This is a genomic window from Oceanobacillus sp. M60 (assembly GCF_053839645.1).
Window position 1 is genome coordinate 230687 of sequence record NZ_JBSSNH010000001.1, and the last position, 56855, is coordinate 287541.

General features: G+C 40.3%; 59 protein-coding genes, 2 pseudogenes and 2 riboswitches (2 of these 63 running past the window's edge). Of the genes and pseudogenes, 32 read left to right on the top strand and 29 right to left on the bottom strand.

All coding sequences use genetic code 11. The annotated features are described in order from the left end of the window. Together ACW0TQ_RS01190 and tnpB are read right to left on the bottom strand one after the other, a co-directional pair. Positions 1-197, bottom strand: a pseudogene (locus tag ACW0TQ_RS01190) (zinc ribbon domain-containing protein) (it extends 33 nt beyond the left edge of the window). Next, a pseudogene (tnpB, locus tag ACW0TQ_RS01195) lies at positions 171-1136 on the bottom strand (IS200/IS605 family element RNA-guided endonuclease TnpB); the annotation flags it as partial. The pseudogenes tnpB and ACW0TQ_RS01190, both read right to left, overlap by 27 nt. Before the next feature lie 341 nt (positions 1137-1477). On the opposite strand from tnpB, the gene ACW0TQ_RS01200 reads away from it, so the two are divergent. Next, positions 1478-2395, top strand: coding sequence for an AEC family transporter (locus ACW0TQ_RS01200; protein WP_193063980.1), 918 nt, complete (start codon positions 1478-1480; stop codon positions 2393-2395). Between the two features lie 128 nt (positions 2396-2523). Here the strand turns inward: ACW0TQ_RS01200 and ACW0TQ_RS01205 are convergent, their stop codons facing one another. From ACW0TQ_RS01205 to ACW0TQ_RS01215, 3 genes are all read right to left on the bottom strand, one after another. Continuing rightward, positions 2524-2946 carry an NUDIX hydrolase gene (locus tag ACW0TQ_RS01205; RefSeq protein WP_212928610.1) on the bottom strand — a complete coding sequence of 141 codons (423 nt, stop codon included), beginning with the start codon at positions 2944-2946 and terminating at the stop codon, positions 2524-2526. Positions 2947-2961: 15 nt separating this feature from the next. Continuing rightward, positions 2962-3873, bottom strand: coding sequence for a phosphotransferase family protein (locus ACW0TQ_RS01210; protein WP_212928609.1), 912 nt, complete (start codon positions 3871-3873; stop codon positions 2962-2964). A 65-nt stretch (positions 3874-3938) separates the two neighbouring features. After that, complete coding sequence (locus ACW0TQ_RS01215) at positions 3939-5360, bottom strand: MDR family MFS transporter (protein WP_455725271.1); 1422 nt, start codon at positions 5358-5360, stop codon at positions 3939-3941. Between the two features lie 186 nt (positions 5361-5546). Between ACW0TQ_RS01215 and ACW0TQ_RS01220 the strand changes: the two genes are divergently transcribed. The 3 genes from ACW0TQ_RS01220 (at position 5547) to ACW0TQ_RS01230 (ending at position 6807) form a co-directional block, all read left to right on the top strand. After that, the gene (locus ACW0TQ_RS01220; RefSeq protein ID WP_042532103.1) at positions 5547-5843 is read left to right on the top strand and encodes a TIGR04104 family putative zinc finger protein; all 297 of its coding nucleotides are present in this window, start codon (positions 5547-5549) and stop codon (positions 5841-5843) included. Positions 5844-6057: 214 nt separating this feature from the next. Next, positions 6058-6255 carry a DUF2188 domain-containing protein gene (locus ACW0TQ_RS01225; RefSeq protein ID WP_368901504.1) on the top strand — a complete coding sequence of 66 codons (198 nt, stop codon included), beginning with the start codon at positions 6058-6060 and terminating at the stop codon, positions 6253-6255. Between the two features lie 66 nt (positions 6256-6321). After that, complete coding sequence (locus ACW0TQ_RS01230) at positions 6322-6807, top strand: YtxH domain-containing protein (protein ID WP_193063983.1); 486 nt, start codon at positions 6322-6324, stop codon at positions 6805-6807. A 154-nt stretch (positions 6808-6961) separates the two neighbouring features. Here the strand turns inward: ACW0TQ_RS01230 and ACW0TQ_RS01235 are convergent, their stop codons facing one another. Beyond that, positions 6962-8098 (bottom strand): 5-methyltetrahydropteroyltriglutamate--homocysteine S-methyltransferase, encoded by a 1137-nt coding sequence (locus ACW0TQ_RS01235; RefSeq protein WP_042532097.1) that lies wholly within the window; start codon positions 8096-8098, stop codon positions 6962-6964. A gap of 276 nt (positions 8099-8374) precedes the next feature. On the opposite strand from ACW0TQ_RS01235, the gene ACW0TQ_RS01240 reads away from it, so the two are divergent. Beyond that, positions 8375-8458, top strand: coding sequence for a putative holin-like toxin (locus ACW0TQ_RS01240; RefSeq protein WP_226894940.1), 84 nt, complete (start codon positions 8375-8377; stop codon positions 8456-8458). Between the two features lie 242 nt (positions 8459-8700). Here ACW0TQ_RS01240 and ACW0TQ_RS01245 read toward each other — a convergent pair whose 3' ends face one another. The 4 genes from ACW0TQ_RS01245 to ACW0TQ_RS01260 form a co-directional block, all read right to left on the bottom strand. After that, entirely contained in the window at positions 8701-9840 is a 1140-nt protein-coding gene (locus ACW0TQ_RS01245) for a 5-methyltetrahydropteroyltriglutamate--homocysteine S-methyltransferase (protein ID WP_413465451.1), read from the bottom strand. A 109-nt stretch (positions 9841-9949) separates the two neighbouring features. After that, positions 9950-10870: a LysR family transcriptional regulator gene (locus tag ACW0TQ_RS01250; RefSeq protein ID WP_368901505.1), complete on the bottom strand. Its 921-nt coding sequence runs from the start codon at positions 10868-10870 to the stop codon at positions 9950-9952. A gap of 99 nt (positions 10871-10969) precedes the next feature. After that, positions 10970-11401: a DUF2569 family protein gene (locus ACW0TQ_RS01255; RefSeq protein WP_256705725.1), complete on the bottom strand. Its 432-nt coding sequence runs from the start codon at positions 11399-11401 to the stop codon at positions 10970-10972. A 171-nt stretch (positions 11402-11572) separates the two neighbouring features. Beyond that, positions 11573-12097 carry a GNAT family N-acetyltransferase gene (locus ACW0TQ_RS01260; RefSeq protein ID WP_256705724.1) on the bottom strand — a complete coding sequence of 175 codons (525 nt, stop codon included), beginning with the start codon at positions 12095-12097 and terminating at the stop codon, positions 11573-11575. 454 nt (positions 12098-12551) lie between these two features. On the opposite strand from ACW0TQ_RS01260, the gene ACW0TQ_RS01265 reads away from it, so the two are divergent. Then, positions 12552-14414, top strand: coding sequence for a beta-glucoside-specific PTS transporter subunit IIABC (locus ACW0TQ_RS01265; protein WP_368901507.1), 1863 nt, complete (start codon positions 12552-12554; stop codon positions 14412-14414). 162 nt (positions 14415-14576) lie between these two features. Here the strand turns inward: ACW0TQ_RS01265 and ACW0TQ_RS01270 are convergent, their stop codons facing one another. The 3 genes from ACW0TQ_RS01270 to ACW0TQ_RS01280 form a co-directional block, all read right to left on the bottom strand. Further along, entirely contained in the window at positions 14577-15284 is a 708-nt protein-coding gene (locus ACW0TQ_RS01270) for an ABC transporter permease (protein ID WP_368901511.1), read from the bottom strand. Then, a complete protein-coding gene (locus ACW0TQ_RS01275) occupies positions 15281-16129 on the bottom strand; it encodes an ABC transporter ATP-binding protein (RefSeq protein WP_042532083.1) in 849 nt (282 codons plus the stop codon). Before ACW0TQ_RS01275 ends, ACW0TQ_RS01270 begins: the two co-directional genes overlap by 4 nt. Positions 16130-16240: 111 nt before the next feature. Further along, positions 16241-17293: a LytTR family transcriptional regulator DNA-binding domain-containing protein gene (locus ACW0TQ_RS01280; protein ID WP_042532081.1), complete on the bottom strand. Its 1053-nt coding sequence runs from the start codon at positions 17291-17293 to the stop codon at positions 16241-16243. Positions 17294-17406: 113 nt separating this feature from the next. Further along, a riboswitch (TPP riboswitch) is annotated at positions 17407-17520 on the top strand. A gap of 134 nt (positions 17521-17654) precedes the next feature. Between ACW0TQ_RS01280 and thiW the strand changes: the two genes are divergently transcribed. The 5 genes from thiW to ACW0TQ_RS01305 all read left to right on the top strand — a co-directional run bounded on the left by thiW (position 17655) and on the right by ACW0TQ_RS01305 (position 21276). Then, positions 17655-18119, top strand: coding sequence for an energy coupling factor transporter S component ThiW (gene thiW, locus ACW0TQ_RS01285; RefSeq protein ID WP_276325313.1), 465 nt, complete (start codon positions 17655-17657; stop codon positions 18117-18119). Between the two features lie 33 nt (positions 18120-18152). After that, the gene (gene thiD, locus ACW0TQ_RS01290) at positions 18153-18974 is read left to right on the top strand and encodes a bifunctional hydroxymethylpyrimidine kinase/phosphomethylpyrimidine kinase (protein ID WP_368901512.1); all 822 of its coding nucleotides are present in this window, start codon (positions 18153-18155) and stop codon (positions 18972-18974) included. After that, positions 18964-19749, top strand: coding sequence for a hydroxyethylthiazole kinase (gene thiM, locus ACW0TQ_RS01295; RefSeq protein ID WP_042532076.1), 786 nt, complete (start codon positions 18964-18966; stop codon positions 19747-19749). Before thiD ends, thiM begins: the two co-directional genes overlap by 11 nt. Next, entirely contained in the window at positions 19739-20359 is a 621-nt protein-coding gene (thiE, locus tag ACW0TQ_RS01300; protein WP_212928608.1) for a thiamine phosphate synthase, read from the top strand. Before thiM ends, thiE begins: the two co-directional genes overlap by 11 nt. Positions 20360-20478: 119 nt before the next feature. Beyond that, positions 20479-21276: a hypothetical protein gene (locus tag ACW0TQ_RS01305; protein WP_084612918.1), complete on the top strand. Its 798-nt coding sequence runs from the start codon at positions 20479-20481 to the stop codon at positions 21274-21276. A 78-nt stretch (positions 21277-21354) separates the two neighbouring features. Here the strand turns inward: ACW0TQ_RS01305 and ACW0TQ_RS01310 are convergent, their stop codons facing one another. Together ACW0TQ_RS01310 and ACW0TQ_RS01315 are read right to left on the bottom strand one after the other, a co-directional pair. After that, complete coding sequence (locus ACW0TQ_RS01310) at positions 21355-22911, bottom strand: BCCT family transporter (protein WP_042532072.1); 1557 nt, start codon at positions 22909-22911, stop codon at positions 21355-21357. Between the two features lie 322 nt (positions 22912-23233). After that, positions 23234-24055 carry a squalene/phytoene synthase family protein gene (locus ACW0TQ_RS01315; protein ID WP_042532071.1) on the bottom strand — a complete coding sequence of 274 codons (822 nt, stop codon included), beginning with the start codon at positions 24053-24055 and terminating at the stop codon, positions 23234-23236. A gap of 270 nt (positions 24056-24325) precedes the next feature. Between ACW0TQ_RS01315 and ACW0TQ_RS01320 the strand changes: the two genes are divergently transcribed. Then, positions 24326-25495 carry an MFS transporter gene (locus ACW0TQ_RS01320; RefSeq protein ID WP_212928607.1) on the top strand — a complete coding sequence of 390 codons (1170 nt, stop codon included), beginning with the start codon at positions 24326-24328 and terminating at the stop codon, positions 25493-25495. Positions 25496-25617: 122 nt separating this feature from the next. Here the strand turns inward: ACW0TQ_RS01320 and ACW0TQ_RS01325 are convergent, their stop codons facing one another. After that, positions 25618-25818, bottom strand: a complete 201-nt coding sequence (locus tag ACW0TQ_RS01325) for a hypothetical protein (protein WP_042532067.1) — start codon at positions 25816-25818, stop codon at positions 25618-25620. Positions 25819-26057: 239 nt separating this feature from the next. On the opposite strand from ACW0TQ_RS01325, the gene ACW0TQ_RS01330 reads away from it, so the two are divergent. The 3 genes from ACW0TQ_RS01330 to thrB are packed head-to-tail and all read left to right on the top strand — an operon-like array spanning position 26058 to position 29288. After that, positions 26058-27353, top strand: coding sequence for a homoserine dehydrogenase (locus ACW0TQ_RS01330; protein ID WP_455725272.1), 1296 nt, complete (start codon positions 26058-26060; stop codon positions 27351-27353). 1 nt (position 27354) lies between these two features. Continuing rightward, the gene (gene thrC / locus ACW0TQ_RS01335; protein ID WP_042532064.1) at positions 27355-28416 is read left to right on the top strand and encodes a threonine synthase; all 1062 of its coding nucleotides are present in this window, start codon (positions 27355-27357) and stop codon (positions 28414-28416) included. Beyond that, a complete protein-coding gene (thrB, locus tag ACW0TQ_RS01340; RefSeq protein ID WP_193063995.1) occupies positions 28413-29288 on the top strand; it encodes a homoserine kinase in 876 nt (291 codons plus the stop codon). Before thrC ends, thrB begins: the two co-directional genes overlap by 4 nt. 46 nt (positions 29289-29334) lie before the next feature. Here thrB and ACW0TQ_RS01345 read toward each other — a convergent pair whose 3' ends face one another. The 3 genes from ACW0TQ_RS01345 to argF all read right to left on the bottom strand — a co-directional run bounded on the left by ACW0TQ_RS01345 (position 29335) and on the right by argF (position 32699). Continuing rightward, complete coding sequence (locus tag ACW0TQ_RS01345) at positions 29335-29718, bottom strand: hypothetical protein (RefSeq protein WP_052484982.1); 384 nt, start codon at positions 29716-29718, stop codon at positions 29335-29337. Between the two features lie 42 nt (positions 29719-29760). Then, entirely contained in the window at positions 29761-31281 is a 1521-nt protein-coding gene (locus tag ACW0TQ_RS01350) for a BCCT family transporter (RefSeq protein ID WP_193063996.1), read from the bottom strand. Between the two features lie 458 nt (positions 31282-31739). Beyond that, complete coding sequence (gene argF, locus ACW0TQ_RS01355; RefSeq protein WP_042532058.1) at positions 31740-32699, bottom strand: ornithine carbamoyltransferase; 960 nt, start codon at positions 32697-32699, stop codon at positions 31740-31742. 352 nt (positions 32700-33051) lie between these two features. On the opposite strand from argF, the gene ACW0TQ_RS01360 reads away from it, so the two are divergent. The 3 genes from ACW0TQ_RS01360 (at position 33052) to ACW0TQ_RS01370 (ending at position 36897) form a co-directional block, all read left to right on the top strand. Continuing rightward, complete coding sequence (locus tag ACW0TQ_RS01360) at positions 33052-34110, top strand: hypothetical protein (protein WP_256705718.1); 1059 nt, start codon at positions 33052-33054, stop codon at positions 34108-34110. Positions 34111-34319: 209 nt separating this feature from the next. Next, a complete protein-coding gene (locus tag ACW0TQ_RS01365) occupies positions 34320-35255 on the top strand; it encodes a hypothetical protein (RefSeq protein ID WP_052484980.1) in 936 nt (311 codons plus the stop codon). Between the two features lie 733 nt (positions 35256-35988). Next, a complete protein-coding gene (locus tag ACW0TQ_RS01370; protein ID WP_455725273.1) occupies positions 35989-36897 on the top strand; it encodes a glycine betaine ABC transporter substrate-binding protein in 909 nt (302 codons plus the stop codon). Between the two features lie 97 nt (positions 36898-36994). Here the strand turns inward: ACW0TQ_RS01370 and ACW0TQ_RS01375 are convergent, their stop codons facing one another. Genes ACW0TQ_RS01375 through ACW0TQ_RS01390 form a run of 4 tightly spaced genes read right to left on the bottom strand, consistent with a single transcriptional unit; the run spans position 36995 to position 39591 of the window. Continuing rightward, on the bottom strand, positions 36995-38179 hold the full coding sequence (locus ACW0TQ_RS01375) for a class I SAM-dependent rRNA methyltransferase (RefSeq protein WP_042532054.1): 1185 nt from the start codon (positions 38177-38179) through the stop codon (positions 36995-36997). 10 nt (positions 38180-38189) lie between these two features. Then, positions 38190-38768 carry a GNAT family N-acetyltransferase gene (locus tag ACW0TQ_RS01380; RefSeq protein ID WP_042532052.1) on the bottom strand — a complete coding sequence of 193 codons (579 nt, stop codon included), beginning with the start codon at positions 38766-38768 and terminating at the stop codon, positions 38190-38192. A 28-nt stretch (positions 38769-38796) separates the two neighbouring features. Then, positions 38797-39069: a DUF3219 family protein gene (locus tag ACW0TQ_RS01385; protein WP_042532050.1), complete on the bottom strand. Its 273-nt coding sequence runs from the start codon at positions 39067-39069 to the stop codon at positions 38797-38799. Positions 39070-39081: 12 nt separating this feature from the next. Next, positions 39082-39591: a GNAT family N-acetyltransferase gene (locus tag ACW0TQ_RS01390; RefSeq protein WP_042532047.1), complete on the bottom strand. Its 510-nt coding sequence runs from the start codon at positions 39589-39591 to the stop codon at positions 39082-39084. 136 nt (positions 39592-39727) lie between these two features. On the opposite strand from ACW0TQ_RS01390, the gene ACW0TQ_RS01395 reads away from it, so the two are divergent. Continuing rightward, the gene (locus ACW0TQ_RS01395; protein ID WP_042532045.1) at positions 39728-40174 is read left to right on the top strand and encodes a YaiI/YqxD family protein; all 447 of its coding nucleotides are present in this window, start codon (positions 39728-39730) and stop codon (positions 40172-40174) included. A 70-nt stretch (positions 40175-40244) separates the two neighbouring features. On the opposite strand, the gene ACW0TQ_RS01400 is transcribed toward ACW0TQ_RS01395, so the two are convergent. From ACW0TQ_RS01400 to ACW0TQ_RS01410, 3 genes are read right to left on the bottom strand one after another with little or no spacing between them, the layout of a single operon-like run. Then, a complete protein-coding gene (locus ACW0TQ_RS01400) occupies positions 40245-41255 on the bottom strand; it encodes an NAD(P)/FAD-dependent oxidoreductase (protein ID WP_042532043.1) in 1011 nt (336 codons plus the stop codon). Positions 41256-41280: 25 nt separating this feature from the next. Continuing rightward, the gene (locus tag ACW0TQ_RS01405; protein WP_042532041.1) at positions 41281-42303 is read right to left on the bottom strand and encodes a FecCD family ABC transporter permease; all 1023 of its coding nucleotides are present in this window, start codon (positions 42301-42303) and stop codon (positions 41281-41283) included. Beyond that, positions 42300-43316 carry a FecCD family ABC transporter permease gene (locus tag ACW0TQ_RS01410; RefSeq protein ID WP_042532039.1) on the bottom strand — a complete coding sequence of 339 codons (1017 nt, stop codon included), beginning with the start codon at positions 43314-43316 and terminating at the stop codon, positions 42300-42302. The genes ACW0TQ_RS01405 and ACW0TQ_RS01410 overlap by 4 nt, the downstream gene beginning before the upstream one ends. Positions 43317-43517: 201 nt before the next feature. On the opposite strand from ACW0TQ_RS01410, the gene ACW0TQ_RS01415 reads away from it, so the two are divergent. The 7 genes from ACW0TQ_RS01415 to ACW0TQ_RS01445 all read left to right on the top strand — a co-directional run bounded on the left by ACW0TQ_RS01415 (position 43518) and on the right by ACW0TQ_RS01445 (position 49950). Continuing rightward, positions 43518-44480 carry an iron-hydroxamate ABC transporter substrate-binding protein gene (locus tag ACW0TQ_RS01415; protein WP_042532037.1) on the top strand — a complete coding sequence of 321 codons (963 nt, stop codon included), beginning with the start codon at positions 43518-43520 and terminating at the stop codon, positions 44478-44480. Positions 44481-44682: 202 nt separating this feature from the next. Next, entirely contained in the window at positions 44683-45573 is an 891-nt protein-coding gene (locus ACW0TQ_RS01420; protein ID WP_084612916.1) for an ABC transporter ATP-binding protein, read from the top strand. Between the two features lie 116 nt (positions 45574-45689). Then, positions 45690-45974 (top strand): YesK family protein, encoded by a 285-nt coding sequence (locus ACW0TQ_RS01425; protein ID WP_042532030.1) that lies wholly within the window; start codon positions 45690-45692, stop codon positions 45972-45974. Between the two features lie 118 nt (positions 45975-46092). Beyond that, on the top strand, positions 46093-46350 hold the full coding sequence (locus ACW0TQ_RS01430) for a hypothetical protein (protein ID WP_368901516.1): 258 nt from the start codon (positions 46093-46095) through the stop codon (positions 46348-46350). A gap of 427 nt (positions 46351-46777) precedes the next feature. Continuing rightward, complete coding sequence (locus tag ACW0TQ_RS01435; protein WP_368901517.1) at positions 46778-48367, top strand: Vga family ABC-F type ribosomal protection protein; 1590 nt, start codon at positions 46778-46780, stop codon at positions 48365-48367. A gap of 75 nt (positions 48368-48442) precedes the next feature. After that, on the top strand, positions 48443-49186 hold the full coding sequence (locus tag ACW0TQ_RS01440; protein WP_455725274.1) for an ABC transporter ATP-binding protein: 744 nt from the start codon (positions 48443-48445) through the stop codon (positions 49184-49186). Beyond that, positions 49183-49950, top strand: a complete 768-nt coding sequence (locus ACW0TQ_RS01445; RefSeq protein WP_212928598.1) for an ABC transporter permease — start codon at positions 49183-49185, stop codon at positions 49948-49950. The genes ACW0TQ_RS01440 and ACW0TQ_RS01445 overlap by 4 nt, the downstream gene beginning before the upstream one ends. 29 nt (positions 49951-49979) lie before the next feature. On the opposite strand, the gene ACW0TQ_RS01450 is transcribed toward ACW0TQ_RS01445, so the two are convergent. Further along, positions 49980-50144, bottom strand: coding sequence for a hypothetical protein (locus tag ACW0TQ_RS01450; protein WP_193064009.1), 165 nt, complete (start codon positions 50142-50144; stop codon positions 49980-49982). Positions 50145-50391: 247 nt separating this feature from the next. On the opposite strand from ACW0TQ_RS01450, the gene ACW0TQ_RS01455 reads away from it, so the two are divergent. After that, entirely contained in the window at positions 50392-50835 is a 444-nt protein-coding gene (locus tag ACW0TQ_RS01455; RefSeq protein WP_319022550.1) for a MarR family winged helix-turn-helix transcriptional regulator, read from the top strand. A gap of 24 nt (positions 50836-50859) precedes the next feature. Continuing rightward, positions 50860-51459 (top strand): alpha/beta hydrolase, encoded by a 600-nt coding sequence (locus ACW0TQ_RS01460; RefSeq protein ID WP_042532024.1) that lies wholly within the window; start codon positions 50860-50862, stop codon positions 51457-51459. Positions 51460-51486: 27 nt separating this feature from the next. On the opposite strand, the gene ACW0TQ_RS01465 is transcribed toward ACW0TQ_RS01460, so the two are convergent. Continuing rightward, on the bottom strand, positions 51487-52437 hold the full coding sequence (locus ACW0TQ_RS01465) for a calcium/sodium antiporter (RefSeq protein WP_212928597.1): 951 nt from the start codon (positions 52435-52437) through the stop codon (positions 51487-51489). Between the two features lie 87 nt (positions 52438-52524). Then, positions 52525-53382 carry a VOC family protein gene (locus tag ACW0TQ_RS01470; protein WP_212928596.1) on the bottom strand — a complete coding sequence of 286 codons (858 nt, stop codon included), beginning with the start codon at positions 53380-53382 and terminating at the stop codon, positions 52525-52527. A 617-nt stretch (positions 53383-53999) separates the two neighbouring features. Here ACW0TQ_RS01470 and ACW0TQ_RS01475 point away from each other — a divergent pair. The 4 genes from ACW0TQ_RS01475 to ACW0TQ_RS01490 all read left to right on the top strand — a co-directional run. Beyond that, entirely contained in the window at positions 54000-54842 is an 843-nt protein-coding gene (locus ACW0TQ_RS01475) for an ABC transporter ATP-binding protein (protein WP_193064013.1), read from the top strand. Then, positions 54775-55554: an ABC transporter permease gene (locus ACW0TQ_RS01480; protein ID WP_212928595.1), complete on the top strand. Its 780-nt coding sequence runs from the start codon at positions 54775-54777 to the stop codon at positions 55552-55554. The genes ACW0TQ_RS01475 and ACW0TQ_RS01480 overlap by 68 nt, the downstream gene beginning before the upstream one ends. Before the next feature lie 18 nt (positions 55555-55572). After that, positions 55573-56559: an ABC transporter substrate-binding protein gene (locus tag ACW0TQ_RS01485; RefSeq protein WP_212928594.1), complete on the top strand. Its 987-nt coding sequence runs from the start codon at positions 55573-55575 to the stop codon at positions 56557-56559. A 195-nt stretch (positions 56560-56754) separates the two neighbouring features. Continuing rightward, positions 56755-56799: riboswitch (PreQ1 riboswitch) on the top strand. A gap of 8 nt (positions 56800-56807) precedes the next feature. Continuing rightward, positions 56808-56855 carry the beginning of a QueT transporter family protein gene (locus ACW0TQ_RS01490; protein WP_042532008.1) on the top strand. The gene runs 435 nt beyond the window's last position, so 48 of the gene's 483 nt are visible here — the first part of the coding sequence; the start codon lies at positions 56808-56810; its stop codon lies beyond the right edge, outside the window.

Here is a 56855-nt window from a genome sequence, read left to right on the forward strand (position 1 = left end):
TAATGCTTCCTTACGAAGATTCCTGCTTGCGTTAATATCTCTTTGATGATGGCATTGACAGCTATCACATGTCCATGCACGCAAATCGAGATTTTTAACGTCTGGGTTTTGGTGTCCGCAATTGGAACACAGCTGGATGGATAGTTTTTCGCAACTACAACAACCTGCTTTCCATACCAGGCCGCTTTATATTCCAGCATCGTTTGGAACGCTGACCAGGATACATCGCTAATTGATTTTGCAAGATTGCGATTTTTTAACATGTTTTTCACAGATAAATCTTCTATTCCGATGATATCGTGGTTATTGACTATCTCGGTGGAGATTTTATCTAACATGTCTTTTCTTTTATTCGCAATTTTTTCGTGAAGCCGGGCTACTTTTCGTTTTTGTTTCTGCCAATTCGCCGAGCCTACCTGTCTTCTGGACAGAATCACTTGCGCTTTTGCCAATTTCTCTTCTAATGTCCGGAAAAATCTTGGATTTTCATACACCGTCCCATCGGAAAGGGTTGCGAAATCGGTTAATCCGACATCGATGCCTACAGAGGAACCTGTTTTTTCATAGTGCTTAACATCCGTTTCCGCCACAATCGAAACAAAGTATTTTCCTGATGGGTTGCGCCGAATCGTTGCATTGATAATACGCCCTTCCACTTCCCGACTTTTGGCAAAACGAACCAATCCGAGCTTAGGCAGTTTGATATGTTTATCCAATACAGCAATGTTTCCATTGACATGTTTGGTTGTATACGACTGAACAGGATTCTTTTTTGATTTAAAACGAGGTGCCTTATTCTGCTTCTTATAATAACGTGTATAGGAATCGTTCACGTTTTCAACGGCTTTTTGAAGGGCGATGCTATCAACTTCTTTGAGGAAGGGATACGTTTTCTTCAATTCTGGAACCGCTTTGATTGCCTTATTTTTATTGAAAAATTCGCCCTTCCAATTATTTTGAAAAAGCTGTCCGTTTTGTACCATTTCATTCACCGTATGCCAATAGTGGTTTTTTTCTTTTTGTTTTCCTGTAAAATAGTTGTAAACAAAGCGGGAGCAGCCGATTGTCTTATGGATGAAAGTGATTTGGTTTTTATTCGGATAGATACGAAAACGAAATGCTTTTGTTATTTTCATAGCTTCTTACCTCCTCCTGTCTATTATATCAGAAGAAGACTCAATTAGGAACATTTGTTCTGTTTAGTTTTCAAACAATTTATACACCAAAAAGCATTCGCTTGTCGGCAGACGATTCTTCTCCCCCTTACCGCTTAGATTATACCCTCCGCGTGCTTGAAGAAGGAGTTTGACGGACAGTTTTCCGTGATAAAACCAATTAATCTTCTGTTCATATAAGTATTACTTATTTAATTGGATAACTTTTTGATATTTTCCTTATCTTTCCTTTTATGATACGATAAGATCATATTTAGAAAATAACAAAATCCAATGACGAAATATTAAGAATGAGGTTTGAAATGTTTATTTTTATTTTATTAGACGTGATATTTCCCATATTGATATTGACCCTGGTTGGTGCCCTTTTACAGAGAAAGTTTCAATTTAATCTGAAACAGATATCTACACTGATTACATATTGTTTAATGCCAGCTGCTGTATTTGTGAATATATATCATATCAATATAGAAATGGATATATTTTTCCAAATAATCTATTACATTATCCTTTATAGTTTGATTCTGATTATTGTAAGTCACATCATTGCCAAACTATTAAAATTAGATAGAGAAGAAAGCGCAGCTCTAAAAAATAGTATTTCGTTAATGAACTCTGGCAACTACGGTTTGCCAGTAAGCCAATTAGTTTTCAGCAGCAATCCTTTAGGGTTTTCGATTCAGGTTTTTATTCTTATTTTCCAGAATCTTTTAACATACTCTTATGGAATTTATAATTTATTATCAGCAACCAAATCAATCGGAGGGATTATTCAATCCTTTCTAAGATTGCCAGTATTCCACGCACTGCTATTAGGGATGCTGTTCCAAGGATTTTCCATTCCCATTCCTAATTCGATTATGATACCACTTGATCAGCTTGCCGATGGTTTTGTGGCTATTGCCCTTTTATTACTGGGAGCACAATTATCTAATATTAAGCTGCATTTTTTCCATCGGGTCATTACATGGTCTTTGATTGGAAGACTGGTGATGGGGCCATCGTTAGCACTGGCTGTTATATACCTGCTGAATATTGATGGAGTCGTTGCACAATCCTTATTTATCGCAAGCTCTTTTCCGACTTCCAGGAATACATCAACGATTGCGATGGAGTATCAAATCAAGCCGGAATTGCACGCACAAATTGTTTTATTTTCAACACTTTTTAGTATTATTACGGTAACTGTCGTGATTTATTTGTCTTATGTTTTGTTTTAAATTTGGATAATTTGAGAAGCCGTAATGGAAGCAGTTACGGCTTTTTAGTTTCTATATAAGGTTTTATTATTATCTAAACAATAATAAAGAAAGAGCATAGCAACATTGAATCGCCATACTCCATCTTATTACTTCTCCACACCCTGAAACGTATAAGGAACAGCCTTTTCCAACAGGCTTCGAATCCCCGTTTTATGATAAGGCATCCATTTATCTGCTTCATCTATACTCATCCATGCGGTATCCGCAATTGTTTCTGTATCTTGTATTAGAATTTCTCCACCAACAACCCTAGCCATAAACGTAAAAAAGATGGTATGGTGATTGAACCTTTCCATAAATGCTTCATTTACAGCAAGAATGTCTCCCGCTTCAATCGTTAAACCTGTTTCTTCTCTCGCTTCACGGATAACTGCTTCAGTTAATGTTTCTCCAGCTTCCACTGCCCCGCCAGGCATCGACCAATTATCATGCTTTATATTCTGCACCATTAAAATCTTCTCTTCTGTCTCGTCTAAAATCAACGCATAGACCACATCTACTCTTTCCATCTTCATTATCCTCCTCTATTCCATCGCTTTTTCTAACAGTGAAACTGCGTATTCATCCATTCTCTCTATCATTACTTCCTCCGTAATATCCGTTTTCCCAAAGACTTCCCAGCCAGGATAAACTTCCGGCTGTCCTTCTAACACATCCATTAAGGAAACAATATCCCAATAAACATCATAGGAGAAATGACTCCCCATCTTCTCTTGATAAACTGCCAAAAAAGTATCTGCAGCTGCTACACCATAAAGCATGGCGAGGTTCCAGCGGCAATGTCCCACATCCACTCCAGTATGACCTAAGCAGCCATTGGCCCAATCCACCACACCGTTCACCTCAGCATCCTTCCAAAGTACATTGGCCGGGTGAAAATCGCGATGAATAAACACCGGTGTATAGCTCGGTTCTGGACGCAACACAACCTTTTTTAAAGCCTCCCATACTTCAAGCTTCCTTGACCAGATCGGAATTTCAATTTCATCTGCTTTTTGATAACGCTTATGCTTCCAGGGAAAATGATTTATTGTATTGTGGTGTATCTGAGCTAATGCTTCTGCAAGCTGATTCAACCATGCAGCTTGATTCGCCGGCAATATATCTACCTTGCCTTCCATTTTGCTCATTAAGAGAAGCGGTTTGCCAATTATTTCTCCTTCTGGATCAGCTGCAATATATTGCGGTGTTTCAATAGATAAAGATGCTGCTGCTTTTAGGCTGTCTGCTTCTTGTTTGATTTCTTTTGCTGTAAACTGGCTCTTTTCGTATTGCCGTAATACCAGTTCTTTCATTTCACCAGTCGGCAATTTAAGGTTTATTGCATACATCGCAGCTGTGGTGCTTCCTTTCAATGAATAAATATGCTGAATAGCTGTTTCCTTTGGAAAGTGAGAAACAATCCAGTTCTTTAATCTTTCAGGAAGTTGAACCATGGAATCTCTCCTTTTCTATTAAAAAATCCCCGCTACTTCCAAAAGCAAACGAGGATTTTTATTAATCATGATACATTATTTTCTCTGTCCATCTTCGCCTGTTCAACAGGAGATGGATCGAATTTGATAAAGAAATAAGCAATTAACGTACATAAAGACAGCACAGCAATCACGCCAAAGGCTACATTCACCCCGAAAATATCCGGACGGACAATGTTTTCACTGCCTTCTGTCATCGTAGCTGCAGATGTCATAATCGTTACAAGGATCGCAGTACCCACAGAAGCTGCCACCATACGCATCGTACCGTCTAATGCAGCACCGTGCGGAATAAGCTCTCTTGGCAGCTGGTTTAATGCCGCTGTCTGAATCGGCATCATAATCAGTGCAAATCCAAACATACGTACAGCGTACATTACAATTACAAAGGTAAAGGTCGTTTCAACATGAAGGAACATAAATGGAACGGTCGCTAACGTCACAATAATAAGTCCCGGCAGCACGATCCATTTCCCGCCAATCCGGTCAAAAATCCTGCCGATAATCGGTCCCATAATACCTGTAATCAAAGCACCCGGGAGCATCGACAGCCCAGCTTCAAATGCAGTGAAGTCCCGCATATTTTGCATATACAGCGGAATCAAGGTCTCTGATCCAATCAGTCCCATAAACGTAATTGAACCAATAAAGACACTGAATGGGAAGATAGCATACTTAAACACTCTAAATTCAAGCATTGGATATTTCAGTTTTAACTGGCGCAAAATAAATAGAATCAGAGAAAGAATACCGATAGCTAAAGTTACCAGTGTAATCGGTGCTGCCCAGCCAAAGTTTCCGGCATTGGTTACCCCATAAAGAATTCCGCCAAATCCAAAGGACGATAGAATTACAGAAAAGACATCAAACTTGGTCTTCTTCACTTCCGTTACATTACGTAAGGCAAAGAAAGCAATAATAATATCAATAATAGCGATTGGTAAAATAATATAAAACAGTACACGCCAGGAATAATGCTCTGTCACCCACCCTGAAATAACAGGTCCAATTGCCGGTGCAAAGGAAATCACCAAACCAATCAATCCCATCACGGATCCCCTTTTATTAATCGGGAAAATCAATAAAAACACAGTTGTCATTAATGGCAGCATCACACCGGCGCCAATGGATTGAATGACTCTGGACATAATTAAAAATTCAAAATTCGGCGCTAGTCCTCCAATTAATGTTCCCACAGCAAACACACTCATTGCCGTCAAAAAGAGCTGCCTCGTTGTTAAACGTTCAATTAAAAAAGCACTGACGGGGATCATGATCCCATTTACCAGCATAAATACCGTAGTCAGCCACTGTGCACTGTTCGGTGTCACACCCATTTCATTGATAATTGGCGGTATCGCTGTAATCATCAATGTCTGATTTAAAATAGAAATAAAAGACCCTGCCAGCAAAAGCGCCACAACGGTCGGTCGATGTATTTGATTCATCTATCTGTATCCCTTCTTGCAGTTAAATTTGTATTTTGATTCTCGAAATAATAAACAGCTTACTATAGATTAAAGGAAAAGCGAAAAAGATGCTAGCTTTTTTTCTTATCCTTTTTGTTAAGAAATGAAAAGTCATTTTTCCATATGTTACAATTTATATATTACCTGCTGAGAGGAGTAATGTTAATGCCAACGTGCCAGCACTGTCACCGAAAATGGACGTGGAAACAAACCATGAAAGTAACCACTACCTTAGATACCGCATATAGTTGCCCTTATTGTGAGGAAAAGCAATATGCCACTAACAAATCAAGAATACAGTTTTCCTTTTTAATGATTATTCCTTTAGCTGCCCTTCTTCTAAACTTTTTTAATGTACCTTTTTGGTTTATTTTCAGCTGGCTGATTTTAGGAAGCATTATTGTTCTTAGCCTTTTCCCTGCTGTATTAAAACTGACAAGTACAGAGGAATTTTTCTTTTGACTTTATACACATTACGACATTTCAAGCTGAAGAAAATGAAATCACTATTAGAATCGACCAGACGTCTGCCCATCCATGCTTCCATATCAATATTTCAATTCCACCATAGTATCCTTCACAGGAAGAAATGATGAAATTTCTCCGTATAGCATGTTTTACTTACTCCAACTGAGGGTAAACCTCCCATAAGATCGTAATAAAGGAGTTGGGCAAGATGAAAACATTTAGTGTCGTACCGGATGCAAATGAAACAAGCTGGTATGTAAAACTGGAAGATGTCGCACCTGAAGAAGTATATGGTTCAAAAGATGATGCACTTTCTGCTGCAGAGCAAATGGCGAAAGTGAATACACCAAGCAAGGTGGAAATCAGAGACAAGGACGACAACATCCAAGAAGAAAAACGATTCTAGGATTTTTTATGTTTTGACCGTAAAGCAACAAGTTTATTAAATCGATAAAGAAAGGAGAGGTAGACAATGGAAAAAAACAACAAGTTTGGATTACTAGTAGGAGCTGGAGCAATAGCTGGTATCTCCTTCATCCTGCTGAACCCGAAAACAAAAAGTAAAGTAAAAGATACTTCCATGAATGCGAAAGATTCTGTTGTGTCATATACTCAAAAAATTAAAGATGATCCAAATGGTACAAAACAATATCTAATAGAAAATGCGAAACAAACACTATCAAGTGCACAGCAAGCACTGGAGAAAGTACAAAACGTTTGGGCTAATGAAGGCCAGGAAATAAAAGAAACAGCTAAAAATATTGTTGAAGATACAAAAGAGCTTGGCGACCACGCAAAAGATGTACAAGAAGGGATAAAAGATGCCAAATCCAACATTGATGAAGCAAAAAACACTGCAGTGAAAACAGGAAAAAAGATGAAGAAAGATAGTAAATCGAATAGTTCCTCAAACAATACTGATCATCATGTATTAGACGAACCCATTAACAAAATGTAGAAAAGGAAGCGCTCGGAGCAGCGCTTCTTTTTCTACATTTACGTTAGATGGATGCTTTTATTAAAAATTGGTTAATCAGAAAAAATGTGTAGATGAGGAAACATTACTTTGTTTGGAGATAGGCTGGATTCCCTCAGCCTGCCTCCAAACATATTTATTTTCCCCAAACTTCCTCAGCAACTTCCCTTACTAAACGTAATTTAGCCCATTGCTGCTCTTCCGTCAGAATATTTCCTTCTTCTGTTGAAGCAAAACCGCATTGTGGACTGACACATAAACGCTCAATCGGCACATATTTCGAAGCTTCTTCAATACGCTCCTTGATTTGTGCTTTATCCTCCAGCTCTGGAAGCTTGGAAGAGAATAATCCCAATACGACAAGCTTATCGTCACTAACATTAACGAGAGATTCAAATCCGCCGGCACGTTCGGTATCAAACTCTAAATAATATGCTTTTACTTTTTCTTGCGCAAATAGAATTTTAGCAATGGTGTCATAAGCACCTGATGAAGCCCATGTAGAATGATAGTTTCCGCGACACACATGTGTTGTAATGATTAGATCCTCCGGATGGTTTTCAATCGCTTTATTATTTAAATTCACATAAAGTGTTCCGATATCTTCTACATTTGCTCCATCATGACGGCTTGCCCAATAATTTTCATCAACAAGCATTCCCCATGTGCAGTCATCTACTTGTAAGTTTCTGCACCCTGCTTCATATAAATCTTGGATAATGGTACGGTATGCAGCTGCAATATCTTCTGCCAATTCATTCTGATTCGGATAAAGCTGATTGGTTATTTCTACATTTTCCGGGCGTTGCAGCTCTGCTAAAAATTGTGCCGGAGCAGGAATGGTCTGTCTTGCCACGACTTCCTCATCGGCAAATTGCTGTATAAATTGGAAATGCTCAACAAACGGATGATTTTCTCCGCTGATTTTCCCAGTTAAACGGGCTGTTTCCGCACGTGTTTCTTCGCCTTGAAATTGGTAGCCCTTTTTAATATCCTGCTTCTCTACCCCCTGCAGTCCCCACATAAAGTCAAGATGCCACCAGGAACGGCGAAATTCTCCGTCTGTAATTGCTTTTAAGCCGACTTCTTTCTGCTTCTGAATTAAATCCTTGATTGCTTCATCTTCTACAGCTTTTAGATCCTGTGCCGAGATGCTTCCCTTTGCAAAAGCTTCACGGGCTTCCTTTAGTTTTTCCGGTCTTAGGAAGCTCCCCACATTATCAAATCGGAATGGTGTTTTTGCACGTACGCCATGTTTACTCGCTACTGTCATTACGAATCTCTCCTTCGTTTCATTGGTTGAAATTAGTCTATCACAGAAAGCTTATTATCAGATAACACCTAAAATCTATCGTTTGTTATAGTTTTTTCCTATATCAAAGTGCTAATAGAAAATATTCCACAGTAGTTTGATAGCAGCAGCAAATACGAACATACATTCTACAAATAACACCTATTAAATTAATTCTATGTTATAATAATAAAACAATAGTATACGGTTTCTTCGAGGGTGGTCAGCTCATTCCCTATCGAAAGGGGGTGGTGCTGTATGACAGTTTTTGAAAGTTTAATGCTAGCAATAGCTTTTGCTTCCTTAATTATTGCGGTGCTGTCATTTAATCACAAAAAATAATCCACCCTTGAGTTTAGCGACCAAGGTGGATTATTTCCCTTAACATGCTGACCCTTAAAAGGGAGCCTTGCTATTGACTTACCGTTCGTGTGACACCACGGACGGTACTTCTATTATATTTACTTCTATACTTATTATACCCTATTTTTTTGATTTTTAAAAGTTCTTTCAAATAACTCGTGAACACTGCATCTCCGAACAGAGACAGACTGGAAACTCCAGCCTGTGCACTAGTTCTTCTTTTATTTCCCCCAAACTTCCTCAGCAACTTCCCTTATTAAACGTAATTTATCCCATTGCTGCTCTTCCGTCAGAATATTTCCTTCTTCTGTTGAAGCAAAACCGCATTGCGGACTGACACATAAACGCTCAAGCGGCACATATTTCGAAGCTTCTTCAATGCGTTTCTTGATTTGGGCTTTATCCTCCAGCTCCGGAAACTTAGAAGAGAATAATCCCAATACGATAAGCTTATCGTCACTAACGTTAACGAGAGACTCAAATCCGCCGGCACGTTCGGTATCAAATTCTAAGTAATATGCTTTTACTTTTTCTCTGCCAAATAAATGTTTGGCAATGGCATCATAGGCCCCGGATGAAAACCATTTAGAATGGTAATTTCCTCGGCATACGTGGGTGGTAATGATTAAATCTTCTGGTTGATTTTCAATGACTTTATTATTTAAGACTACGTATAATGAACCGATTTCTTCTATATTCGAATCATCTTCACAGCTGGTCCAGTGGTTTTTACCGACAAGTCTTCCCCACGTACAATCATCCAGCTGCAGATTCCGGCAGCCCGCTGCATATAAATCCTCAATAACCTTTCGATAAGCTGCAGCTATATCCTCCACGAATTCATTCAGGTCTGGGTAGATACTTTTCGTCGTTTCTGCATTATCCGGACGCTGGGATTCAGATAAAAATTGCGCTGGAGCGGGAATCGTTTGTCTTGCCACGACTTCCTCATCAGCAAATTGCTGTATAAATTGGAAATGCTCAACAAACGGATGGTTTTCTCCGCTAATTTTACCAGTTAAACGAGCTGTTTCCGCACGCGTTTCTTCACCTTTAAATTGATATCCTTGATTAAGCTCTTGCTTCTTCACTCCTTGAAGCCCCCACATAAAATCAAGATGCCACCAGGAACGGCGAAACTCTCCATCTGTAATTGCTTTTAAGCCGACTTCTTTCTGCTTTTGAATTAAATCCTTGATTGCTTCATCTTCCACAGCTTTTAGATCCTGTGCCGAGATCCTTCCCTTTGCAAAAGCTTCACGGGCTTCCTTTAGTTTTTCCGGTCTCAGGAAGCTTCCCACATTATCAAATCGGAATGGTGTTTCTGCACGTACGCCATGTTTACTCGCTACTGTCATCACTGATCTCTCCCTTGTTTCATTTGGTTGTAGATTAGTCTATCACAGAAACCCCGATATCAGATAACACCTAAAATCTATCGTTCAATATAGCTTTTAACTATATCAAGGATTACGGCAAACTTTGCCTTTCTTCTTCAATACTGGACTGTAAATAAGCAATATAGGTTTGCGCCATTGGACTGAGCTCAATATCTTTATGAACGATATAGCCAACACGAATGACTTCATCAACCTTCAACGGAACCGCAATAATATTATCTCCATTCAGCCTCTGACTGATAACTCCCGTCGATATCGTATAACCATTCAGGCCAATCAGCAGATTAAACATCGTTGCCCGGTCACGGACATGAATATTTTTCGGTCGGGTCAGCGTGCTTAAAATCTCCTCTGAAAAATAAAATGAATTATAATCCCCTTGCTCATAAAGCAAATAAGGATACGGCTCCAAATCCTCCAGCGTCACATACGCTTTCTTTGCCAATGGATTATCCCCGCTGATAAACACATGAGGAGTTGCCTCAAATAAACGGTGAAAAGCTAAATTTCCTTCTCTTAAAAATTTACGGATAATTTGCTCGTTAAAATCGTTGATATACATGATCCCGATTTCACTGTTTAAATTTTTAACATCCTCGATAATTTCATACGTTCTTGTCTCCCGAAATGTAAAATCATATTCGTCCCGGTCATAATCTTTTAATAAGCGTACAAAGGCACTGACTGCAAAAGCATAGTGCTGCGCAGATACAGCAAAATGATGCTGCGGCACTGCATTGTTAGAATAACGGTTTTCCAGCAATTCCGCCTGTTCTAAAACCTGTCTGGCATAGCCTAAAAACTCAGACCCTTCTTTGGTCACGTGGATTCCTTTGTTTGTACGCGAGAATATTTTGACGCCGATTTCCTTTTCCAATTCCTTTAACGCATTGGATAAGCTCGGCTGACTGATAAATAAAGCTTGGGCTGCTTTGGAAATCGAACGGCTTCTGGCTACTTCAATCACATATTTTAATTGCTGTAAGGTCATTTCTTTCTCCTTCCTCTGGTTTAATTTTTCCGATTACTAAACCATAACATTCTAGCAGCAAAGCGGACATTCTATGCACGCTTTGCTGCTAAAATCACATCATTGGGTAAACGTTGCCTTGACTCGTTTAGATCTGATAAAATAGCCAATCCAAATAAGGTTAATTAAGATAGCGCCCCCGGGCATTTCTCCTTCTACAAATATAGCAGGTATGTTCGATAAAATATTGATACTATAAGCTGTTATCATTAGCTTTGGTAATATTTGTTTCCTTTTGATCCATATATAAATGATAAATAGATAAAAGAAAAACAGAATGATGCTTGTTATGTATACAACTAAACTGTAAGTCCCTAAAGAAGCAGGATTGACAGCGATGACAAGTAATACTACCGAAATGATACTGAACAAAATCATAATTGCCGGAATAATAAGCCATCCTGCAACGATTGCATAACGAGAATCAGTTTGAAATGCTGACTGATGTTCTTCCTTTTTTTCTTCCCCTGCTACGTCCCCTTCTTTGCTCAATTAAAATAAATATAGCAAATTCAGGATATTCCTTCAACTGTGTATTAGACTGCTCAACTCTTTTTAGATTTTCTTATCCATCCTTCCTTTGGTATGTGTTTTCTATAAAACGAAACTTCACTCAGGGAGAGTTTTACGGATGGTTCTTCTCGATAAAAATATCGATTTATATCACGTTAAAAATAATTGGTACGCATACCTCTCTCCATTCTCAAAAGGAAGCTGGATGATTCCCTTGAACTTAAACCCCGCAGACAGAATAACATGCTGCATTGCCCGATTTTTTGGATGTGTATCGATCCGGATTTCCTTGATACCCTTTTCTTCACACATAAACAGCAGCAGCTTCATAAACATTTTCCCGTAGCCCTTCCCATTAATGTCAGGGTTAATAGCGAATTTATGAATGGTTGCATAGTTATCCTCCTGTGATGTATCCCAATCCCCATATCTTATGGAGGAATAAGCCGGCTCTTCTTCATTCGTTATGATTGCTGTACCGATAATCTGCTTATTTATCGTAAAAAGATAATTATTTCCTTTTTCTACCTCTTTCCTTATGTCTTCCTCTTTCGGTGTATCTTCATCAGACCACTGTGGTGATCCGGATGCAGCCAGTTTATTTCTGGCACGATTAATTATTTGCATCATACCTTCAACATCCTCGAGCGTTCCATTTCTCATTTCTATATTCATGACAGGCACCTGCTTTTATTATTTTTACATTCTCTTCGACAGCTTTCTAAGCACTGAGAAGACAAAATGTATCTTTTATTTTAAATTATACATCTTTTTATTTATTCTCTAACAATAATTGCTTCCTTTTATATAAAAATTCCCAAAACGTACTGCCGCACCCTAAATATACCTGCACAATTCCCCAATTCAAACAGTTGACTTCTTTTTCCTTCTTTGATATATTGTCAATGTTATAAAAATTAAAACCGCATACATGATTTAAAGGAATGTAACCTTTAGAGGGCATAACCTGACAAGATAAAGCACGATTCGTGTACTTTATTTTGTCAGGTTTTTTTATTGGATATAACTTACCTTTCACATAGAAGCAGGGGAAGACGTCCAAACTATATAAGATTTACGCAGCTTTTTAACGAACGTTACATTCTAAAATATACAAGGAGGAATACAAATGGGTTACGAAAAACTGGCAAAAGACATCGTGGAAAACGTCGGCGGCGATAAGAATATTAAAAATGTCGTCCACTGTGCCACACGATTAAGATTTCAACTCAGAGATAACAAGAAAGCAAACAAGCAGGTACTTGAGGAAATGGACGGAATACTCAGCGTTGTCCAGAGTGGCGGACAATACCAAGTCGTTATCGGTCCGCATGTATCCGAGGTATATAAAGAAGTTGCAAAAAATACCAATGTGGAAAACAAGCAGGATGATAATAATGACAGCGGCGAAAAAGCGAATTGGGTAGCACAGGTTTTTGATGTGATATCAGGAACATTTTCTCCTTTATTAGGAGCACTTGCCGGCGCAGGTATGTTGAAGGCGCTGTTAATCGTACTAACGATGACTGGAGTGCTCAGTGAAGAAAGCAGCACCTATTTGATTTTATCAGCTGCCGGTAACGCCATATTTTATTTTCTTCCTATTTTTATAGGTTTTACCCTCTCTAAGCGTTTGGGCGCCAACCCTTATGTAGGCGCATCCATTGCGGCGGCATTATTAGAGCCTAATTTAACTGGTTTAATTGACAGTAATGCATCCTTTTTAGGAATACCAGCCATTGTAGTAGACTATTCTTCTACGGTATTTCCTATCTTTATTGCCATTTTAATTTATGCTTTACTTGATAAAGGCCTAAGGAAGATTATTCATAAAGATTTACAAATGTTCTTAGTTCCTATGCTGTCATTAACCATTGCTGTTCCGCTAGCTGTATTGATTTTCGGACCATTCGGAACTTATGTAGGGGACGGTATTGCAGCAGGTATCGAATTCCTTATTGAACGAAGCGGATTATTAACTGGGGCAGTTTTAGGTGGAGCTTGGTCCTTCCTAACGCTATTCGGCTTGCACTGGGGGATTGTGCCAATTTCCATTCAAAATCTGGCAACTGGCGGAGACCCGTTAACACCGATGTTTGGAACGGCGGTTTTTGCACAAATTGGTATCGCTCTTGGAATTCTGATCCGTGCTAAGGATAGAACATTAAAAGGACTTGCCGGTTCAACTATGCTTCCTGGTGCTCTAGGCGGTGTAACAGAGCCAATTCTTTACGGGCTCATCCTGCGCTATCGTAAAACCATTATTTATCTACTCGCTGGCGGTATTATTGGCGGTGCCATCAATGGTATGCTAGGTTCTGTAGCAGTTGCATTTGCATTCCCTAGTTTCTTATCGATACCAGCATTCTCTCCTATTGGAACCTATTTGGTAGGAGCATTAATCGCATTTGCGATCGGACTGGTATTAACATTAGTTTTCGGGTTTGAAGTAAAAGATAAAAAAACATCTGGCAACGAAAAAGAGCAAGATACACCTGCAAAAACAGAGTCAACACAAAATACAGAACAATTAATCGAACAAGAATCTATCGCAAGCCCATTAACAGGTATCGTCAAACCTTTAAGTGACGTAAACGATCCAGCCTTCTCCTCTGAAGCAATGGGCAAAGGAGCTGCTATCGAGCCGACAGTCGGTGAAGTTGTTGCACCAGTGAATGGCGAGATTTCCGCTATTTTCCCAACCCATCATGCTGTTGGAATCACATCGGAACATCAGGCTGAAATCTTGATTCATGTTGGTTTAGACACGGTACAGCTAGAAGGAAAACACTTTGAAGCGCTGGTAAAGCAAGGAGACACTGTGAAACAAGGGGATCCACTGATCCGGTTTGATATTGAAAAAATCAAAGAAGCAGGATTTGATGTAACAACCCCAGTTATTGTCACGAATACAGATAAGTTCACAGACCTTATTGTAACGGATGATGTAGAAGTAAAAGCGAATGATGATTTTATTCGGGCAATTGTATAAGTAAGTAGCTGCTATGCCTCCAAACTCCTGCCTTCCTTTAAGGTCCGGAGTTTGGAGGCTTTTTTCAATCATAAAAAGAAAAAGCCATTAATGAAGCTCCTCTCGCTCTTCAAATGACTTTATTCTTAATAAAACGTATTTACTTCATCTTTCATAACCCGGTTAATCCATCATTCGCTTCTTAAATGTAACGGCAGCCAACACTACCATTGCCGCAGCCCATGCACCAATAATGGCAAATGGTTTCCACAGCTCTCCAAACCCAGCTCCTGCATCTTCCAACTCTACAATTTCCTGCAGTTGGAGTCCTGGTGTATATTCTAATATTTGCAAGAAAGTATATTGCTCCGCAAACATAATAAACATATTTCCCATCCCAAATATAAACATTACAGGAAGGATATATACAGATGCTTCTAACACACTTCTAGTAATTAAGCCCATCCATGTACCTAATGCAATAAAGAAAATCAAGGACAGAACAATTCCAGCCATTAAACCGATTCTGCCGGAGAAAGAAAAATCCATAATAAACATACTGATACCCGTTACAATCACGGTAATCAAAATCGTTACTGCACTTTTTCCCGACAATATTTCGGTCAATGTTGCCGGGGAAAGCATCAGACCGCGTAACGTGTTTTTCTCTTTTTCTTCTGCTATCATCGCACACTGCAGGAAAGTACCAACTAAAGCAAGCGACATGCTGATGACAAACAAATGCATCTCTATCGTTACATTATCCATTCGACCATATATGACGGCAAAGATAAGCGGCATCAATGCAGTAGACGAAACATACATATTTCGATATAAATCTTTTAAATCCTTTTGAAAAATGGCCATAAATCGTTTTACAGAAAATGTCATACCAGTTCCCTCCCTGTTACTTCAACAAAGATATCTCCTAATGTTGGTTCTTTTGTATAAATCCGCTCCACCATTTCCCGGGAAATATATTGTTGAATTTCCTCAGCACTAGATGATTGAAGTGGAAGCTCCAATTCTCGCCCATCTTTCAGTTCGAGTCCAATTACCTCTTCCCGATACTGTTTTTTTAGCTGTTTTGGTTCGTCTAAAAGCTGGACAACCCCTTTATTTAAAAAGGCTACCTGGCTGCATAGATGATCTGCTTCCTCCATATCATGCGTGGTCAGAAAAATAGTCGTTCCCTGTCGATTCAGTTCTTTTAAACCGTTATGAATATGTTTTGAATTCGCAGGATCCAATGCCGATGTCGGCTCATCTAAAAATAACAACTCAGGCTTATGCAAAAGTGTTCTTGCCAATAATACGCGCTGTGTCATTCCTTTAGACAGCTTAGCAACCTGTGTTTTTTTCTCCGAACCTAAATTAACTGCTTCCAGCGCCTCATCGATCCGCTGTAAAGATGTACCATATAAATCTGCATAAAGCTTTAAGTTATCATAAATAGTCAGCCGTGCGTATAAACCGCTATTATCCGTCACAACCCCAAAGCGTTTTCGATATTCCGGTGTATTTAATTTGGAAACAGGTTCTCCAAAGACCTTCGCTGTCCCTGCTGTCGGCCTCATTTGTCCAGTTAAAATTTTTATAGTTGTTGTTTTCCCAGAGCCGCTCGGACCTAAAAACCCAAATGTTTCACCCTTTTTCACTTGAAAAGAAACATTGTTTAATGCTTGCTTTTTACCAAAAATCTTCTCTAAAGATATCACTTCAATCATATTCTCCATCCCTGAAACCTCCTGTATCAGTTAAGTTGCCTGTGACTACAGAATAGCTTCTTTTCAACAATGGTGCAGTATATTTTCGACGAATGGAGTATATATCACATTGAATTATGCTTATTCTACCCCCAATAATTCTTTCAGCTCGTTCAACTTTGATTTCGATAATGGAACCTCAGAGCTTTTTTTATCTACAAGAGATAAGCTGTAGCTGTTTCTCGTCCATGTAATTACTTCTCTTATTTTTTGAAGATTCACAATATAAGAACGGTGACAGCGAAAGAATCCTTGATGAGACAAGCGCTGTTCCAATTCTTTTAAGGTAAAACCTGTAGGAAACCCCTCTCCGCGAGTATACAGATAGGATTGTCCTTCCTGACTTTCGATGTAATCAATCTCCTGCGGATCAAATAAAATAATCTTATCCTCTACTTTTGCGGAGATTTTATTTAACTGGAAAGTTTGCTTTATTTGAACCGCTTCTTCTGCTGTTTCTTTAACATTTGTTTCTGTGGAGGTTAAACGTTCTTTCTCCTCTGTTTCCACGTCCATTTGCTGTATCCCTTGCTCATTTAGACGATAGACCGTATCCGAAATGGTCACAGCACTCTCCGTACTTGTCGTTAAAATCAATACCGCTTTTTGCTGTTTCTGCAGCAATTCGACAAATTGATGGAGGACCCGTTTCGTTTCTAAATCTACATTGACCTCAGGCTCTTCGAAGATAACCACTTCCGCTTCCTGCATTAATATTCTGCCAAACTGAACACGACGCTTTTCAGAACGATTGAGCTGATGCATCTTCCATTTCGCTTTTTCCTCCAGTTGGATTTGCAATAGTACTTCCTTTATGGAAGTCTTGCTTTGATATAAAGAGCCGATAAATTTCAAATATTCCTGTACCTTCAATCTTTCATAAATGCCCTCTTCATACCAGCAAATCCCTAAAGAAGAAACGTATTTCTGCTTATCCTCCTGTAATGTCTGTTGCTTGATTTGAATCGATCCATTCCGCACATTTTCTTTTCCGATAATCATCTGCAGCAACACCGCACGTATATTAACAGTGGATTGAATTGCCTTTATTTCTCCAGGTTTTACTTCTATATCTATTTTCGGAAATAAGGTCTGGTCTCCCTGACGATATTCCATTCCGTTTATGCTTAACATGTTTCATTCCTCTTTCTATTGATAACATCCTTTATATGAGCTTGCAGTCTAATGATTATTTCATGACAAACCGTTGAATCTTTGATACAGTAGACTCAAAGATAATAATGAAAAGCAACTACTAGGGGAGCCCAACATCGCGGGCTGAGAGGGAAGCATGCTTACTTTCCGACTCTTACAAACCTGATCTGGCTAATACCAGCGTAGGGAAGTAGTCAATCAACATATGATTACTCTCAGTATACCAAATCAGGCTTCTCGATAAAGCCTGATTTTTTATTTTTACAAAGTAGTTACCTTTTCATTTCCCTTAAATTAGAAGGAGATGATTGGATTGAAAAATCGCACACGCCTGTTAACAATGATGGCTGTACTTGTTGCTATCGGAACGATTGGATCACAATTGCTCTGGTTTCCTGCCGGAGTTGCCAGAGCCTATCCTGTTCAACACGCTATCAATGTTATTGCCGGGATTATGCTCGGGCCGGGTCCGGCAGTTATTGTCGCATTGATGATTAGCCTGCTCCGAAACCTTTTAGGACTGGGAACCTTGGTTGCTTTTCCTGGAGCAATGATTGGAGCTTTTGCTGCTGGGGTATTGTATAAGAAAACGCAGAAATATCCAATGGCAGCTCTTGGAGAAATTATTGGCACCGGAATTATCGGCTCTTTCTTTGCAGTTCCGATAGCCAATCTGCTTATGGGAAGCTCTGCGGGAGCATTTGCCTTTATCCCGGCATTTGTTGTAAGCAGTGTCTCTGGTGCATTGATTGGCTGGCTGTTAGTCAGCCGTCTCCCGGCACAGCAGTTTTCTTTAACAAAATAATTTACTTTATTCTATCCAAGGAGGATTTTTATTATGAGTCAGGTTCGTTGTGCATTAACCATTGCCGGTACAGACCCTAGCGGTGGCGCCGGTATTCAAGCAGATTTAAAAACATTTCAGGAGTTAAAAACCTATGGCATGTCCGTGATCACTTCCGTTGTAGCTCAAAATACGACAGGGGTCCGCTCTGTAGAGCATATGCCGCTTTCCATGATTGAGGACCAGCTGGATGCAGTGTTAGAAGATATGCCCATCCATGCTGTGAAAACAGGAATGATTGCAAGTAAGCAGATGATGGAATTAATCGTAAAAAAATTGGAGAAGGTTGATGCACCTTATGTCATGGACCCAGTGATGGTGGCTACCAGCGGGGACTCATTGATTGATGAAGAGGGCCGCAGCTTTTTACGGCAATACCTTCTTCCATTAACAACGGTTGCAACACCGAATATTCCGGAGGCAGAATTCCTGACTGGACGATCCATTACAACTGAAGATGATATGAAAGGCGCAGCCGAATACCTTGTTCATGAATATGGTGTAGATGCAGCCTTAATAAAAGGCGGCCATTTAAAAGGACAAGCAATCGATTTTCTTTATGACGGGAAAAAAATGCATAGCTATGCTGCAGAACGCATTGATACGAAGAATACGCACGGAACAGGCTGTACCTATGCCGCTGCGATTGCTGCTTATTTGGGGAAAGGCTGTCCGCTTCCGGAAGCAGTAAAAAAAGCAAAAGCATTTGTGACTGCTTCCATTTCGAAATCCTTTGACCTTGGAAAAGGGAACGGCCCGACAAATCATTGGGCTATCCGGGAAACCACAGAAAGGAAGATTACGCATGAATCCTGATATTATTCAGCAAGCCAGAAACAACACACCGCTTATTCATCATTTAACCAACCAGGTCGTCATGAACTTTAATGCAAATGGACTGCTGGCTTTTGGGGGCAGTCCTGTCATGGCAAAGGAAATACGGGAAGCTACAGATATGGCCAAGGCCTCCGATGCACTTGTCTTGAACATCGGCACCATTTTAGAAAGCGAAGCCGATGCAATGATTACTGCAGGCAAAGCCGCTAATGAAAAAGGAATTCCTGTTGTTCTGGATCCCGTTGGCGTGGCTGCGAGCTCTTTTCGAAAAGACATGGTCGAAAAGATTCTACAAGAGGTACGTCCAACAGTTATCAAAGGAAATGCAGGTGAGATTGCTTCCTTGGTCGATGCAAACATCCAATCACGCGGAGTAGATTCTGTCGGCGAAGGAAATGTAGATGAAATTGCAGAGCAAGCAGGCAGAAAATATGATACTGCAATTGTGATAACTGGAAAAACAGACGTTATCCATGCTGATCAAAAACTAATTTATAATCAAACAGGGCATCCGCTTCTTTCTAATATTACTGGTTCCGGGTGCTTATTAGGGTCTATTGCTGCCGCGTGCCTGACGACTTCTTACACCGTCTCAGAGCAGCTCAGCTCCGCACTAAGCTTTTACGGACTGGCGGCTGAACATGCAGCAAAACTGCCGCATGTACATGGTCCGGGAACTTTTTTACCAAGCTTTATTGATGCCTTATCCTTTACACCGAAGCAGTTAAATGGAGGATTGGAAGATGATTTTTAATCGAGAGCTATTAAGAAAATATTTTATTATGGGAAGTCAAAACTGTCATAGAGACCCTAACGCTGTTTTAGAAGAAGCGCTTGCTGCCGGTATTACCGCATTTCAATTTCGTGAAAAAGGGACTGGATCATTGAGCGGAGAGAAAAAGCTTCAGCTTGGCAGGGAGCTTAGAGAACGTTGCCGCGCACATGATGTTCCATTCTTTATTAATGACGATATTGAGCTTGCGGAGGAATTGGAGGTGGATGGGATACATGTCGGACAGGATGATATGCCTGTCAAAGAAGTTCGCACCAGGTTTTCAGATAAAATCATTGGCTTATCCATCTCCACACAGGAGGAACTGGATCGGAGTCCGCTTGAGCTGGTGGATTATATTGGTGTCGGTCCTATTTTTACAACGTCTACAAAAGAGGATTCAAAACAAACGGTCGGACTGGAGTGGATTCATACCATCCGCGCTCAATTTCCAGATATACCAATCGTGGCAATTGGAGGCATTCAGACAGAAAATGCCCATTCTGCCATAGAAGCAGGTGCTGACGGTGTTTCCTTTATTACTGCTGTTACAGAGGCCGATGATATTAAGGAAGCTGCAGATAAGTTATAACGGGCACCCTCCATATTTATTATCTGCTAATGGCGCCCATTCTGCCTATAATGAAGCGCAAATAACGCAGATACCTCATATGCTATTAGGGAACATCAGCCTAATAGAGGAGGAAAATTATGAATCATTTTCAACCACAGCATCCAAACGGGCAGGAAAACAGACAAAATAACCTGCCCGGACAGATGTTAAATAATTATTTTCAGCCAGCGCCGCAGCATGACTATTCCAATGGAGCTTTTACCGGCAGACCGGACGGAAAATCTGGCGGAGAGGGCGGCTATCAGGCAGAACCGTATTCTGCTAATTCTATGCCGCCTCAATACGATCATCAGCAGTCTGCTAATCCTATGGCGGCTCCATATGAACAGCAGCAGCCTGCGAACCATATGGTGCCTCCATATGAGCAGGAGCATCATTCATCGCCGGAGCGAATCGGCGGCTTTTTTCCTGGTGCACCAAATGGAAATGGAGCAAATTTCCCTGAGGGGATGATGGAACAAATGATAGATATGTTCCCTGAACCTCCAAATAACAATGGGAATGGAGGGGCCTTTCCTAATTGGCCGCCAGCTCCATCCTTCCCAAATTTCCCTGAGAACGGAGGAAATGAAGGACCTCAAGGGCAGCAGCCTGCACCGGCAGGAATGGGCGGGATGAACAGCCAGCCTCCGATGGGTCCGCCGCCTAATTTTGTGCCGCAAAAACAACAGGTGCAGACATTCGCAGTCGACCCTGGCGGTATCAGACATTGCATGTTCCGCTTCACCTATATTTGGCCAAATCATGGCAGAGGATTTTGGGCCTTCCCGACGTTCTTAGGAAGAAACTCGATTGCCGGATTTCGCTGGAACGGGTTCCGCTGGGTTTACTTTGGGATGGACTTAAATAGCATTGAATCCTTCCAATGTATGTAAGGATGATAACATCCGTATATAATGAAAAAAATGGACAGCAGAAGAGCATTGCCTTCGCTGTCCATTTTTTTCATTTCTTTATTTATATTTTTTATCTTCTTTTTTACGCATTTCACGCTGCCAGATCAGCCCTTGCTCCAGCGCCATTTTCTTTGCAATTTTCGGCGCGTTCCAAAGAGGCGGCAGTATCAGTAACGATACCGGTACAGCAGATATAACAATCGAGTTTTGAATCGATGTAATACTGTCTTCCCCAATGGAAAGAATAGCTGCTGTAAATGCTCCAAAAAGCACAGCCCAGCATACCCGTAACCAGCGCTTCGGATTATCATGGCCCGATAGTGTAGCTGCAACGGTATAAGACATGGTATCGGCTGTTGTAGCAACAAATACAATCGATACCAGCAAGAATGCAACGCCCATTACGGTGCCAAGCGGAAGCTGATCGGTAATTGCCATCACAGCTGCCGGCATACCGCCCTCTGCTAATGCAGTAGAAACAGAACCTTCATCCTGCATTTCAAAGAAAATACCTGTTCCGCCAACAATGGAGAACCAGAAATTCGTTACAAGCGGGGCTGCCACTGATACTGCAATAACCAGCTCCCGAATCGTTCTTCCTCTGGAAATCCGGCTGATAAAGACAATAAGCATTGGCGCATAGCCAATAAACCATGCCCAGAAAAAGAGTGTCCAGCCTGACAGCCATTCGCCGTCTCCTCGGTAGAACATCATCTCGAACATATTTTGAATATGCACACCCGTTCCGCCGACAAATCCATCAATTATAAATGCAGTAGGTCCAATAATAAGAACAATAACGCCAAGAAGAATGGTAAATTGGACATTCCAGTTACTTAAATGATAAATTCCTCTATCTACTCCAGTCGCTGCCGAAATTGCTGCTACCGCAACCAGAGCGACCACTACTACAATGCTCATTGTCAATGTGTTCGGAACATCAAATAAATGATTTAAACCATAAGAAATCTGCAGCCCCAAGAACCCGAGCGGGCCCAATGTTCCTGCTGCTGTTGCAATAATAGATACGACATCTGCAGCCGTACCGATAACACTTTTTTCAAAAATCTTCTCTCCAAAAATAGGATATAATAATCCACGCGGCTTTAATGGATAGCCTTTTTGATAATGGACATACATCATAACGATAACAGCTAAGGTACCAAGAATTGCCCATGCAAGGAATCCCCAATGCATAAATGCTTGAGCAAATGCCCCTTCAATAAAGTTAAATTGTCCTCCGCCAAAAAGCGGCGGGGTATCCATATAATGATACATTGGCTCGGCAGCTGCCCAGAAGACACCGCCTGCAGCCAGCAAGGTAACTAATATCATACTAACCCAGCCAAAATAGCTGTATTTAGGTTTATCCTGTTTTCCTAATCTTACTTTTCCATACTTTGATATCGCCAATCCTAAACCGATAGCGAAATTAAGGAATAAGAGTATTTGCCAATAAGCTCCAAACCAATCAGCAGACAAATTAAATAGGGTATTTACTGCATTATCCACCATATCACTGTTGATCAGCGACAGGATAATAAATACTACTAAAAATCCTCCACTGATATAAAAAACTGGCCAATCTAAACCTTTTCCTTTTCCTGACTTCACATTTTACCTCCTGTTTTGTGTAAGCGCCTATCCTTACATTTATATATCATGGATAGACCTGGGGATAAAAGCAGCTTTTCCGTAAAATCCTTGACACGCTTTTATCCTCTCACGTGTTTTATTAGCACATATCTTTCTATTATAGTTACGTGCTTCCTACAACACAACCCGCATTTTAAAGACCTATTCAGCGAATTACTTTGAATATAGAAGTATTTCCCTTATTAAACATTATTAAACCCTTCTCAGTCCCCAAAATAAAAAAATCTCGCGGAATATAGCGAGATTTTCTTCTGATAATTTTTATTTATTTTTTCAAGTCTTACGAATTAATAATTTTATCAACGGTTTCTTCCACTTCATCTCTGGACATTTTTTCTTTCCCGGTTTTCAGAGCATTTAATGTTTTATGCGCAAGTGCCAGTGGAATACGGCAGAAAAGCAGGATATTTTTCGTAGTAATTTGCGTCATATATTGATCTGCTTTTTGCAAATTCGCTTCAGCGTAAGCAAACATTTCTTTTTTGGACCAGTCATCCGGAAAGAATCCGACTCCTCGTTCTGCGTCCTCGTCCACATTCCGTAATATATTCACAGCCTGTAATCCACGACCGTAGCCAATAGCCAAGTCACGATCTGTTTCGGTCCCATCATACCAATTCCATATATCAGACAGCATTACGCCGACAAGACCGGCTACATAATATGTATATTCATCTAAATCTTCTTTTGTCTGTACATTCCATTCTTTCCTTGTCCACTTGGCCATCCCCTCTGCCATTTCACTGGTTGAATCTTTTACTTTCTGCTCGATATCATCGGGGCAAAAATCAATCCAGTCCGGCAGGCGCAATGTCACCTCTGGAAGTTCCTTTTCATGAGGAGCTACCAACTGCTCATAAGCTCCACGCGGAAACACAGGTTCCTTCAACAAACGGCTTGTCTCCATTAATAAGTGCTGCTTTACTTCTGCATCCATTTCCTCGTGATCTTCTATCTCATCCACAGCGCGCATGCAGAGGTAAGCTGAACCAACTGTTTTCCGCAACGTTTTGTTCAACAGTTTAATGGGGATATAAAATGTTCTGCTCGTCTGTTTTAAAACCTTCATTGCATCTTTTTCTAATGTTGCTTTGCTGCTCACCCAAAACTCCTCCTTATTTCATGCGGTTAATACCAGTATAACAAACAAGTTTCTTTTTTTCCTTAAAAGTGTTGAATTCTCATTAATTTTCACATAAAATTCTTGTGCTATCTGTTCCTTTTAAGCTAAGATAATAAATAGTGTTTTGTAAAACGAAAATTCATTCCGTGGGAGTTTTTGCTTTTCTTCGCAATAAGTATAGATGCTGAAAGTGTTTGTTTAGACAATCATAACTAATCCAAGATAATTATAGATAAGGCGTGTTGTTTTATGAATAAAGGTGTGTATTTGTTAATGACCATTTCATTCGTTGTCGGAATGGTTGAATTAATTATTGGCGGCATTCTCGATTTAGTCGCAACAGACTTAGACGTATCCTTAGGAAAGGCAGGACTTTTGATTACGATTTTCTCTCTGGTTTTTGCTGTTTCCTCTCCTATTTTACTTTATTTAACAGCTTCTGTGGAACGGAAAAAGCTGACGATTATTTCTTTATTCATCTTTTTGCTGGGAAATATACTAGCTGTTTTTAGTTTGAACTATACGATGATTTTTATTAGCAGAATTATTTCCGCAGCAAGTGCTTCCTTATTAATTGTACTTTGTACAATGATGGCGTCCTCGATTGTGAAGCCTGCTTACCGCGGTCGGGCTATCGGCACCGTAAGTATGGGAGTAAGCGGATCTCTGGTTTTCGGAATTCCATTTGGTTTAATACTCGGTGAATCATTTGGCTGGCGGGCGCCGTTTGTACTTATTGCTCTCTTAACAGTTGCTTCTATTATATGTGTTTATTTGTTTATGCAGCGTGTTCCTTCTTCGGAAAAGCCCTTGCCGATAACAACACAGCTAAAAATGATTCGCAACCCAAAAATTCTTTTTATCCTGCTGACTACGTTCTTTGTGTTAGCTGGGCATACTGCGTTATACGGCTACTTGAATCCATTTGTAAAGGATTTTATGGAATTGGACGGCATCTGGTTAAGCGCCATTTATCTGATTTTTGGTATTTCTGCTGTCAGCGGCGGTGGTACAGGCGGCACATTATCCGATTTATTTGGACCAAAACGAACCATTCTTGCTGCCATTGGTTTATTTGTAGCTACGATTATAATTATCCCTGCTTCATCATTCCATGTGGTATTATTCCTTGTCGTGCTTATTCTATGGGGAATGCTCAGCTGGGCAGTCTCTCCACCGGTTCAAAGCTATTTGATTGAGACCTCTCCACAAAATTCGAGCATCCTGGTCAGCCTAAATAACTCTGCTTTACATCTGGGTATTGCAGTCGGATCCTTTGTTGGAAGCATCGTCATTGAACAGGCCAGTGTAGATAAGAATGCCTATGTCGGCGGAGCAATCGTTTTATTAGGTCTGTTTACTGCTTTGATTGCCCTAAAGGGATATAAACGTCCGCAGGTTACAGCTGAATCTGAATAGTTTCTTCCTTTGTAAAGCTTTGCTGTTATATATGAACCCCTCTGAAAGCTTCTTTTTTTCAGTTTTCAGAGGGGTTCCTTTCTGCCCACACGCTATATTTTTAACGGAAAACAACAGCTGCCTCAGGAATACGTTTGTTTATCTTTCTCACCACATGAGCTCTTTTCCTTCTTTATAATAGTTCGTCTGTATATCACAATAGGAAACACTCCTAAAATAAACCCAGCCAGCGCAAAAATCTCTGTTTTCCCGATACTATAGCCAATACTTACACCCAGGCTTAAGAAAATAATAAATAATGCTCCGAGATGATAAATTCGCACAGTTCTCATCCCCTTTTTATCTATTTATATGAAAAAATAGCAAAAATGGCACAGCCGCTGGATTCATTCCGTTAAAACCATTCTAAAATGTGACGATTTTTTAAATCGCTGATTATTCCGCTTTAAGAAAACGGTTACATATATAAACGCTTATCTTTTCTAAAAATTCGCTATTGCCTTACTCTCTTTTTCATGTTTAAATAAATTCAATATACAATAGGAAGCGTAGAGGTGGTAAGATGGAAGAGAAGGTTTCAGTAGGTTTATTAGGTCTTGGTGTCGTTGGATCAGGAGTTATTCACTTGATTGAAGATCATCAGGAAAAATTAGCCCATCAATTAGGCTGTAAAGTCGAAGTGGATAAAGTACTTGTGCGTAATATCGAAAAGGCTCGGAATATTGATGTGGATCAAAGCCTTTTAACAACCAACCCCGATGATGTTCTGGAAAACCCGAATATCGATCTTGTTATTGAAGTAATGGGCGGTATTGATCATACAAAGGAACATATTTTAAAGGCCTTTTCCAATAAAAAACATGTTGTTTCAGCTAACAAAGACTTAGTGGCTGTTCATGGTCCTGAGTTACAGGCGGCTGCAGTAAAAAATAATTGTGATTTTTATTATGAAGCCAGTGTTGCCGGTGGCATTCCTATCCTTCGCGGAATTAACGAGGGTTTATCCTCTGATCATATTCAAAAAATTATGGGGATTGTCAATGGAACAACAAACTATATCCTGACAAAAATGGACGAAGAAGGCGTAAGCTATGAGGATGCACTTGCAGATGCACAGCAGCTCGGTTTTGCTGAAGCAGATCCGACATCTGATGTAGAAGGCTTAGATACAGCCCGAAAAATGGCTATACTTGGCCGGCTGGCATTCTCTACACCTGTTGATTTGCAGGACGTGGAGGTAGAAGGTATCCATGGCATTGAATTAAAAGATCTTCGTTATGCTGCACAGTTGGGATATACTATGAAGCTTATCGGATTTGCAAACTTTTTCGACCATGAATTAGAAGTAAGTGTCGAACCTACCCTGCTGGCGAAAAATCATCCGCTGGCAAGCGTAAAAAATGAATATAATGCAGTATACGTGTATGGTGAAGCAGTTGGGGAGACCATGTTCTATGGCCCGGGCGCCGGCAGCCTCCCGACAGCGACTGCTATTCTATCCGATGTTATCGCAGCTATCAAAGCGATGCGTTTAGGCGTGTCAGGAAAGCAGTTAAATGACATGCAGTTTCCAAAAACATTGCGTCCAAAAGAGAAACAGCATGGTCAATATTATGTGCGCCTATGCGTGGAGGACAAAACGGGGGTATTCTCAGAAATCTCATCGATTTTCCATGAACAGGATATCAGCTTCCAGCGTATTTTACAGACACCTGTGGATGAAAAAGATTCTGCAGAGATTGTGCTGGTTACACATGATACACCATACTCTCATTTTGAAGAAGTACTGAATCAATTAAAATCATTTGATGCAGTAAACGAGATAAAAAGCTATTACAAAGTAGAAGGAGATGCGTAAGATGGCTTGGAAAGGGTTAATTGAAGAATATCGTGACTTACTTCCTGTCACAGATAAAACACCCGCTTTATCATTATCAGAAGGAAATACACCACTTTATCATTTTCCAAATCTGTCAAAGGAATTGGGAATTGAATTATACGGGAAGTTTGAAGGCTTAAACCCGACCGGCTCATTCAAAGACCGCGGCATGGTCATGGCTGTTGCCAAAGCCATAGAAGAAGGCAGTAACTCTGTTATTTGTGCTTCTACCGGAAATACCTCTGCATCGGCAGCAGCTTATGCCGCTCGTGCAGGTCTGCGGGCGATTATCGTTATCCCTAAAGGAAAGATTGCGCTTGGAAAGCTGGCTCAGGCTGTCATGTATGGAGCAGAAATCGTAGAAATTGAAGGCAATTTTGACCAAGCGCTGCAGCTGGTTCGTAAAATCAGCGAGAAATCGCCTATTACTCTAGTAAACTCTGTGAATCCATATCGTTTGGAAGGACAAAAAACAGCAGCCTTTGAAGTTTGTGAGCAGCTTGGAGAAGCTCCTGACATCTTAGCAATCCCGGTCGGCAACGCTGGAAATATCAGTGCCTACTGGAAAGGTTTTAAAGAATTTAATGCATCCAAAGGTACAGCCCTTCCAAAAATGTTTGGTTTTGAAGCTGAAGGTGCAGCAGCTATTGTCAGAGATGAAGTAGTTGAAGATCCGGAAACGGTAGCAACAGCCATTCGAATTGGTAACCCGGCGAGCTGGGATTTAGCAGTTCAGGCAAGAGAAGAATCAGGCGGAATGATTGGTTCTGTCACAGATGATGAAATTGTATCTGCATTTAAGCTTCTTCCGCGTAAAGAAGGTGTATTTGCAGAACCGGGCTCAGCGGCTTCCATTGCTGGCGTTATCCAACAGGTAAAAGCAGGTAAAATTCCACAGGGAAGCAAGGTTGTAGCTGTATTGACAGGCAATGGCTTAAAAGATCCGCAAACAGCTATTGACCAGCTGACCATCGACCCTGTATCCCTGCCAAATGACGAAACGGCTATCCTTGAATATTTAGAGAAGATGATTACGTCATGATGCCGTTTCGCATCTCTGTACCGGCAAGCAGTGCTAATCTTGGCCCTGGTTTTGATTCCATGGGCCTTGCATTAGGTCTGTATATTCATTTGGACGTAGAAACTTCTGATCATCATGCATTTTTCGCACACGGCTCTGAAAAACCCCAAGAAAATCATTTTATTTGGAACATTACAGAGCAGGTAGCTGCACGATACGGGACTGCCTTGCCTCCCTGCAAGGTGCAGGAGGTCAGTGAAATACCGCTGGCCAGAGGTTTGGGCAGCAGTGCTTCTGCGATTGTTGCAGGAATTGAACTGGCTAATCAGCTGGGAAACCTGCAGTTAACAAATGAACAGAAATTAGCATTTGGGACAGAAATCGAAGGGCATCCTGATAATATTGCCCCGGCTTTATTTGGAGGATTAACGATTTCTACTATGCTCGATAATGATATTCCTTCTGTCCGGCTTCATGATATTGAATTAGATTTAATTGCGTATATACCAGAAGTAGAGCTGAAAACAGAAGTTGCCAGAGATTGTCTGCCAGATACATATGAACGTAACTATGCAGCAAGAGCTAGTGCAATGAGCAACCTGGTTGTTGCTGCACTCTATTCCAAGGATTATCCATTGTTTGGGAAAATGCTCGAGAACGATTTATTTCACGAGCCTTTTCGTAAAACACTCATACCTAATTTTGATGCTATTCGTGAAAAAGCGAAAGAGCTTGGAGCATTTGGTACAGCTTTAAGCGGCGCCGGACCAACCATGCTTTCTTTTGTAGCAAAAGGAAATGGGGAAACAGTGAAAGAAACGATGGCAAAACAACTTGAAGGGTATCAAGTAAAGGTTTTAGAGATTGATACAAAAGGGGTTTCGATTTCTTAAAATAGTAAAAATGTGCAAGCGCAGATGGGAGACGCTTGCACATTTTTTATATGGTTTCATTATAGATCAGACCATTATCATTTTGAATATCAATGATTTTTAAGCGGTTATCGTCTTTGACAAAGATGGTTTTATAGTATTTCTCTCCATCGATTTCATAAAACATTACACGCGTTCCTTTATTATCTGTTTCGACAACCACATCATAGTCTCCCTCATCAATCTGTCCGCCAATGACTTCCTGCTCTTCATATTCATAGGAGGTGTCTGTATTATTATCAGCGGAAGTGCCGGTATCTGATTCATTCTCTTCTGTCGTCTCTTGATTCTCATCAGCATTATTATTTACTTCCTGCTCTGTATCAGCTTGACAAGCACTGACAATAAATAGTATACACAGCAGACCAATGATTTGTAATGTTCTTGTCATTTTATCTCCTCCTCCTCTTTTTTATTTCCTTTATCCAGTCATCTAAAACCCCTGGCCTTCTTTCTTTTTCGTTTGCTTTTTCCAGTAACCTTGTTCCCGGTGGGCCGATTTAAAAAATGAAACACCCATGAGGATAACTACGATGGAGAACGGAAGCGCCGCAATAATCAGCATATTTTGCAGACCTTGCGTCCCGCCGAAGTAAACAATAATTGCTGCAACAGCTGATTGCATCAGCCCCCACATAATTTTAACAGAATTGCGCGGATTAATAGTTCCTCCCGTACTTAACATTCCCAGTACAAACGTAGCCGAGTCAGCAGATGTAATAAAGAAGACGGCTACTACAATTATAGTAATGATAGACATCAACATCCCTAAAGGATATTCATTTAAAACTCCAAACGTGGAAGTTTCCAATGCAAATTCTGATATTTTAGCAATTCCATTCTGCTCCAAGTTTAAAGCGGAAGCACCGAAAACAGTAAAGAAAATAAAACAGACAATAGCGGGAACAAATAACACGCCCAGCATAAATTCCTTGATCGTTCTCCCTTTAGAAATACGGGCAATAAAGATGCCTACAAATGGCGACCAAGAAATCCACCATGCCCAATAAAAGATCGTCCAATCATTAATCCAGCCTCTCTGTTCTGCATTTTGAGGAGCCATTCGCAGACTCATCTCAAAAAAGTCTGATACATAGCTTCCTAATGTATGTGTGAACATGTTAAGAATGTATAAGGTAGGTCCAATGATAAATAGCAGGAGTAATAATACAAATGCCAGACCCATATTAAAATTACTTAAGTATTTTATTCCTCTGCCAATCCCGGACCAGGCTGAAACAATAAACAGGACAGTTGCTATGACTAAAATAAGCAGCTGCACCGGAAAAGTTCCAGGTGTACCAAATAAATAGGATAGCCCGCCATTAATTTGCGCAGATCCAAATCCTAAGGTCGCAGCAACACCAACGACAGTAGCAAATACAGCCAGGGTATCTATGATTTTTCCTGGAAGACCTTGCATTGCTTTCTTGCCGAACAGCGGGACTAATGTAGCGCTAATGAGTCCCGGGGTGTCTTTATGGAATTTAAAGTATGCTAATACCAGTGCCACCATGCCATATACTGCCCAGGCATGCATCCCCCAATGAAAGAAAGCATATTTTAAGCTGTCGTTAAGCGCTTGCTCTGAGCCCAGTTCTGCTCCAGGAGAACTGATAAAAGCATGGGAAATTGGTTCGGAAGTTGTCCAAAATACTAATCCCATCCCCATTCCTGCACTAAACAGCATAGTAAACCATGATAATAAACTAAACTCAGGTTTATCATGTTCTTTCCCTAATTTAATATTTCCATATCGTGAAAAAATAAGATACACACATAATACCAGCGTTAACATGACTAATAATAAGTAATACCAACCAAATTTTTCAGAGATAAACGTAGTAATCTCTAATGTAACCCCTTCTAAATTAACAGGAGCAAAGGAGCCCCAAAGAACTACAATAATACATAAAGCTAAAGCGTACCAAAACACGCTTGTTACACTTTTCATGCCTACACCTCTTCTATTTATTTGTTTTTATGTACAAGTATTCTAACTATTACCCGGGTCGCTATACTATCAAACCTTTGTATATCTCCTTCTTATTAAATCTTTTATTATAAGAAGCCCTCCCGGGAGACGGTTTGAAAACAGCAATTAATAGAGAATTACCGTGTTCCAAGCTATGCTGAAATTCCAATGTAATTAGTGAATAATACCTGTTTTAAAAACAACTTCCCTTAGTGTAGATAAGGTAGATTTTTCTTCGAATCCATACCCAAAGACTGTGCAGATGCAAGTAGTTTAAAAAGCGGTTTTACAGCGAAGATAAGCGGCCATTAATCGTATCATCCTTGTAATCGAAGGGAGGAAAAATTTCTAAAAGAGGATATTCAAAAAGTATTTAGAAATAAAAAAACAGGAAAGTCTGTCTTACTGACTTTCCCGCTTCATTATTTCTTCTATATTTATCCCATTAACGCTGTCATCAAAGCTTTTTGTGCATGCAGGCGGTTTTCGGACTGCAGGAAGACAACAGAATGCTTCCCATCAATCACTCCTGCAGATACCTCTTCTCCCCGATGAGCTGGCAGGCAATGCATAAAGGTGACATCTGCTTTTGCATTGGCAAGAAGTGCTTCATTTACCTGAAACTGCTGAAAGTCCTGCTCACGCTTTGTTTGCTCCGCTTCCTGCCCCATGCTTGCCCATACATCTGTATAAACGACATCTGCATTTTTCACAGCCTCGGCTGGATCATTACTCCATTCAATCGTTGCACTGTGTTCAGAAGCAAATTGTTTCGCTTTTTCCGTAACCTGCTCCTCCGGCTTATAATCATCTGGTGTTACTGTAACAATATGCATGCCCATTTTTGCAGCACCAATCATTAAAGAATGCGCCATATTATTACCATCACCGATATAAACCAGTTTCTGTCCCTGCAGCACACCTTTCACCTCTTTGATAGTCTGTAAATCTGCTAATACCTGACATGGGTGATAAAGGTCTGTCAATCCATTGATGACAGGGATACTTGCATACTTCGCCAGCTCCACCACATCATCCTGATTATAGGTACGGATCATAATTCCATCCAAATAGCCTGAAAGCACCTGTGCTGTATCTGCAATCGTTTCTCCCCTGCCAATCTGTATATCCTTGGAGCTTAAGAAAATACCTAAACCGCCCAGCTGATAGATACCTGTTTCAAAGGATACACGCGTTCTTGTCGAAGCCTTTTCAAAAATCATTCCTAACGTTTTCCCCTTCAAGGGTTCAAAAATAATCCCTTCTTTACTTTGCTTCTTTTGATAATCTGCTAATTCGATCAAATAGTCGATTTCATCTTTTGTATAATCAGCAAGTGTCAGAAAGTCTCTTCCTTTTAACTCCTGCTGCTGAAATTGGATTTGATTTGTTGTCATTCACGTACACCTCTTCAATAAGTTGTTATGAATTATTATGCAATAAAAAGAATATTTATTCAATAGTTTTTGAGATTTTTTTTATTCCATCATATCTTGCTTAATTACTTTTAATATCTTGTATACTCTTTACTAACTTTTTAATCTATATACAAGTAAGAGAGCTCCCTTAAGATATAAGGTAATTTCACTGTTCAGCCTTAATTTTAAAAATTTTTAAATTAAATAGGTATTTTTACTTCATTATTTCTTAATCCGACCGAAATAAAGGATAGATATACTTATTTTCATATATAATAAAGGGAGGATTATCAATGACCAATAAGAAAATTAGATTTTTAATGATGTTAAGATGTTAAGCATCGCGATTTTATTATTTTTTAGCACAATAAGTACGGAGAATATTGTATATGCAGATGAATTTGATGAAACATCAAGTACTGATTCTGAAAACCTTGAAGAAATTAAAGAAATTCAAAAAAATTTGCAAGAAGCAGATAGTGACAATAACTTAGATTCAAGTGAAATTAAAAATGCACCTGTTAATTTAGAGAAAACAGGAGACACAAAAGAAATTCAGCAGGATAATGATGACCTGAGTAATAAAACAAAGGACACTATCCAGCCAGTTCAAGATTCAGATACAGTTCAGCCACAAGCACTCTATGAAATAGATGGTTTAATTATGAACGCAACAAGTAATCTATCTCAAGCCGACCCTACAGATATTTTTTTCTTTAGTCCTACTTCAGACAGAGGGGTACTGACAAGACTCTCGTCTGATAATGCAAATTATGAAGTAGAATTGTATATTGTTGATTGGGACAGCATGATTATGTATAACACTGGAATTATAAAAGGTACTGATCAATGGCTACTTGTTCCTAATCTTCCAGCAGGAGATTATGCATTAGAAGTAAGGTCTACAGGAGAAGTAGGCGATAATTATAATCTGAGAATGAATGCTTCTATTCCACCTAACTATACGAATATCATAGAATTTACAAGTTCACTTAGTCATGTAGTAGCTGAGTATGCAGATAGTTCGGTTTATGCAAACGGTACTCACGTATTGAATTGGAGCAGTAGTAATTCAAATTTAAGTTGGAAAAGAGAATTCTATTTTTCAGACAACGGTGGTTATAATCGGCGTACTCATGAGGTTTATAATGTTCAAGTAAAAGATATATTACCAAATGTTTATTCGTATAATTCTAACTATACAAGTTCACAGCAAGTACTTTTTCTTGCTTTAGACATAGACACTGGGTTTATGTACAATGAATCACAGTATCAATCTGGTACAAATCCAATTTACCATAATTCATTTGTTGACACCTTAGGTAAAAAAAACACCACGAAGATTAGATGTACACGATTTCAATTATGGAGAGCATATTTTAGTCTTTGATATCAGCACAGGTAAAACAATAGATTTTTTTAGCGGTTTAAATTTTTATTATGCAGCAGGTATAGAACCGCTTCCTACCTATTCACCTCGTTAATTTATATATACCGAAGAATTATCATCCGTTATCCTTCCATTCTAAGATTATTGGAGGAAGAAAGTTTGGTGGATGTTTCTCAATCATAATTTTTATACTAAGAAGAGGTGAAAATATGCAAATTGATGGTTATTATACGGGAGTCGGCACCCCATATGTATCAAAAGAAACTTCTTTAGCAAATGTCAAGAAAACCAATGCACATTTAAAAATGTCAGATTCCTTACTACTCTCTGATGAAGTAAAAACCTTAAGAGAGCAAATGGATAAAGGTCACGAAATCATGGTAAACTCCATTGTAAATCCAAATGCTGATCCTTCTGACCTTTTTTCTTATCGTCCGTATCATCAATATTTGGTGTTTAGTCAATATTTAAATGAAACAGGTTTCTATGAGGATCACGACAAAGATACTATTCAGAATATGGAAAATATATTGATGCAAGTAACGGAAGCCCTTGATAGTTTAGGACACTATCATGTTAATGGAAGAATGGGCAGTGGAGGTCGCGGCGGTGGAGAATTAATGTTAAGTTCAGCTGAAGCACAGCTGGAATTTGCTTCTTCCGTATCTGCACTTCACGTATTCAGCGATAAATTTCTAACAGATAATTCTAAGGTGAAAGAAGGTTTTGACCAGCTTATCGACCAATATACTACACATAATAAAGATGCTGTTACGAATCATCGCTCTGTTCATGAAAAATTTTTTGAAGCTCGTGCAAAAATGACTAATTTGCCACCTGTTTCATTAGATGCAGAACAAAGAAAAAATCTAACTATCACGAATAAGCTTGGCGTCACAGAATATACATCTGAAGAAATTATGGATATGGTAGACAAATATACTAAACAGTTTAATGAACTGAAAGATGCTTCTGAAGTTGATTTGCTTATGTTTCAATTACAAGAACAATTGGTGAATTATGTGACAAAAGGATTCTCATCAAAAGATTCAAATTTACAAACAGCAAAAGATTCTATTAAAGAGCAAACAAATAAAACAATTAGTCATATTTCTGATTATTGGAAGATATTATTATCGTCCTAAAGATATCTATTGTAAAAGCAGCAAGTAATGAATTCATTGCTTGCTGCTTTTATTTACATTTGATGAGATACATTGTTCTCATCACAATTAAAACTACTCACCCTTTACCTGAATCATAACCACTACCAAATAATTCCTCTGCTTAAAATGCTTATTTATTCAATAGTTTTTGAGATTTTTATTAGCATTTTTCTGAAATAATTATAAAGGGAAACTTCATCCATAAAATCAGATTGTATTCTTTTTCTTACCTACGCTTTAATATTGAATAATATTGTCTCTAAAGCATGCAAAGCCATATGACGGTACTTTGCTTATATTTATACTTTGTGTTAGGTTGTATAGAAGCGAGTAAAATAATTTTACTTAACAGAATATTTCAGAAACGGTACGATATTTTTCAAAGTCCTTAAAGATGTTCTATGCCATGGGCAATCTTAAAACTTACATTACTCGCGGGACGGTGGTGATGAAATGAAAGAATCAGATTCATCAGGGTCTAAGCGAATGTGAATGATACGATTATCGGATTTTGAATATATACTTAAAAATGACTTAAGATATTTCAGCAGCCATTTTTCAACATTTTGCTGCTCATATCATTAAGTGCTTACTTACCGATATCAACGACTCTGAGAATTTTGAAGATACCTGATAGTGGATGATTATATGGACTTTGATTCGATTAAAAACGTAGTACCAAACGAACAATTTCAGAAAGGTGTTGTCATTTGTGAACGCATTAAAAACATTGTCAGCAGTAGGTATAGCTTCTATTTTTCTGCTTGCTGCATGTGGTAATGATTCAACAGAGGAAGATTCAGCAGAGGCTGGAGGAGACATTAATTATAGTGAAGAAGTGGACTACACAATTACAGGTATTGAACCTGGTGCAGGTGTTACAGAAACCGCAAATAATACGCTTGATACTTACGATAATCTTGATGGCTGGGAGCTTGAAGAAAGTTCAACAGTAGGAATGCTTGCACAATTGGCTGATGCAATAAGTAATGAAGATCCAATTATTTTTACTGGCTGGATACCACACCATAAATTTCTCCAATACGATTTAAAAATGCTCGAAGACCCGGAAGGTACGATGGGAGAGAGCGAATCTGCCCATACAATCACACGCTTAGGCTTAGAAGAAGACATGCCGGACGCTTATAAACTGCTCGATGCATTTAACTGGGAGTTAGATGACGTAGAACAAGTAATGTATGAAGCAGAAGATTCAGATGTTGAAACTGCTGCTTCTAACTGGGTGGAAGATAATCCGGATAAAGTGGATGAGTGGACTGAAAATATCGAAGAAGCAGATGGAGAAAAAATCGAGATTGGTTCTATGCCTTGGGAAGCAGAGCAAGCATCTGCAGCAGTTATGGAACAAGTACTCACCGAGTATGGCTATGATGTTACCGTAACAGAAGTCGACCCTGCCATTTTATTTGAAAGCATTGCCGGCGACAGTGTTGATGCAACCTTTGCTCCGGCATTACCAATAACACAAGGGCATTTGTATGATCGCTACGAAGGTGAATTTGTTGACTTAGGTCCAAACTTGGATGGTCTTCAAAATGGTTTTGTTGTTCCTGAATATATGGATATTGATTCGATTGAAGATTTAGAACCAAAGGAGTAGCCTTCTATCAAATACTTTAAAAGGACTGTTGTATCATCGATTACTTGACGATACAACAGCCTCTTTTTTTGTTTTTGCATAACTACAGTGTTATGCATCAATCTTTTACTTGAATCACGATCACTTTCAGATAATCTCCCTGCTTAAAATGCTTATTCACCGCAAAATCACCCGGCAATGAGAATTCTTCCAGAATCGTATATTTCTTTTGTTTAGCCTGAAACCCGCGCTGGATCATCTCTTTGAATTTCTTCATTCCAAAAGAAGCAGTATTGGTGGATGCAATAATCACACCGTCCTTTTCCAGCAAGTCAATGGAATTCTCTATCAGCTCCGGATAGTCCTTTGCTGTCCGGAAGGTTCTTTTCTTAGAACGCGCAAAGCTTGGCGGATCCAAAACAACGACATCGAATTGCAGCTTCTTCCGCTTCGCATATTTGAAATAATCAAATACATCCATCACGATAATATCCTGCTGTTCAAAATCAACCTCATTTACACTGAACTGTTCAATGGTTTTACTTTTACTCCGTTTTGCTAAGTCTACGCTGGTGGTTTTTGCTGCTCCTCCAAGTGCAGCGGCTACGGAGAAAGCGCCGGTATAGGAAAAGGTGTTTAATACATGCTTTCCTTTTGCGTATTTATCGCGTAATGCTTTACGGACATCGCGCTGGTCTAAGAAAATGCCCACCATCGCTCCATCATTCAGGTAAACCGCATAGTTCATGCCATTTTCCTTTACGATAAGCGGGAATTCGCCTCTTGTCCCTTTTACAAAATCGTCACCCTCTACATACTGTCCTTTCGTGTCAAAGCGTTTCTTTTCGTAGATTCCCTGATAGTCACCCAGTTCATCAAAGACTTGTATAACCCAGTCTTTGAACGCATAAATCCCTTCACTGTACCATTGGATAACATAGTAGCCTTCAAAATAGTCAATAATCAAGCCGCCGATTCCGTCTCCTTCTCCGTTAAACACACGAAAGGCAGTTGTTTCTTCTGCCTGATAATAGGAGCGGCGCTTATTTATCGCTGTGAGCAGCTTTTGTTTAAAGAAGCCTTGGTCAATGGTGTCTTCTTGTTTAAACGTTAACACCCAGCCCATTCCTTTATTTTGGCGACCTGTATAAGCCTGTGCCAAAAATTCTCCCTGCTGTGCATGAAGGGCAATGATTTCTCCTTCATGAAGCTTATCCGCTCCATGAATAGCTTCTTCTAAAATCAATGGATTTTGCTGTTTGATATGTTTTACATGCGTTTGTTTTACCGTTACCCGCTTCATTGCTTCACCCTTATTTCTTAACTATATTCGGGTCTTCAATCACTGCAAAAATGCAGGTATCTCTCAGTTCCCCGTTTTCTTCTATAACATCATTTCTCAAAATTCCTTCCAGTTCAAAGCCGGATCGTTCAGCAACTGTTTTACTTCTGCTATTTTTAGGATCACATCGGATTTCTACCCGATTTGCAGCGAGCTCCCGAAAAGCAAAGGAAGTCAGTCCTTTTACCAGCTCTGTGACATAGCCTTTTCCACTATGCTTTGTATCAACCCAATATCCAATCTCAAATTTTCTTACATCCCAATTAATGCGATGCAGACCGCTGGAAATCATAAATTCTCCAGTTTCTTTATCAAAAGCATGGAAACGTAAATCTTCTCGCGAAAGAAAGTTCAAATAAGCTTCCTTTGTTGTTTTTTGCACATCCTGCTCCGTCTGCTCCTGACGTGCAAATGGAAGCCAGGGCTTCAATTCATTGATAGAAGCCTGCATTGCAGTATAAATAGGCTTCCAATCTTCAGGCTTTGGCGCCCGGATAATTAAACGCTCTGTTTCAAATTGGTCTGGAAAGGATAATAAGATTGGTTCCATTGTATTGTTCTCCCCCACATCATAAAAATTATTTTTCACGCAGCTTCAAATAAAATTCACTTGTATTACCTTTTTCATATAAATTTGTCATAGAAGTAGAATATTCGTTGATAGTCGCGGAAAAAGCTATGGATTTCTCCGGGATTTCCACCTCAAAATCATTTTTATAAAGCAAGGATGTCACGTCATGATAGGTTTCACTAATTACATCAAATGAAAATGCAACCTGCTTTTTGTCAGCTGTTTCATCCAATTCAACCTGTTTCCCCTCAAACGATTGCCCATTAATTTTGATTTCCATGTAATCTCCTCCCTATTTACATCCTACGCGTTGGCTTCGACGTTCCACAAGTACAACATCGCGCCATCTGCCGTCTTCCATTTGTCCGATTTTTTCACGAAACCCGACCTTGCGAAAGCCCATCTTTTCATGCAGCTTCAGGCTTCCTGTATTTTCCGGAAAGATTTCGGATTGCAGTGTCCACATTCCTGCTTCTTCACTTGCTTCAATCAATGCTTGCAGCAGCTTTGTTCCAATGCCTTTTCCCATAGCATCTTTATGCAGGTAAATACTTACCTCGGCAACGCCCTGGTATGCTTCTCTTGCAGAAATAGGCAGCAGCGATGCCCAGCCAAGAATTTTCTCTCCCTCGCGGAAAACCAGCCGGCACTGCGGTAAATGATCTCGGTCCCAATCATCCCAGGATTTCCAGTCAGGTTCATTCATTTCAAACGTTGCATTCTGTGTTTCCATTCCATGATAGTATATTTCCAATACCTGTTCCCAGTCTTCCGGCTTCATTTGTTCAATGAAAAAACTCATACATCCAAGCTCCTTTTTCACGATAGATAGTGATTCATATATTACAGGCTTTTGATATGAATTTCTAGTGGATAAGACAAGTTACATAATTATTTGCTACAATAATTAGAAACGTTGAAAAAAGGAAGTGAATCAAATGAAAGTCTATGTCGATGCAGATGCCTGCCCTGTCAAAAACATTATTATAGAGGAAGCTGGTCACAAGAAGGTTCCTGTTGTGCTGGTAACGAGTATCTCACATTTTTCTTTACAGGAGTATCCAGAAGGGGTGGAAACCATTTATGTAGACACAGGTGCAGATGCTGCGGATTACCGGATTATGCAGCTGGCGAAAAAGAATGATATTGTCGTTACACAGGATTATGGACTGGCTTCGCTTGCACTTGCGAAGGGCTGTTATGTACTGCATCATAAAGGGTTCGCCTATACCAATGATAATATCGATCAGCTGCTGCAGTCCCGTTACTTGAGTGCGAAAGAGAGACGGAGCGGGAAGCACACTAAGGGCCCTAAAGCATTGACCGGAGAAGACCGGCAAAAGTTTCTTGAGCTTTTTCAAAAATATCTGCCGGAAAAGGGCTGAAAAAAACACTCTTTCTGTTTTCTTAACCTTCATTACCTGTTAGAAAACGTTAGAGTGCTTTTTTGTTACATTATTCCTCTTCCGTAAAAGCTGCATAATTTGTGGAGAATAAATGCTTTATCGGATCTTCCGGGTCAGCGATTTTTTTCGCATGATTGACTGCAATCGGTCCTTCATTAAACGCTCCGGCAATCAATCCAAGCTTATCCGGGTAATGCGCGATATCACCGATTGCAAATACTCCTTCAACCGATGTCTGCATGCTGGAATCCACCGCAATCATGCCATCAATCATTTCCAATCCCCACGTCGTGATTGGTTCCAGATTGATTTGAAAACCGTGATTAACCACCAGCCGGTCAACCTGAAGCTCTTTTTCCTCCGCTTCATCCTCTAAATGACCAAGGACCGCCTTTTCAAGCTGGCCATCTGTTCCATGCAGTGCTTTGATTTCATACGGTGTCATGATGCTCACACGCGAATTTTTCAGCTTGGTCACACTGCTCTCCAGTCCTTTAAACTGATTGCGGCGATGAATGAGCGTCACACTCTTTGCTATATTTTCAAGCTCCAGTGCCCAATCTACCGCACTGTTGCCGCCACCGGAAATCAGGACATGCTTATCATAATAATCTGCCAGCTTTCTTACCGTGTAATGCAGGCTTTTCTCTTCGTAATAGACTGCTTCCGGATGGTCCAATTTTACAGAATGTAAGGTTCCAAACCCGGTTGCCAGCATAACTGTTTTCGAATAATGAACATTTCCGTTGCTGCTTACAAGCTGAAAAATTCCATCTTCCATTCGCTGCATATCCACGACCTGTTCTCCTAAAACAATTGCCGGGTCAAATGTCATCGCCTGTTCTACCAGCTGTTCTGTTACTTCTTCGCCGGTAGCCTGCGCAATACCGCCAATATCGCGAATTACCTTTTCCGGATAAAAGTAAGGCACTTTTCCGCCAAGGTATGGCAGATATTCAATAATTTTGGTCTTCATTTCCCGCATTCCGCTATAGAAGGCGGCAAACAATCCGGCAGGCCCGCCGCCAACAATCGTTACGTCATAAATTTCTTCCTTCATGATTACCTACGTCCTTTCCCCATTTTTATTTTGTCTTCATCAGTAGATAAACAAAATAAGGTGTACTGACGATTGATACCACAATTCCCACTGGTATCGTAGTCGGTGCTAAAATATTACTTCCAATCATATCAGCTGTCATTAATATAAATGCACCCAGCAAGGCGGAAATCGGAATCACATAATGGTGCAGCGGTCCAACCAGCTTGCGGACAATATGTGGAACAACTAATCCTAAAAAGGCAATCGCTCCGCCTGCCGCAACGGATGCTCCTGCTAATGCGACAGCAATTAATAATAAGACGCCCCGCTCTCTCTCTACATGCGTTCCAAGACCAGAAGCAACATCATCTCCTAAATGAAAAACATTTAAGTTTCTTGCTTTTTTTATAGCAACTGGAATCAGAATCAGCATCCAAGGTAATAATGCTAAAACAAAGCTCCAGTTCTCACTCCAAATCTCGCCAGATAGCCAGATGGTTACCTGACGATAATTTTGTGGATCCATTCTTAGCTGTAGAATAGTCATAAGTGCGCCAAATGCTGCGTTTACCCCGATTCCGACCAGCACAAGCCGAATCGGTGATACTCCTTTTTTCCAGGCAATGGCATAAATCAAAACGGCCGCCGTAAAAGCTCCAATTAACGCAACAAAAGGAAGCATGTAAGTGCTGAGCGCACTGGTTGCCGGAATAACTCCCTGAAAGAAATAAAGGAATAAGACAATGGCAAAGCCCGCGCCTGAATTAATTCCCAATATCCCCGGATCAGCAAGTCCATTTTGGGTAATGCCCTGCATAATGGTTCCGGAAACAGCCAAGCCGGCTCCAATTAATAATGCTAAAATAATACCCGGCAGCCGAAATTGAAACAAGACAAGCTCCTGCCTGTCTGATCCCTGTCCCATTAACGTTTGAATGACTTCTCCGGGAGAAATCGAAATGGCACCCAGATTTAAACTGATAAAGGAAAAAACAATCGTTCCGATAATCAATATGCTTATTATCATCCAAAACCGAAATCTCTTTTGCTTTTCTACTGTATTCATTTTCTGTCACCCCCGCTGCCTCTGGCTAAATAGAGGAAGAATGGAACACCGATAATCGATGTAATCGCTCCTACCGGTGTTTCAAAAGGGGCATTGATAATTCGTGCAATCAAATCTGCATTTACCAGCAATAAAGCTCCAAACACTGCGGAGGTCGGAATAATCCAGCGGTAATCTGTGCCAATAATAAACCGTGTGATATGCGGGATAATCAGCCCCACAAACCCGACGGAACCCGCAACCGAAACCGCCGCACCAGTTAATATTAAAACAACCGCAATCCCGGCAATTTTAATAAAGGTGTTATTCTGCCCCAAGCCAGTAGATAAATCATCACCAAGACTTAAGACCGTAATTGATTTTGCAATGGATAATGCCAGTACAATCCCTATCACTCCTGCAACAAGGAGGAGGCTTATCGCATTCCAGCCCGCTCCATCTAAACCGCCTGCAAGCCAAAAGCCGATATCTCTCTCCAGCTGAAAATGCAGAGAAAGTATCGAGGAAACAGATCGTAATAATGTACCAATTGCTACTCCAGCCAGTGCCAATTTAACCGGTGTTAACCCGCTGCTGGAAAAAGAGCCGATTAAAAATACCAGTGTTACTGCGATACCTGCCCCAATAAATGAAGCAAACATTAAGCCCACATTCGAAACTGCCGGATAAAAAGCAAGAATGATTACAAGCATAAATGCAGCACCGTCTGTTACCCCCATAATCGATGGAGAGGCAAGCGGATTCCGTGTCATCCCCTGCATCACAGAGCCCGATACAGCTAAAAACGCCCCTACCAGCACTGCAGCCAGAGCCCGAGGAATCCGGAGCTCCCAAATAACCTGATGCGCCTGCTCTCCTTCACTAAACTGGAAAACAGCCTGCCAAACCGTATGTAAATCTACTGTGGTTGCACCATAAGAGATAGACATGCCAACCGAAAAAACAACGAGACAAATGCCTATCATATTTATCAATACTTTTCTTAATTGAGAAGAATGTGAAAACAATCTCATTTCTTGTATACTCCTATTATTTCTTCATAGAATATGATTGTGCTATGATATCACTTTTTAAAGTGCAAAACAAAAGTCCTTTCCTATTTCTACGTACTAAAAACAATGTATCTCTATTGTGCTGTAACGTATTGACTTTCTAATTGAAAGTGATTATCATTATCGTTAGACGTTCATTATAACATAAAAGGAGAAAAAGAGATGAACAAATTAATGCAAAAAAGATATTTATTTATATTGATACTTACTGCCCTCTTACTTCTTGCTGCTTGCGGCAACAGTAATGATGGCGAATCTGATGATGCAGATACATCCGGCGATACCGACGAAGCAGCTGAAATTACTGTTGATTCGGAGATGGGGGAAGTTACTATTCCTGCAAATCCCGAAAAAATCCTTGCTTCCTATAATGAGGACACGTTGATCGCGCTTGACGAAACGCCTGTCGCAAAATGGGCAATCGGCGAAAGTGTCCAGGATTATTTGGAAGAAGATCTTGCAGATGTAGAAACCATTGAATGGACACTGCCTTTAGAGCAAGTGCTAAGCATAGAGCCTGACCTTATTATATTGGACCATACCTTAGATAACTATGAAGGCTCTTATGAAGACTACGCAGCAATCGCTCCAACCTATGTACTGTCCGAAGAAGAAGTAAATGATTGGAAAGTACGTTTACAAAAATTTGGAGAAATCCTTGGAAAAGAAGATGAAGCGGAACAAGCATTGGCAGATTACGATGAAAAGGTAAACCAGGCAAAGGAAGAGCTTAATGACACATTAGGCGATGAATCTGTTGCAATGATGTGGGTTGTCGGCGGCAAATATTTCTTGTTTGAAGAAAACCGTCACACGGCAGATATGATTTACAATGAATTAGATGTAGAAGCTCCTGAGATTGTAGAAGAACTTGGAAAAGGCGAAGAGGCTTGGAACCCAATTTCTTTAGAAAAGCTTTCTGAAATGGATGCCGATCATCTGATTATTTTAGGCTACGAAGACGATGAAGGCATCGAAGCATTGAAAAACAGCAACGTCTGGAATAATACCGACGTTGTTCAAAATGATCAGGTCTACTACATTGAAGACGAAAGTAACTGGACAAACAGCGGTCTCGTTGCTTCAGAACAAACCATTGACATGCTTGTTGATTTATTTAAATAAGACATCAAGTTAAATAAAACAACATGCTTTATCATTTAGAACCCTTATGAAATCAAATGTATTCTCATTGATTTCATAAGGGTTTCTTTTTTTAATCAGGTTAATATAAGGTTCTCTTCGCCTCCTCTTTCTCATATATTTTATTAAATTGTCACCTAATTGAAAACTATTATCATTGACTATTTACCCTTCTAGCAATAAAATGAAGTTAGTAGCTATACGCACCTTTTTAGGTCAGGAGGCGTTTTCATTGAACTCATTAACAGCAAGCAACTTAACACTTGGGTTCGGAGATCGGATTATTATAGATGAATTAGACATTGCTATCCCTAAAGGGGAAATCACTGTTTTTATTGGCCCAAACGGCTGTGGAAAATCAACTTTATTACGTTCTTTGGCACGTTTATTAAAGCCAAAGCAGGGATCTGTTATATTAAATGGACAAAATATCGCTAAAATGCGTACACGAGATGTTGCGCAGAATATGGCTATTCTGCCTCAAGCGCCGACCAGCCCCGAAGGATTGACGGTTTATGAACTTGTCAAACAAGGCAGGCACCCTTATCGCAAGGTGATGAAGCAATGGTCCAAAGAGGATGAAGACGCGGTACAAAAGGCATTAGAAGATACAAATATGTCCGATTTAAAAGATCAGTCTGTCGATTCGCTGTCGGGCGGACAGCGTCAGCGTGCATGGATTGCCTTAACGTTAGCACAGGATACAGACATTATTTTATTGGATGAACCGACTACTTATCTTGATTTAACCCACCAAATCGATGTGCTTGACCTTCTGTTTGAATTAAACGAAAAAGACGGCCGTACAATTATTATGGTACTGCATGATTTGAATCTGGCAAGCCGCTATGCGCATCATATTATTGCGATTAAAGATAAAAAAGTATATGCACAGGGAAAGCCGGAGGATACCATTTCCGCTGAGCTTGTCTCCGCCGTTTTCCGGATGCGGTGCAATATTGCATGTGACCCGATTTTTGGTACGCCAATGTGTATACCGCATGGACGCGGAAACTGTTTGATTAAAGATGCTGTACAGGAGAATTCCATCCATAAGACACCAAGAGCTTTATAATAAGACTGGAAAAACCAGACAATGATTTTATCAAAATCGAAGTTTGTCTGGTTTTTTCTTTGTTCCTGCAGGGATGATGATTATACAAGGAATCATGGTTCAAGGAGGAAAGAACAATGAACGGATCAGCGGAAGGATATATAGAATTTTTTGTATATGTTATCGGAATGGGAATCGTTATATTCCTGCTGAGTATGCTCCTAAAGGAAAAAAGAATTATTCTTCCTTTGATTACTTGTCTTTTAAGCTTTTTACTCATCCTGACAAGCTTTTTTGTTACAGACGGCTGGCAAGGATTAGGACTGCTATTTATAGGAGCTTGCGCTTTGTTAGCCTCCATCTTAAATATCTTACTAATGGCTGGAACCACATGGTATAAATCGAAAAATGAGAAAGAGTAATTACTGGCTGTATATATTGAAGTAAGAAGTTACATTTTTGTATTACTCATTAAAGTGAATGATGATTGAAGCAGTAACCAGCGGAAGAAAAACACGGAGACTCCTATGGGAAAGCGCAATGGTTTTCGGTGGGACGAGTAATCGCAGTCCCAGTCCCAGTGTGAAGACCCCGCAGAAAAAAAGCGTACTTCTTTTTTTCTACCCGCGGGGCATAAGTGCGACTATGCTTCTGTCTGCGCCTGCCGGCTTGCCATTCAGCAAGTCTTCTTTTCACCCGCAGGGCATAAGTGCGACTATGCTTCTGTCTACGCCTGCCGGCTTGCCATTCAGCAAGTCTTCTTTAAAGGAGATGAGCTCGGGCCCATGGAAAGCGTAGTGTTTTTCTGTAGCGAAGCTTTTAATATTAAGTTAATATTAATTTCAATTTATGTATCCATTTTCTTTTAATGACAAAACTTCTTATTTCCGCTATACTGTAATCAACAATAATCGAAAGGGTGAACAAAGGGAACATGAAGTACTAATCCTGTTTTTTTAAAAGAATGAATTTCATAAGAGGATGATAACAGCAGATCGGAAACTCAGAATCCGTGTGCCCTCTTGCTGTATTATTTTTCATGCTCTCATGGAACGATTTCAGAACAGGATTAGCCTTTTATCCTTTGTGATAAATACCCGTATGAAATGAGCGATACGTATGCCCATTTCATTTTTTGGCGACTCCTGTTCTGAATGCAGAATAGGGGTTTTTTTATGCAATTAACTCCCCTATTCCCATCCTTCATAGATACGGAGATGATTTTATGAGAATTTTAGAAGCACATCATATCAAACACAGTATCAAAGATCGGGAATTATTTTCGATAGAGCATTTGGTTGTTCATGCCAAAGACCGGATTGGTTTAGTCGGAAAAAATGGCTCGGGCAAAACAACGCTGCTCAACCTGCTTGCCGGTAACATTCCACCGGAGCAAGGTACGATTCATATGCATACTTCGGTGGAATTATTGCCACAATTAAAAGAGAAGCGTGATCAAAAAAGCGGCGGCGAAGTGACGCAGGCGTATATTGTAGAAGCTTTACAGAAACAAACCGGTCTCCTCCTTGCTGATGAACCGACAACCAACCTGGATACTGCTCATATTGAATGGGTTGAAAAGCAGCTGTCCCATTGGCAGGGGGCATTAATTATCGTCTCTCATGATCGTAATTTTTTAGATAAACTATGTCAGCAAATTTGGGAAATTGACGAAGAGCACATCCAAATTTATTCCGGCAATTATACAGCATACCGGGAGCAAAAGGATAAAGAACTCGAAAAACAACGGCTGGATTATGAGCATTATCAGCAGAAAAAAAGGCAGCTTGAGCGTGCGATAGAGAAAAAAGAACAAAAAGCACAGCGGGCAACCAAAACACCGAAAAGCAAAATTGGCTCTACGGAAGAATCCTTAAAAGGGGCGAAACCCTACTTTGCGAAAAAGCAGAAAAAGCTGCAAAAAACATCCAAAGCTTTAGAAAGCCGGTTAGATAATATGGAAAAAGTGGATAAGGTAAAAGAAGCTGCTCCCTTGAAAATGACACTTCCCCATCAAGAGAAATTACAGCAGAAAATTATTTTACGGATAGAGGATGTAGAAGGTGCTGTTCCCGGAAAGCAACTATGGGAAAAAGCCAGTTTAAATATCAAAAATGGAGATAAGGTTGGCATCATCGGTTCAAATGGAGCAGGCAAAACCACGTTCATTAAAAAAATAATGCATAAAGATATCGGTATCACCTTAAATCCGTCTATAAAAATTGGTTATTTTCAACAGGATTTATCTACCTTAAACCAGGAAAAGTCGATTCTGGAAAATGTCAAAGAAACATCTAAGCAGGATGAAACTCTGATTCGGACGGTTTTAGCGCGGCTGCATTTCTATGGTGATGATGTTTTTAAGCCTGTCCATGTACTCAGTGGCGGAGAGCAGGTTAAGGTGGCATTTGCAAAGCTTTTTGTCAGTGATATCAATATGCTGATTCTTGACGAGCCGACAAACTACCTCGATATCGAGGCGGTCGAAGCATTAGAAGATCTGCTTCAAGCCTATGAGGGCACTGTTTTATTTGTATCCCATGATCGGCAGTTTATCAATAATATCGCAACCAAGGTCATTAAAATAAGCCAGCAGCAGCTTACCTTTTTTGATGGAAGCATCCAGCAGCTCCATAAAGAATCAACAGAAAAAGAAACACAGGAAGATCCAATCGAACAGCAGTTAATGATTATTGAAACAAAGATAACAGAAACATTAAGCAAGCTCAGCCTGGAGCCGTCGGATGAACTGGATCAGGAATTTCAAAAGCTTCTCCAGCAAAAACGCACGCTTTTAAATCAACAAGAGGAATGATAGAATAAGATTTGTTCAGCAGGAGATTCTCTCTCCTGCTTCTCTTCTATACCCATTTCAGAAAGGAACTTCACCATGGAGCAAACAATGAAATCAACCGATAAAGCAGCCATAGAACTAAACCATGTCAGCTATTCTGATGAAGATTTAGATATTATTAAAGATATATCCGGCTTCCTGTCTGAAGGAAAAATCACCACCTTTGTCGGCCCTTCCGGAGCTGGAAAGACAACGATATTCCGCTTATTAAACGGATTGATTTCTCCAACCAAAGGGGACATCTATCTATTTGGAAAAAACATTCAAACCATGGAACCGACTGCGTTACGGCGTACCGTTGGCATTGCACTTCAAGATGCGACGATGCTGCGGGGGAGCGTTTATAAAAATCTGGCTATGCCAAAAACACTTCAAAACCAAGAATTAGAAAAAGAAGAGGCAGCGCATTTGCTTACGCAGGTTGGACTGGATGCTTCTTTTCTCCACCGGGATGTTACAGATTTATCCGGAGGCCAGCGGCAAAAGGTGTCCATTGCACGTACGTTTGTCAATCGTCCAAAGGTCTTGCTGCTGGATGAGATTACCTCCTCCCTCGACCGGGTATCCACATCGGATATAGAGCAGTTAATCCAGCATATTAATCAGAAATTCTCTGTGACCATTGCCTGGATTACTCATAATTTAGAACAAGCTTTACATATTGGCGATGATACATGGGTCATGATGAACGGCGAACTCGTTGAGGCAGGCAGGAAAGACTTATTGAAAAATCCGGCTGACTCCCGGGTACAGGAATTTGTGAAGGGGGAATGGCAATGAGCGTCCTAAACTTGAGCTTATCGCTTATTTTCGTCCTGATTCCTTTAATCCTTTCTAAAACGTTACGTCTCGGCTTGGAAAAAGATACGTTTATCGCAACCATTCGATCGATTATTCAGCTTATAGCTGTCGGCTTTATTTTAACCTTTGTCTTTGAATCAGACAGTTATCTTTTTATTATCTTAATGGTTGCTCTCATGATTGGCGCAGCCACACATAATGCACAGAAAAAAGGCGCATCAATCAAGGGAATCATATGGAAGCTGATTCTGACATTTGTTTTTATTGAGCTGCTGACACAGGGTATTCTATTGGGATTTCAAATTACACCGCCGACTGCACAATACATTATCCCTATCAGCGGAATGGTTGTCGGTAATTCCATGGTGCTTGCCATTCTTTTTCTGAACCGTTTCACATCAGAAATCCAAACACAGAAAAAAGAAACAGAGCTCCTGCTTTCTTTAGGCGGAACACCAAAGCAGGCTATCCATTTGCCCTTGATTCATTCTATTAAAGCGAGCTTGATTCCCACGATTGAAAGTCAAAAAACAATCGGTCTCGTTCAACTGCCGGGAATGATGAGCGGGCAGATTATTGCTGGAGCTGACCCAATCCAAGCAGTCCAATTCCAGCTGTTAATTCTCTTTCTATTATTGACAACAGCTGCTGTAACCAGCATTATGCTTGGTTTTCTCTCCTATCCGACACTGTTTAATGAACGGATGCAGATGCATAAGATTAAAACGGATGAAGAAAATTAAAGCTCTAAAACTGTTATGTCATTATATCTCTATAATATCGATGATAAAATAGCTGGAAAATACAAGGGGTTTTCAGCAAATACATCCTTGCTGAAAATTCCTGCTAAGTTAGATACAAATATAGGCAGGAAAAGAAGCAAATCAAACGCAATTCCTGCTGCATCTAGATGTTCTTCAAATTTATTCTTGCTCACATTAACTCTCCTTCATTTCTCAATCATCAATCTTTCTTATCGTTTTCCCTACCATGTGTTCCGCGACACTTTTTCTTAGGTTAAACAGCCGCCCTGTAAAGAACGCTGTAATGACTGTAACACCAGAGGATTTTTGATGCCGCAAAGCACATACCTCTCCCTCGCTCACTTGACAAATTAGTTATCATTCATTATTATTTAATTACATATATCTTAATTAAATATATTTTTATATCACAAAAGAGAGGTGATTATTTTGGCTGAAAATTTATCATTGAAAGCTTTCGTCATTACCATGAAAGCTTCTAAAGCGTTAGAAGAATTAACAAAAAAAGATATCAAAAATCACGGCATGCGCGCATCTGACTTTGCTATTTTAGAAGCATTGTATCATAAAGGCAGACAAACTATCCGGGAAATTTCGGAATCCGTATTGATCAGCACAGGGTCGATAACCTACGTCATTGATAAGCTTGAAAAAAAAGAGCTCTTAATCCGGACAAATTGTCCTGATGACAGAAGAGCAGTTTATTTAGAAATTACAGCAAAAGGAAAACAAATGATGGATGAGATTTTCCCGAAGCATCAGCAGGTGATTGAAGAGATGTTCCAAGGAATTTCAGAGAGCGATAAAGCGACTGTTATCGAGGTATTGAAAAAGGTTGGCCATCAAGCCGCTGAAAAAGAATAACGCAAGTGGGAAGGATGAACATCAATGAAGTATATCTATGAAGAAAAAGCGGGTCCGACTGGTCCTACCCTGCTTCTCCTGCATGGAACAGGCGGTACAGAAAATGATTTATTACCTTTAGCGAATATCATTGATTCAGAGGCAAATGTTTTGAGCGTTCGCGGAAACGTGTTGGAAAACGGCATGCCCCGTTTTTTCCGCCGTTTGGAGGAAGGTGTTTTTGATGAAGAAGATTTAATCAAACGCACAGAAGAATTACATGATTTTTTAAATGAGGCTAGCCAAAAAGAAGGTTTTGACCGAAAACAAGTTACAGCAATCGGCTATTCGAACGGAGCTAATATTGCCGGAAGCCTTTTATTCCATTATAAAGACTCCCTGCAAAAGGCAATTCTTCATCATCCGATGGTACCGAGAAAGGGCATTGACCTTCCGGATTTAACTGGTACAGACGTGTTTATTGCTGCGGGTAATAATGATCCGATGTGCCCTCCGGAAGAAGCGGAGGAATTGCAGCGTTTGCTGGCAAATGCCGGGGCTAAAGCTGATATCCATTGGGAGAGTAATGGACACCAGCTGACTATGAGCGAAGTTAAAGCAGCTGCCAGCTGGTATGCAAAGTAAAAGAAGGAGACCGGGTCTCCTTCTTTTTTAATTTCTTATAATAATGTAGACGGTATATGCTACATATATAAGAGCAAGTATAATCCCTTCTCTTCTTCCAATTCGAAAGCTTGTTCTGGAAAAAATCAATAGAAGGATGGTCAGCACAATCATTATCCAAATATCTGTGAAGATAACAGGGTTGATGGATAAAGGAGTAATCAGCGATGCTGCACCAAGAACAAATAAGATATTAAAAATACAGCTGCCGACCACGTTTCCTAAGGCAATTTCACTTTCATTTTTAAGCGCTGCAGATATCGAGGTAACTAATTCGGGCAGGGAGGTTCCTACTGCGACGATGGTCAGACCGACCAGCGCCTCACTCATCCCCCATGACAGAGCAATTTCTGTTGCATTGGTTACAACGAATTGCCCTCCCAAAATAATGGCAGCCAATCCGAGAAGCGTAATGAAGGTGCTCTTTCCCCATTTTACATTGGAATCTCTGACTGCTTTGGTTTCTTTTCTGCTTTTCAAACCGACCTCAATGATGTAATACATAAAAATCGCTAAAAACAGAAAGAAAATGATTCCATCGCCTCTGCTGAGGATATCTGCTCCCGAACCTTGCAGCAGCACATCGCTACCTAAGGCAAACAAGGCTACTGCCGCCAGTAATGCAAAAGGAATCTGTTTGACTATCATTTCATTTTGAACCCGAAGCGGATAAATTGCAGCTGCCAAACCGATAACAAGCGTAATATTAAAGATATTACTTCCCACGACGTTTCCAACTGCTACATCGGCTGTTCCTTGCACTGCTGCAATAATACTTACCGTTGCTTCCGGTGCACTTGTCCCTAAGGCAACAATCGTTAATCCGATTAAAATCGGTGGAACGCGCAGCAGCTGAGCAACATTAGAGGAGCCGTCAACAAACCAGTCTGCCCCTTTTACTAACAATCCAAATCCAATAATTAATAAAATATATTCCATGGAGGTGCTCCCATCTCTCGCTGTATATTGTGTTTTTATTCTACCTCAATTGGATTTACCTATCCACTTTTTTCAAGCAGATGTTTTTTATTTTGCTGCAACAGTTAGAAAAATATGATTTCCTGCAGGGTCCTTTACCATTCCTTCATCAGCCGGATAACCTAATGCTGCCAATCTTTGAACCACTTTGTCTATCTCCTCTTTATTCGGGTACGTTATTGTAAAAAACTGCATCCCAGCCGCTTGTAAATCTGGAATCGGTGCTCCTTCCCCATTCCATGTATTAATCGCAATATGGTGATGATAACCGTTGTCAGATAAAAAAGATGCTCCAGGAAATCCAGTTACCTCTTGGAACCCTATTCCCTTAATGTAAAATTCCTTTGCTGCCAGCAAATCATTCACATGGAGATGCACATGTCCAATACGTGTTTCCACAGGCATCCCCTGCCAATCACCAGCAGCCTCTGCCAGCAGTCCATCTGCATCAAGCGGATTCGTACTCATTTGCACGGATTCATCTATCCACTTCCAGCTTTTAGACAATCGGTCTCTGGCAACTTCGATTCCATTTCCATCCGGATCAGAAAAATAGAGTGCTTCACTGACAATATGATCGGCAGCCCCTAATTGCAGGCTGTATGCTTTCCCTGCCTGCAGAAGATGTTTTAAAAATGCCGCCAAATCCGCTCTTTGAGGCAATAAAATGGCAAAATGATAAAGCCCTGTGGTTTTGCCTTGTTTCGGCAGCACTCCTTCCGGCTGTTCCAGTATGATTAAAGCCTTCTTTCCATCAGCAGAAAGGATGGCCTGGTTTTCTGTCTCCTCCATCACTTGAAAGCCTAGAAAAGTATGATAAAAATCGAGGGAACGCTGTAAATTCGCTACTTGAATGGTTATATCTGATACATGCATTGTCGGAGATTCAAAAAATTTATTTTCCATATAGTATTAGTCACCTTTCTTAATTGATTTATAATTAACTAAAAATAATAAACTTACTTTATGTAACTTATTATAAATAAAGTAAGTACGATGGTCAAAATATTTGCAGGTTTTTCTTTTTGGCTCTTCACCAAAATCTATGGGTGACATAGTAGATATATATTTGCTGTAAGCGACCGCTACGGAAATACACTACGCTTTCCATGGGCCCCGAGCTCATCTCCTTTAAAGAAGACTTGCTGATTGGCAAGCCGGCAGGCGCAGACAGAAGCATAGTCGCACTTATGTCCCGCGCCTTCCCATAGGAGTCTCCGTGTTTTTCCTCCGCTAGCTTGTTGCTTTTATCACATTTAATTCTATTTTCCAACCATAGATTTTGGTGTTGATTCTTCTTTTTTAATGTTTTTTCAAACGGAAACATTTTTTTAAAACTGCCGTTGAGAGAAAACGCATGAACCCTTCCCTTTATGCCTGTCATTTGGGCAAGATTTTATAATTCATTTAATAAAATACCAAACGTATCACAATACAAGTTCCCTTGACGCTTTTTTTCGCATAATATATAATCCTTATAAGTTTACTTATATTTATTTATTATTTTGAAGGAGAGGTTCTTTATGAAGGTAAAACTGGAGCAGGTAAATAAAAGCTTCCCCAAAGGCAAAACGGATTCGCTCCATGTCCTGCATGATATCGATCTCCAAATTGAAGCTGGCGAATTTGTTTCTTTGCTTGGACCTTCCGGCTGCGGCAAGTCTACGATTTTGAATTTAATCGCCGGTCTGGACAGCCCGACTTCTGGAGAAGTATATGTGAATGATAAAAAAGTTAAAGGACCGGGGACTGACCGGGTCGTTGTTTTTCAACAAGGCGGTTTATTTCCATGGATGAATGTCATGGATAATGTTACATATGGACTGCTGTTGAAAAAAATGAGCAAAAAAGAAGCGGAAGAAAAAGCAATGGAAGGGCTTCGAATGGTGCATCTCGGAAATTTTGCGCATGCTTTTCCCCATGAATTATCGGGAGGCATGCAGCAGCGTGTAGCAATTGCGCGTGCTCTCGTGATGGATCCTGACGTTCTTTTGATGGATGAACCATTTGCAGCCCTTGATGAACAGACACGGCTTATTTTGCATCAGGAGCTGCAAGAAATTTGGCAAAAAACCGGAAAAACCATTCTCTTTATCACGCATAATATTCGGGAAGCACTCACGCTTTCAGAACGGGTATTGCTTATGAGCACGAGACCTGGAGCAATCAAAAAATCTTTCAGAGTACAGGCGGCGCGCCCGCGTAACCCATCAGATAGTGTAATTGTAGATTTAGAAACACGTGTGATGAAGGAATTGGAAGAAGAAATGGAAAAAGTGTTGAAGGAGGAGTTCGGGGATGATTACCGCCTTAAGACGAGCGCTGTTCGTGATCGTGATCGTGACTATATGGGAGATCATATCTAAAACCAACCTGTTTCCGACCTTTATGTTCCCTCCTTTGCTGATCCCGAATGATCCCGGCGGAGTCACGGTATTAAGCACCTTAGTGAACGGTCTGATTTCCGGGCAAATACTCGGAGCTACAGGAATGACGCTTGGGAGGCTGCTGCTCGGTTTTTCCATAGCAGTAATTTTAGGTCTGATTTTTGGGTACTTAATTGCCCGTTATAAATGGGTGGATGATACGCTTGGATTTTTTGTGACTGCGTTACAGTCCATTCCGAGTATTGTCTGGTTCCCTCTGGCTATTGTCTGGTTTGGACTTGGGAATGTAGCCATTTTATTTATTGTGACTATTGGAGCAACCTGGACAATGACAGTAAATGCAAGCACCGGATTTAAAAATGTGCCCAATCTTTATTTAAATGCTGCACGTACATTAGGTTCGTCGGGTACGCATCTTGTGCGGACCGTGATTCTTCCGGCATCTGTACCGCACATCATCTCTGGTCTTCGTGTTGCTTGGGCTTTCGCCTGGCGCGCAATCATGGCTGGGGAGCTTCTCGGTGGGAACGGCGGCCTGGGATATCTGTTAGATATGGGACGCTCCTTGCAATCGATGGATTTAGTACTTTCTATTATGATTGTGATCGGTGTCATCGGTACGATTATGGATAATCAGGTATTTCTTAGAATGGAGCGTTCCGTGGCAAGAAAATGGGGGGTTGGAGCTTAAATGGAAAGGATGAAGGATATGAAAAAGATATTATTCGGCCTGGGTGCGCTTCTTTTGTTAGGAGCGGCAGGCTGCGGCTCAGAAGAAGCTGCCGATGAAATACACATTGGATATTTTCCTAACTTTACACATATCACCACGGTAGTTGCGCTGGAAAATGGTTACTTTGAAGAAGAAATGGGAGAAGAGGTAAATATCGAAACCTCCACATTCCCGGATGGCAGTGCCTTTATGGAGGCTATGTCCACACAGGATATCGACATTGGTACTGTTGGCCCGTCTCCGGCAACAACAACTTATTTAAGAAATCCGGAGCATGAAATCATTGCCGGAGCGGTGAATGGCGGGGCTGTCCTTGCCACTCGTGAAGATTCAGGGATTGAAAGCGTTGAAGATCTTGACGGCATGCGCGTAGCCATCCCGACGATCGGTTCCACGCAAGACATCATGCTGCGAAAAGCATTAGATGAAGTCGGACTCGGAGTAGATGACGATGGTGGAACCATTAGCTTAGTACCGCAGGCGCCTGCCGATACATCCACGCTGTTCCTGCAGGGTGACGTTGATGCTGCGGCCACACAGGAGCCTTGGGGCGTATACCTGGAAAATCAGGCAAACGCCGACATCCTCCTTGATGAAGAAGAATTTGCATGGGGTACAGAATCAACAACAACTGTTGTTACTGCGCGAAAATCATTTACGGAAAGCAATGAGGAATTAACACAGGCCTATTTGCGTGCCCACGCCAGGGCGGTAGAATTTATTGAAGAGAATCAGGAAGAAGCAGTTGAATTATTTGTCAATCACATTGAAGAAACGACAGGCAACGAGTTGGATTATGAGGAGACGCTGGAAGCAAGCGAACGTCTCAATCCGACGTATGAAATCAACGAAGAAGTGCTGCAGGAAATGGCAACGATCAGCTACGAAGCTGGGTATATGCAGTCAGATGAAATTGAAGGATTGGTTAATCGGACATTTTTGGAAGCAGCACTGGAAGAATAACCTGATAACGACGAACTCCCGATTTGACAGCCGGGGGTTTGTTTTTAGTTTCGTTTCTTTTCCATGATGTCACTTCATTTATTTTGTCCGCTCCCTGTTAAACTTGTTTTTATGTTTAAAGGCTTCGCGTTTTCCAAATCATTACATATACAAAACGATTGTTTTCCTTCTTCGATACTGGTATGATAGGCTAGGTTCAACGTGGTTCGTAACCATCCCACGCTAAAAAACTAGGAGGAAAACAGGATATGAATATAAGGACACTTGTGATTAACGGGATTATTGCAGCATTGTAT

Excerpts from the sequence above, each read along its gene's own strand:
- ACW0TQ_RS01305 (WP_084612918.1), top strand. The coding sequence starts at position 20,479 with ATGAATCATTTTCAACCACAGCATCCAAACGGGCAGGAAAACAGACAA.
- ACW0TQ_RS01320 (WP_212928607.1), top strand. The coding sequence starts at position 24,326 with ATGAATAAAGGTGTGTATTTGTTAATGACCATTTCATTCGTTGTCGGA.
- ACW0TQ_RS01225 (WP_368901504.1), top strand. The coding sequence starts at position 6,058 with ATGAAAACATTTAGTGTCGTACCGGATGCAAATGAAACAAGCTGGTAT.
- ACW0TQ_RS01380 (WP_042532052.1), bottom strand. The coding sequence starts at position 38,768 with ATGGAACCAATCTTATTATCCTTTCCAGACCAATTTGAAACAGAGCGT.
- ACW0TQ_RS01400 (WP_042532043.1), bottom strand. The coding sequence starts at position 41,255 with ATGAAGGAAGAAATTTATGACGTAACGATTGTTGGCGGCGGGCCTGCC.
- ACW0TQ_RS01395 (WP_042532045.1), top strand. The coding sequence starts at position 39,728 with ATGAAAGTCTATGTCGATGCAGATGCCTGCCCTGTCAAAAACATTATT.
- ACW0TQ_RS01480 (WP_212928595.1), top strand. The coding sequence starts at position 54,775 with ATGATTACCGCCTTAAGACGAGCGCTGTTCGTGATCGTGATCGTGACT.
- ACW0TQ_RS01210 (WP_212928609.1), bottom strand. The coding sequence starts at position 3,873 with ATGGTTCAACTTCCTGAAAGATTAAAGAACTGGATTGTTTCTCACTTT.
- thiE (WP_212928608.1), top strand. The coding sequence starts at position 19,739 with ATGATTTTTAATCGAGAGCTATTAAGAAAATATTTTATTATGGGAAGT.
- ACW0TQ_RS01250 (WP_368901505.1), bottom strand. The coding sequence starts at position 10,870 with ATGACCTTACAGCAATTAAAATATGTGATTGAAGTAGCCAGAAGCCGT.
- thrC (WP_042532064.1), top strand. The coding sequence starts at position 27,355 with ATGGCTTGGAAAGGGTTAATTGAAGAATATCGTGACTTACTTCCTGTC.
- ACW0TQ_RS01240 (WP_226894940.1), top strand. The coding sequence starts at position 8,375 with ATGACAGTTTTTGAAAGTTTAATGCTAGCAATAGCTTTTGCTTCCTTA.
- ACW0TQ_RS01475 (WP_193064013.1), top strand. The coding sequence starts at position 54,000 with ATGAAGGTAAAACTGGAGCAGGTAAATAAAAGCTTCCCCAAAGGCAAA.
- ACW0TQ_RS01425 (WP_042532030.1), top strand. The coding sequence starts at position 45,690 with ATGAACGGATCAGCGGAAGGATATATAGAATTTTTTGTATATGTTATC.
- ACW0TQ_RS01235 (WP_042532097.1), bottom strand. The coding sequence starts at position 8,098 with ATGACAGTAGCGAGTAAACATGGCGTACGTGCAAAAACACCATTCCGA.
- thrB (WP_193063995.1), top strand. The coding sequence starts at position 28,413 with ATGATGCCGTTTCGCATCTCTGTACCGGCAAGCAGTGCTAATCTTGGC.
- thiD (WP_368901512.1), top strand. The coding sequence starts at position 18,153 with ATGAGTCAGGTTCGTTGTGCATTAACCATTGCCGGTACAGACCCTAGC.
- ACW0TQ_RS01435 (WP_368901517.1), top strand. The coding sequence starts at position 46,778 with ATGAGAATTTTAGAAGCACATCATATCAAACACAGTATCAAAGATCGG.
- ACW0TQ_RS01405 (WP_042532041.1), bottom strand. The coding sequence starts at position 42,303 with ATGAATACAGTAGAAAAGCAAAAGAGATTTCGGTTTTGGATGATAATA.
- ACW0TQ_RS01330 (WP_455725272.1), top strand. The coding sequence starts at position 26,058 with ATGGAAGAGAAGGTTTCAGTAGGTTTATTAGGTCTTGGTGTCGTTGGA.
- ACW0TQ_RS01215 (WP_455725271.1), bottom strand. The coding sequence starts at position 5,360 with ATGAATCAAATACATCGACCGACCGTTGTGGCGCTTTTGCTGGCAGGG.
- ACW0TQ_RS01205 (WP_212928610.1), bottom strand. The coding sequence starts at position 2,946 with ATGGAAAGAGTAGATGTGGTCTATGCGTTGATTTTAGACGAGACAGAA.
- ACW0TQ_RS01265 (WP_368901507.1), top strand. The coding sequence starts at position 12,552 with ATGGGTTACGAAAAACTGGCAAAAGACATCGTGGAAAACGTCGGCGGC.
- argF (WP_042532058.1), bottom strand. The coding sequence starts at position 32,699 with ATGACAACAAATCAAATCCAATTTCAGCAGCAGGAGTTAAAAGGAAGA.
- ACW0TQ_RS01230 (WP_193063983.1), top strand. The coding sequence starts at position 6,322 with ATGGAAAAAAACAACAAGTTTGGATTACTAGTAGGAGCTGGAGCAATA.
- ACW0TQ_RS01390 (WP_042532047.1), bottom strand. The coding sequence starts at position 39,591 with ATGAGTTTTTTCATTGAACAAATGAAGCCGGAAGACTGGGAACAGGTA.
- ACW0TQ_RS01350 (WP_193063996.1), bottom strand. The coding sequence starts at position 31,281 with ATGAAAAGTGTAACAAGCGTGTTTTGGTACGCTTTAGCTTTATGTATT.
- ACW0TQ_RS01275 (WP_042532083.1), bottom strand. The coding sequence starts at position 16,129 with ATGGAGAATATGATTGAAGTGATATCTTTAGAGAAGATTTTTGGTAAA.
- ACW0TQ_RS01200 (WP_193063980.1), top strand. The coding sequence starts at position 1,478 with ATGTTTATTTTTATTTTATTAGACGTGATATTTCCCATATTGATATTG.
- ACW0TQ_RS01460 (WP_042532024.1), top strand. The coding sequence starts at position 50,860 with ATGAAGTATATCTATGAAGAAAAAGCGGGTCCGACTGGTCCTACCCTG.
- ACW0TQ_RS01430 (WP_368901516.1), top strand. The coding sequence starts at position 46,093 with ATGGTTTTCGGTGGGACGAGTAATCGCAGTCCCAGTCCCAGTGTGAAG.
- ACW0TQ_RS01260 (WP_256705724.1), bottom strand. The coding sequence starts at position 12,097 with ATGAATATAGAAATGAGAAATGGAACGCTCGAGGATGTTGAAGGTATG.
- ACW0TQ_RS01270 (WP_368901511.1), bottom strand. The coding sequence starts at position 15,284 with ATGACATTTTCTGTAAAACGATTTATGGCCATTTTTCAAAAGGATTTA.
- ACW0TQ_RS01345 (WP_052484982.1), bottom strand. The coding sequence starts at position 29,718 with ATGACAAGAACATTACAAATCATTGGTCTGCTGTGTATACTATTTATT.
- ACW0TQ_RS01410 (WP_042532039.1), bottom strand. The coding sequence starts at position 43,316 with ATGAGATTGTTTTCACATTCTTCTCAATTAAGAAAAGTATTGATAAAT.
- ACW0TQ_RS01220 (WP_042532103.1), top strand. The coding sequence starts at position 5,547 with ATGCCAACGTGCCAGCACTGTCACCGAAAATGGACGTGGAAACAAACC.
- ACW0TQ_RS01485 (WP_212928594.1), top strand. The coding sequence starts at position 55,573 with ATGAAAAAGATATTATTCGGCCTGGGTGCGCTTCTTTTGTTAGGAGCG.
- ACW0TQ_RS01385 (WP_042532050.1), bottom strand. The coding sequence starts at position 39,069 with ATGGAAATCAAAATTAATGGGCAATCGTTTGAGGGGAAACAGGTTGAA.
- thiW (WP_276325313.1), top strand. The coding sequence starts at position 17,655 with ATGATGGCTGTACTTGTTGCTATCGGAACGATTGGATCACAATTGCTC.
- ACW0TQ_RS01420 (WP_084612916.1), top strand. The coding sequence starts at position 44,683 with ATGAAGTTAGTAGCTATACGCACCTTTTTAGGTCAGGAGGCGTTTTCA.
- ACW0TQ_RS01280 (WP_042532081.1), bottom strand. The coding sequence starts at position 17,293 with ATGTTAAGCATAAACGGAATGGAATATCGTCAGGGAGACCAGACCTTA.
- ACW0TQ_RS01445 (WP_212928598.1), top strand. The coding sequence starts at position 49,183 with ATGAGCGTCCTAAACTTGAGCTTATCGCTTATTTTCGTCCTGATTCCT.
- ACW0TQ_RS01440 (WP_455725274.1), top strand. The coding sequence starts at position 48,443 with ATGGAGCAAACAATGAAATCAACCGATAAAGCAGCCATAGAACTAAAC.
- ACW0TQ_RS01470 (WP_212928596.1), bottom strand. The coding sequence starts at position 53,382 with ATGGAAAATAAATTTTTTGAATCTCCGACAATGCATGTATCAGATATA.
- ACW0TQ_RS01415 (WP_042532037.1), top strand. The coding sequence starts at position 43,518 with ATGAACAAATTAATGCAAAAAAGATATTTATTTATATTGATACTTACT.
- ACW0TQ_RS01375 (WP_042532054.1), bottom strand. The coding sequence starts at position 38,179 with ATGAAGCGGGTAACGGTAAAACAAACGCATGTAAAACATATCAAACAG.
- ACW0TQ_RS01365 (WP_052484980.1), top strand. The coding sequence starts at position 34,320 with ATGCAAATTGATGGTTATTATACGGGAGTCGGCACCCCATATGTATCA.
- ACW0TQ_RS01465 (WP_212928597.1), bottom strand. The coding sequence starts at position 52,437 with ATGGAATATATTTTATTAATTATTGGATTTGGATTGTTAGTAAAAGGG.
- ACW0TQ_RS01360 (WP_256705718.1), top strand. The coding sequence starts at position 33,052 with ATGTTAAGCATCGCGATTTTATTATTTTTTAGCACAATAAGTACGGAG.
- thiM (WP_042532076.1), top strand. The coding sequence starts at position 18,964 with ATGAATCCTGATATTATTCAGCAAGCCAGAAACAACACACCGCTTATT.